General features: G+C 59.9%; 51 protein-coding genes (1 of these 51 running past the window's edge). 34 read left to right on the top strand and 17 right to left on the bottom strand.

Annotated features, from left to right (window positions below):
- The 5 genes from fadA to PseAD21_RS15050 form a co-directional block, all read left to right on the top strand.
- Positions 1-179: the end of an acetyl-CoA C-acyltransferase FadA gene (fadA, locus tag PseAD21_RS15070; protein WP_102356365.1), read on the top strand. 997 nt of this gene lie to the left of the window's left edge; the window shows 179 of its 1,176 coding nt (coding positions 998-1,176); its start codon lies off the left edge, out of view; the stop codon is at positions 177-179.
- A 99-nt stretch (positions 180-278) separates the two neighbouring features.
- Positions 279-515, top strand: coding sequence for a DUF1653 domain-containing protein (locus PseAD21_RS15065; RefSeq protein ID WP_007961814.1), 237 nt, complete (start codon positions 279-281; stop codon positions 513-515).
- A gap of 114 nt (positions 516-629) precedes the next feature.
- On the top strand, positions 630-3,260 hold the full coding sequence (gene topA, locus PseAD21_RS15060) for a type I DNA topoisomerase (protein ID WP_102356364.1): 2,631 nt from the start codon (positions 630-632) through the stop codon (positions 3,258-3,260).
- A gap of 145 nt (positions 3,261-3,405) precedes the next feature.
- Positions 3,406-3,930, top strand: a complete 525-nt coding sequence (locus tag PseAD21_RS15055; protein ID WP_102356363.1) for a DUF6586 family protein — start codon at positions 3,406-3,408, stop codon at positions 3,928-3,930.
- Positions 3,931-4,036: 106 nt separating this feature from the next.
- Positions 4,037-4,270, top strand: coding sequence for a hypothetical protein (locus tag PseAD21_RS15050; protein ID WP_003226592.1), 234 nt, complete (start codon positions 4,037-4,039; stop codon positions 4,268-4,270).
- Positions 4,271-4,365: 95 nt separating this feature from the next.
- On the opposite strand, the gene sulA is transcribed toward PseAD21_RS15050, so the two are convergent.
- The gene (gene sulA / locus PseAD21_RS15045; protein ID WP_102356362.1) at positions 4,366-4,839 is read right to left on the bottom strand and encodes an SOS-induced cell division inhibitor SulA; all 474 of its coding nucleotides are present in this window, start codon (positions 4,837-4,839) and stop codon (positions 4,366-4,368) included.
- 10 nt (positions 4,840-4,849) lie between these two features.
- A complete protein-coding gene (gene lexA, locus PseAD21_RS15040) occupies positions 4,850-5,458 on the bottom strand; it encodes a transcriptional repressor LexA (RefSeq protein WP_003226590.1) in 609 nt (202 codons plus the stop codon).
- A gap of 229 nt (positions 5,459-5,687) precedes the next feature.
- Between lexA and PseAD21_RS15035 the strand changes: the two genes are divergently transcribed.
- The 4 genes from PseAD21_RS15035 (at position 5,688) to PseAD21_RS15020 (ending at position 11,615) form a co-directional block, all read left to right on the top strand.
- Positions 5,688-6,395, top strand: a complete 708-nt coding sequence (locus PseAD21_RS15035; RefSeq protein ID WP_007961819.1) for a TetR/AcrR family transcriptional regulator — start codon at positions 5,688-5,690, stop codon at positions 6,393-6,395.
- Positions 6,396-6,553: 158 nt separating this feature from the next.
- On the top strand, positions 6,554-7,564 hold the full coding sequence (gene nagZ, locus PseAD21_RS15030; protein WP_102356361.1) for a beta-N-acetylhexosaminidase: 1,011 nt from the start codon (positions 6,554-6,556) through the stop codon (positions 7,562-7,564).
- A gap of 13 nt (positions 7,565-7,577) precedes the next feature.
- A complete protein-coding gene (locus PseAD21_RS15025) occupies positions 7,578-8,315 on the top strand; it encodes an S-methyl-5'-thioinosine phosphorylase (protein ID WP_102356360.1) in 738 nt (245 codons plus the stop codon).
- 9 nt (positions 8,316-8,324) lie between these two features.
- Positions 8,325-11,615, top strand: coding sequence for a DEAD/DEAH box helicase (locus PseAD21_RS15020; RefSeq protein ID WP_102356359.1), 3,291 nt, complete (start codon positions 8,325-8,327; stop codon positions 11,613-11,615).
- Positions 11,616-11,785: 170 nt separating this feature from the next.
- On the opposite strand, the gene PseAD21_RS15015 is transcribed toward PseAD21_RS15020, so the two are convergent.
- From PseAD21_RS15015 to mfd, 3 genes are read right to left on the bottom strand one after another with little or no spacing between them, the layout of a single operon-like run.
- Positions 11,786-14,476, bottom strand: a complete 2,691-nt coding sequence (locus tag PseAD21_RS15015; RefSeq protein ID WP_102356358.1) for a DEAD/DEAH box helicase — start codon at positions 14,474-14,476, stop codon at positions 11,786-11,788.
- A gap of 11 nt (positions 14,477-14,487) precedes the next feature.
- Positions 14,488-15,054: a CsiV family protein gene (locus tag PseAD21_RS15010; protein ID WP_102356357.1), complete on the bottom strand. Its 567-nt coding sequence runs from the start codon at positions 15,052-15,054 to the stop codon at positions 14,488-14,490.
- Between the two features lie 10 nt (positions 15,055-15,064).
- Positions 15,065-18,514, bottom strand: a complete 3,450-nt coding sequence (gene mfd, locus PseAD21_RS15005) for a transcription-repair coupling factor (protein ID WP_102356356.1) — start codon at positions 18,512-18,514, stop codon at positions 15,065-15,067.
- Between the two features lie 354 nt (positions 18,515-18,868).
- On the opposite strand from mfd, the gene PseAD21_RS15000 reads away from it, so the two are divergent.
- Positions 18,869-20,332, top strand: coding sequence for a glyceraldehyde-3-phosphate dehydrogenase (locus PseAD21_RS15000; RefSeq protein ID WP_025111064.1), 1,464 nt, complete (start codon positions 18,869-18,871; stop codon positions 20,330-20,332).
- Positions 20,333-20,519: 187 nt separating this feature from the next.
- Here the strand turns inward: PseAD21_RS15000 and PseAD21_RS14995 are convergent, their stop codons facing one another.
- On the bottom strand, positions 20,520-21,821 hold the full coding sequence (locus PseAD21_RS14995) for an MFS transporter (protein WP_102356355.1): 1,302 nt from the start codon (positions 21,819-21,821) through the stop codon (positions 20,520-20,522).
- Between the two features lie 390 nt (positions 21,822-22,211).
- Here PseAD21_RS14995 and PseAD21_RS14990 point away from each other — a divergent pair, with 390 nt between their 5' ends.
- Positions 22,212-23,198, top strand: coding sequence for an FAD:protein FMN transferase (locus tag PseAD21_RS14990; RefSeq protein WP_102356354.1), 987 nt, complete (start codon positions 22,212-22,214; stop codon positions 23,196-23,198).
- A 197-nt stretch (positions 23,199-23,395) separates the two neighbouring features.
- Entirely contained in the window at positions 23,396-24,790 is a 1,395-nt protein-coding gene (gene sthA / locus PseAD21_RS14985) for a Si-specific NAD(P)(+) transhydrogenase (RefSeq protein WP_102356353.1), read from the top strand.
- A gap of 42 nt (positions 24,791-24,832) precedes the next feature.
- Here sthA and PseAD21_RS14980 read toward each other — a convergent pair whose 3' ends face one another.
- A complete protein-coding gene (locus PseAD21_RS14980) occupies positions 24,833-25,555 on the bottom strand; it encodes a glycerophosphodiester phosphodiesterase (RefSeq protein ID WP_102356352.1) in 723 nt (240 codons plus the stop codon).
- A gap of 14 nt (positions 25,556-25,569) precedes the next feature.
- Positions 25,570-26,151 carry a PilZ domain-containing protein gene (locus PseAD21_RS14975; RefSeq protein WP_102356351.1) on the bottom strand — a complete coding sequence of 194 codons (582 nt, stop codon included), beginning with the start codon at positions 26,149-26,151 and terminating at the stop codon, positions 25,570-25,572.
- A 94-nt stretch (positions 26,152-26,245) separates the two neighbouring features.
- Here PseAD21_RS14975 and PseAD21_RS14970 point away from each other — a divergent pair, with 94 nt between their 5' ends.
- The 3 genes from PseAD21_RS14970 to PseAD21_RS14960 all read left to right on the top strand — a co-directional run bounded on the left by PseAD21_RS14970 (position 26,246) and on the right by PseAD21_RS14960 (position 29,495).
- A complete protein-coding gene (locus PseAD21_RS14970) occupies positions 26,246-27,496 on the top strand; it encodes a lipoprotein-releasing ABC transporter permease subunit (RefSeq protein ID WP_102356350.1) in 1,251 nt (416 codons plus the stop codon).
- Between the two features lie 7 nt (positions 27,497-27,503).
- The gene (lolD, locus tag PseAD21_RS14965; RefSeq protein WP_177482384.1) at positions 27,504-28,187 is read left to right on the top strand and encodes a lipoprotein-releasing ABC transporter ATP-binding protein LolD; all 684 of its coding nucleotides are present in this window, start codon (positions 27,504-27,506) and stop codon (positions 28,185-28,187) included.
- A gap of 63 nt (positions 28,188-28,250) precedes the next feature.
- A complete protein-coding gene (locus PseAD21_RS14960; RefSeq protein ID WP_102356348.1) occupies positions 28,251-29,495 on the top strand; it encodes a lipoprotein-releasing ABC transporter permease subunit in 1,245 nt (414 codons plus the stop codon).
- Positions 29,496-29,581: 86 nt separating this feature from the next.
- On the opposite strand, the gene PseAD21_RS14955 is transcribed toward PseAD21_RS14960, so the two are convergent.
- Positions 29,582-30,928: a heavy metal sensor histidine kinase gene (locus PseAD21_RS14955; protein ID WP_102356347.1), complete on the bottom strand. Its 1,347-nt coding sequence runs from the start codon at positions 30,926-30,928 to the stop codon at positions 29,582-29,584.
- On the bottom strand, positions 30,928-31,608 hold the full coding sequence (locus PseAD21_RS14950) for a heavy metal response regulator transcription factor (RefSeq protein ID WP_102356346.1): 681 nt from the start codon (positions 31,606-31,608) through the stop codon (positions 30,928-30,930). Before PseAD21_RS14950 ends, PseAD21_RS14955 begins: the two co-directional genes overlap by 1 nt.
- A gap of 164 nt (positions 31,609-31,772) precedes the next feature.
- Here PseAD21_RS14950 and PseAD21_RS14945 point away from each other — a divergent pair, with 164 nt between their 5' ends.
- Both PseAD21_RS14945 and queF read left to right on the top strand, forming a co-directional pair.
- Positions 31,773-32,306 carry a plastocyanin/azurin family copper-binding protein gene (locus PseAD21_RS14945; RefSeq protein ID WP_102356345.1) on the top strand — a complete coding sequence of 178 codons (534 nt, stop codon included), beginning with the start codon at positions 31,773-31,775 and terminating at the stop codon, positions 32,304-32,306.
- Positions 32,307-32,367: 61 nt separating this feature from the next.
- A complete protein-coding gene (gene queF / locus PseAD21_RS14940; protein ID WP_102356344.1) occupies positions 32,368-33,198 on the top strand; it encodes an NADPH-dependent 7-cyano-7-deazaguanine reductase QueF in 831 nt (276 codons plus the stop codon).
- A 178-nt stretch (positions 33,199-33,376) separates the two neighbouring features.
- Here queF and PseAD21_RS14930 read toward each other — a convergent pair whose 3' ends face one another.
- Both PseAD21_RS14930 and PseAD21_RS14925 read right to left on the bottom strand, forming a co-directional pair.
- Entirely contained in the window at positions 33,377-33,640 is a 264-nt protein-coding gene (locus tag PseAD21_RS14930) for a DUF4404 family protein (protein WP_102356342.1), read from the bottom strand.
- 109 nt (positions 33,641-33,749) lie between these two features.
- Entirely contained in the window at positions 33,750-34,370 is a 621-nt protein-coding gene (locus PseAD21_RS14925; protein WP_102356341.1) for a phosphatase, read from the bottom strand.
- Between the two features lie 198 nt (positions 34,371-34,568).
- On the opposite strand from PseAD21_RS14925, the gene PseAD21_RS14920 reads away from it, so the two are divergent.
- The gene (locus PseAD21_RS14920) at positions 34,569-35,258 is read left to right on the top strand and encodes a VacJ family lipoprotein (RefSeq protein ID WP_102356340.1); all 690 of its coding nucleotides are present in this window, start codon (positions 34,569-34,571) and stop codon (positions 35,256-35,258) included.
- 52 nt (positions 35,259-35,310) lie between these two features.
- On the opposite strand, the gene PseAD21_RS14915 is transcribed toward PseAD21_RS14920, so the two are convergent.
- Complete coding sequence (locus PseAD21_RS14915) at positions 35,311-35,610, bottom strand: PilZ domain-containing protein (RefSeq protein ID WP_102356339.1); 300 nt, start codon at positions 35,608-35,610, stop codon at positions 35,311-35,313.
- A gap of 274 nt (positions 35,611-35,884) precedes the next feature.
- Here PseAD21_RS14915 and rssB point away from each other — a divergent pair, with 274 nt between their 5' ends.
- Both rssB and rssC read left to right on the top strand, forming a co-directional pair.
- A complete protein-coding gene (gene rssB / locus PseAD21_RS14910; protein WP_083368392.1) occupies positions 35,885-37,069 on the top strand; it encodes a two-component system response regulator RssB in 1,185 nt (394 codons plus the stop codon).
- Entirely contained in the window at positions 37,066-37,548 is a 483-nt protein-coding gene (rssC, locus tag PseAD21_RS14905; protein WP_003226553.1) for an anti-sigma factor antagonist RssC, read from the top strand. Before rssB ends, rssC begins: the two co-directional genes overlap by 4 nt.
- Before the next feature lie 188 nt (positions 37,549-37,736).
- On the opposite strand, the gene tal is transcribed toward rssC, so the two are convergent.
- Both tal and PseAD21_RS14895 read right to left on the bottom strand, forming a co-directional pair.
- Complete coding sequence (gene tal, locus PseAD21_RS14900) at positions 37,737-38,663, bottom strand: transaldolase (RefSeq protein WP_102356338.1); 927 nt, start codon at positions 38,661-38,663, stop codon at positions 37,737-37,739.
- Positions 38,664-38,870: 207 nt separating this feature from the next.
- Positions 38,871-39,821: a glycosyl hydrolase family 5 gene (locus PseAD21_RS14895; protein ID WP_102356337.1), complete on the bottom strand. Its 951-nt coding sequence runs from the start codon at positions 39,819-39,821 to the stop codon at positions 38,871-38,873.
- Between the two features lie 289 nt (positions 39,822-40,110).
- Between PseAD21_RS14895 and PseAD21_RS14890 the strand changes: the two genes are divergently transcribed.
- The 8 genes from PseAD21_RS14890 to PseAD21_RS14855 all read left to right on the top strand — a co-directional run bounded on the left by PseAD21_RS14890 (position 40,111) and on the right by PseAD21_RS14855 (position 49,663).
- Entirely contained in the window at positions 40,111-40,551 is a 441-nt protein-coding gene (locus PseAD21_RS14890; RefSeq protein ID WP_102356336.1) for a low molecular weight protein-tyrosine-phosphatase, read from the top strand.
- Positions 40,552-40,590: 39 nt separating this feature from the next.
- On the top strand, positions 40,591-42,819 hold the full coding sequence (locus PseAD21_RS14885) for a polysaccharide biosynthesis tyrosine autokinase (protein ID WP_102356335.1): 2,229 nt from the start codon (positions 40,591-40,593) through the stop codon (positions 42,817-42,819).
- 41 nt (positions 42,820-42,860) lie between these two features.
- Positions 42,861-43,943: a glycosyltransferase gene (locus tag PseAD21_RS14880; RefSeq protein WP_102356334.1), complete on the top strand. Its 1,083-nt coding sequence runs from the start codon at positions 42,861-42,863 to the stop codon at positions 43,941-43,943.
- 14 nt (positions 43,944-43,957) lie between these two features.
- Complete coding sequence (locus PseAD21_RS14875; protein ID WP_102356333.1) at positions 43,958-45,070, top strand: polysaccharide pyruvyl transferase family protein; 1,113 nt, start codon at positions 43,958-43,960, stop codon at positions 45,068-45,070.
- Positions 45,067-46,296: a polysaccharide biosynthesis C-terminal domain-containing protein gene (locus PseAD21_RS14870; protein WP_102356332.1), complete on the top strand. Its 1,230-nt coding sequence runs from the start codon at positions 45,067-45,069 to the stop codon at positions 46,294-46,296. The genes PseAD21_RS14875 and PseAD21_RS14870 overlap by 4 nt, the downstream gene beginning before the upstream one ends.
- Positions 46,287-47,390, top strand: coding sequence for a hypothetical protein (locus tag PseAD21_RS14865; RefSeq protein ID WP_102356331.1), 1,104 nt, complete (start codon positions 46,287-46,289; stop codon positions 47,388-47,390). The genes PseAD21_RS14870 and PseAD21_RS14865 overlap by 10 nt, the downstream gene beginning before the upstream one ends.
- A gap of 12 nt (positions 47,391-47,402) precedes the next feature.
- Positions 47,403-48,446: an acyltransferase family protein gene (locus PseAD21_RS14860; RefSeq protein ID WP_102356330.1), complete on the top strand. Its 1,044-nt coding sequence runs from the start codon at positions 47,403-47,405 to the stop codon at positions 48,444-48,446.
- 86 nt (positions 48,447-48,532) lie between these two features.
- Positions 48,533-49,663, top strand: a complete 1,131-nt coding sequence (locus tag PseAD21_RS14855) for a GDSL-type esterase/lipase family protein (RefSeq protein ID WP_102356329.1) — start codon at positions 48,533-48,535, stop codon at positions 49,661-49,663.
- A gap of 28 nt (positions 49,664-49,691) precedes the next feature.
- On the opposite strand, the gene PseAD21_RS14850 is transcribed toward PseAD21_RS14855, so the two are convergent.
- On the bottom strand, positions 49,692-50,105 hold the full coding sequence (locus PseAD21_RS14850) for a mannose-1-phosphate guanylyltransferase (RefSeq protein ID WP_102356328.1): 414 nt from the start codon (positions 50,103-50,105) through the stop codon (positions 49,692-49,694).
- Between the two features lie 37 nt (positions 50,106-50,142).
- Positions 50,143-50,976: a UTP--glucose-1-phosphate uridylyltransferase GalU gene (gene galU / locus PseAD21_RS14845; RefSeq protein ID WP_102356327.1), complete on the bottom strand. Its 834-nt coding sequence runs from the start codon at positions 50,974-50,976 to the stop codon at positions 50,143-50,145.
- A 389-nt stretch (positions 50,977-51,365) separates the two neighbouring features.
- On the opposite strand from galU, the gene galE reads away from it, so the two are divergent.
- The 6 genes from galE (at position 51,366) to PseAD21_RS14815 (ending at position 57,566) form a co-directional block, all read left to right on the top strand.
- Positions 51,366-52,382, top strand: coding sequence for a UDP-glucose 4-epimerase GalE (gene galE / locus PseAD21_RS14840; RefSeq protein WP_102356326.1), 1,017 nt, complete (start codon positions 51,366-51,368; stop codon positions 52,380-52,382).
- 231 nt (positions 52,383-52,613) lie between these two features.
- Complete coding sequence (locus tag PseAD21_RS14835; protein WP_102356325.1) at positions 52,614-52,850, top strand: hypothetical protein; 237 nt, start codon at positions 52,614-52,616, stop codon at positions 52,848-52,850.
- A gap of 143 nt (positions 52,851-52,993) precedes the next feature.
- The gene (locus PseAD21_RS14830) at positions 52,994-54,058 is read left to right on the top strand and encodes a polysaccharide biosynthesis/export family protein (RefSeq protein ID WP_102356324.1); all 1,065 of its coding nucleotides are present in this window, start codon (positions 52,994-52,996) and stop codon (positions 54,056-54,058) included.
- Positions 54,059-54,067: 9 nt separating this feature from the next.
- A complete protein-coding gene (locus PseAD21_RS14825) occupies positions 54,068-54,733 on the top strand; it encodes a YjbF family lipoprotein (RefSeq protein ID WP_102356323.1) in 666 nt (221 codons plus the stop codon).
- 11 nt (positions 54,734-54,744) lie between these two features.
- Positions 54,745-55,491, top strand: a complete 747-nt coding sequence (locus tag PseAD21_RS14820) for a capsule biosynthesis GfcC family protein (protein WP_102356384.1) — start codon at positions 54,745-54,747, stop codon at positions 55,489-55,491.
- Positions 55,488-57,566 carry a YjbH domain-containing protein gene (locus PseAD21_RS14815; RefSeq protein WP_102356322.1) on the top strand — a complete coding sequence of 693 codons (2,079 nt, stop codon included), beginning with the start codon at positions 55,488-55,490 and terminating at the stop codon, positions 57,564-57,566. Before PseAD21_RS14820 ends, PseAD21_RS14815 begins: the two co-directional genes overlap by 4 nt.
- The last annotated feature ends 105 nt before the right edge of the window (positions 57,567-57,671 follow it).

The raw sequence follows: 57,671 nt of genomic DNA, 5'->3' as shown, positions 1-57,671 counted from the left end.
ACGAGAAGGTTAACCTGCACGGCGGCGCGATCGCTCTGGGTCACCCGTTCGGTTGCTCCGGTGCCCGTATCTCCGGCACCTTGCTGAACGTGATGAAGCAGAATAGCGGCACCTTCGGGGTGGCCACTATGTGCATTGGTCTCGGCCAAGGCATCTCCACCGTCTTCGAACGCGTTTAAGCGTCTCGTCGATGGAAGCCGGGGCCAAGTGCCCCGGTTTTTGTTTTTGTGGATTTATTTTTGTATTTATTTTGAAAAAATTTGAGTGAGGGCCAAAACATGCCGATACAACCTGGGCTCTACCAACATTACAAAGGTCCGCAGTACCGCGTATTCAGTGTCGCGCGGCATTCCGAGACCGAAGAAGAAGTGGTCTTTTACCAAGCCCTGTATGGCGATTACGGCTTTTGGGTGCGCCCTTTGAGCATGTTCGTCGAGTCAGTCGAGGTTGACGGCGAGCAGGTGCCACGCTTTGCTTTGGTGCAAGCCGAACCGAGCCTTTTTTCCAAGGCATAAGGCGAGTGCGCACAGAACCCTGTGCTTGACCTCACCTTGTAGCCACTATATATAGCGGTGCCGCGTCAGGCGCCAACCGCCTTTCACTTCTAGAATTCAGGAATTTTCTGATCCATGGGCAAATCGCTGGTCATTGTGGAATCCCCGGCTAAGGCCAAGACCATCAACAAGTATCTGGGCAACCAATACGTGGTGAAGTCGAGTATCGGCCATATCCGAGACCTGCCCACCAGCGGTTCGGCTAGCGCCAGCAAAGAGCCTGCCGCCAAGCGCGGCAAGGCTGCCGCGGGCGAAGGGCCGGTGCTCACGCCGAAAGAGAAAGCGCGCAAGCAGTTGGTCTCGCGCATGGGTGTCGATCCCGATCATGGCTGGAAAGCCAAGTACGAGATCCTCCCAGGCAAAGAGAAGGTCATCGAAGAGCTGCGCCGGCTCGCCAAGGATGCTGACACCATCTATCTCGCAACCGACTTGGATCGCGAGGGGGAAGCCATTGCCTGGCACCTGCGCGAAGCCATCGGTGGTGATGACAGCCGCTACAAGCGCGTGGTGTTCAACGAAATCACCAAGAAGGCGATTCAGGAAGCCTTTTCGGAGCCTGGCGAACTGGACATCGATCGTGTAAACGCTCAGCAGGCGCGGCGCTTCCTTGACCGCGTCGTGGGCTACATGGTCTCGCCACTGCTGTGGTCGAAAATCGCCCGTGGCCTGTCCGCCGGTCGCGTGCAATCGGTTGCCGTGAAGCTGGTAGTCGAGCGTGAGCGTGAAATCCGTGCGTTCAACCCGGAAGAGTACTGGGAAGTGCATGCCGATCTCGGCACCACCAAAGGCTCGACCGTGCGTTTCGAAGTAGCTCGCGAGAAAGGCGAAGCCTTCAAGCCGCTCAACGAAGCTCAGGCCATGGCCGCGCTGGAGAAACTCAAGTCTTCCAGCTACAGCATCGTCAAGCGCGAAGACAAGCCGACCAGCAGCAAGCCTTCGGCGCCGTTCATCACGTCTACTCTGCAGCAGGCCGCGAGCAACCGCCTGGGCTTCGGCGTGAAGAAAACCATGATGATGGCCCAGCGTCTGTACGAAGCCGGCTACATCACTTATATGCGTACCGACTCGACCAACCTCTCGGCCGATGCCGTGACGATGGCGCGTACCTACATCGAAGACGAGTTCGGCAAGAAGTACCTGCCGGAAACGCCAAACGTCTATAGCAGCAAAGAAGGCGCACAAGAGGCTCACGAAGCGATTCGTCCTTCTGACGCCAACACCACGCCGAGCAAGCTGGCGGGTATGGAGCGTGATGCTGAGCGCCTCTATGAGCTGATCTGGCGCCAGTTCCTCGCTTGCCAGATGCTGCCGGCGCAATACCTGTCGACCACCGTCAGCGTAGGTGCTGGCGACTTCGAGCTGCGCGCCAAGGGCCGTATCCTCAAGTTCGACGGTTACACCCGCGTTATGCCGCAGATCGCCAAGCCTGGCGATGACGACGTTCTGCCGGACATGGCACAGGGCGACGTGATGAAGCTGATCAAGCTTGATCCGTCCCAGCACTTCACCAAGCCGCCGGCGCGTTACTCCGAAGCCAGTCTGGTCAAGGAAATGGAAAAGCGCGGTATCGGTCGTCCTTCGACCTACGCAGCGATCATTTCGACCATTCAGGATCGCGGCTACGTGACCCTGCACAACCGTCGTTTCTATTCGGAAAAGATGGGTGACATCGTCACCGAGCGTCTGTCGGAAAGCTTCTCGAATCTCATGGACTACGGTTTCACCGCCGGCATGGAAGAGAACCTCGATGACGTGGCTCAAGGCGAGCGCGACTGGAAAAACGTGCTGGATGAGTTCTACGGTGACTTCAAGAAGAAGCTTGAAGTGGCGGAGAATCCGGACAGCGGCATGCGTGCCAACCAGCCGGTCATGACCGACATTCCGTGCACGACTTGTGGTCGTCCGATGCAGATCCGTACTGCTTCGACCGGTGTGTTCCTCGGTTGCTCGGGCTACAGCCTGCCGCCGAAAGAACGCTGCAAGGCCACCGTCAACCTGGTGCCGGGCGACGAGATTGCTGCGGATGATGAAGGCGAGTCGGAATCGCTGGTACTGCGCGGCAAGCATCGCTGCCCGATCTGCAGCACGGCGATGGACGCCTATCTGCTCGACGAGAAGCGCAAGTTGCACATCTGCGGCAACAACCCGGATTGCGCTGGCTACGAAATCGAAGAGGGCAACTACCGCATCAAGGGCTATGAAGGTCCTAGCCTGGAATGCGACAAGTGCGGCAGCGAGATGCAGCTCAAGACCGGCCGTTTCGGCAAGTTCTTTGGTTGCACCAACCCGACCTGCAAGAACACCCGCAAACTGCTGAAGAGCGGTGATGCGGCGCCGCCGAAGATGGATCCGGTGAAGATGCCTGAGCTCAAATGCGAAAAGGTCAACGACACCTACATCCTGCGCGACGGTGCTTCCGGTCTGTTCCTGGCGGCCAGTCAGTTCCCGAAAAACCGCGAGACTCGTGCTCCGCTGGTGATCGAGATTTTGCCGCACAAGGACGAGATCGATCCGAAGTACCACTTCCTGTGCGAAGCGCCGAAGAAGGATCCTGATGGTCTGCCTGCGGTTATCCGTTACAGCCGCAAGACCAAGGAGCAATACGTGCAGACCGAGGTCGACGGCAAGCCTACCGGCTGGAAAGCATACTACGACGGTGGCAAGTGGACAGTTGAAGACAAGCGCACGAAAGCCAAGGCTGAGTAAGCGTTAGTCCGATACACAAAAGGCCGCATTGATGACCCTAGGGTTTTCATGCGGCCTTTTTGTTTTGTGCTTGCGGTGGGATCGGCTGATCTATGACACTGTCCGGCCTGTGTGACGCAATTATTTCGCTGTGGAGACTGCCGGCATGGCGCACGAACTCTATACCCGCACCAATCAGAAGATCTATTTCGCTGGCCTGTCGCTGGAAGCTCTGGCTCGCGCCGAAGAAGGGCGGGCGATGAACTCGTTGGCGTTGATTCAGGCTGGACGTGAATCGGCGTTGTTTCACCTCTACGGCGCGCTTCTGGGGCTGTGCCATGAGATCGCCGGTTTCTACCGTCTGCCTCAGGCCAATGCGCCGCGGGCAGAGACGCTGCTGACTCCCGAGGTGCTGGAGTCGATTGCGATCCCGGAGCTGGCCGAGATGGTTGAGCTGGCGGGCAATCCTGGAACCTGGTTGGCGAAACTGCTGGTGGCGCATTCGGCGATGTTCCAGCCACCACGAGTGCCACACAAGCCAAAGGGTGATGTGACCCAGCCACTGATTCAGGCCGTTAATCTGGATGAAACAGAGGAGCCGCAGGAGTTGAGTCGCGAAGAACTGGAGAGCTGGCGGCAGAACCTCAAGGGTCTGGCCATCCGCTTTCGCGAAGGCTTGAATGAGTGCTGAGGACAATTGACGCGGTGGCAATCTGAAACATGCTGCTGGTCAAGATCCCGAGCGAAGCCTGAATGATGTCTATATAATCCCTGCCTTTCGTGGAGAACAGACCTATATGCCAACGTCCTTTCTAGAAATTGTCGAGTTACCAGACGGCCGAATCGAACTGCGCAGGGCTGAGGACGAGGGTTCTCTGGTGACGCTGGATTTCTCCGAGGATGCCAAGGCGTTCCTGCAAGGCCAGCACGTGGAAATCGCCAAGGCGATGTTGAGCGTCGGCGTGCAGATGGCCGGTCGTATGGTTGAAGGCGAGTTTGATAAGGAAGAGGGGCCGCGGGTTCTTCACTGATCCCCTGCCTTTCGGCGTTTGCCGATACCGCATCAAGTCGGCTTCTCTGTCCTTGGAGAAGCCATGCGCTTCACACAGCGCGCGTTACAAGTGAATCAACCCAATCGAATGTTCAGGCTCTGAGCGTCGCCCGTGCGTGCAGCGCTGATCAGTTGTTGCCGTGCACCGGTGTTCATTGGGTTGAGCCAGGTCACGACCGTATGGCTTCGACCCAGACGCAGTGCTTCGCAGGCCAGTTGCTGAGCACTTTGCGCGCCCCGGGGTTGCAGCAGCAGAATGCGCTCGCGGTTAAGGCCGGCCTCGCGCAGCCAGGTCTGGGTCAGGCTGGCGGGAGGGGCGATCAGCGTCAGCCAGCGTGCGTCCTGATCTTCGCTCAGTTCGCGAAGGATCGGGGCGAGCAGGTTCAGGCAGTTCCCCGCCGCACCGCGCAGTGACAGCTCACTGAATACTTCCGGTTCGGCATTCCAGGGGCGCTCGACCACGTCTTTCAGGGTCGGCGCCATCGGTTGTGCCAGAAACGCTTCGAATAAAGGCAGTTGTGTTTGCTGAGGTGTGTGTGGGAACTGCATAAAGCCTCCTTTAGCGGCGGATTACGCCGACACTCAAGCCTTCGATCACCAGTTCCTGATCTTTCAGGTCGACTTCGATAGGGGCGAACTCGGGGTTTTCAGCAATCAGCCAGACTTTGCTGCCTTCGCGCTTGAAGCGCTTGACGGTCACTTCATCACCGATACGTGCCACGACGACCTGACCATTGCGTGCCTCGCGAGTGGTATGCACCGCCAGCAGGTCACCGTCGAAGATGCCGATGTCCTTCATGCTCATGCCGTGCACGCGCAGCAGGTAGTCGGCGCGGGGATGGAAGAAAGCCGGGTTGATGTTGCAGGATTCTTCGATGTGCTGCTGCGCGAGGATCGGTGCGCCTGCGGCGACCCGGCCAATGATCGGCAGGGTGGAGTCGTCAGCCTTGGCTTCGAAGCCCGGGATGCGAATGCCGCGCGAGGCGCCCGGGGTCATCTCGATGGCGCCTTTGCGTGCGAGGGCCTTGAGATGTTCTTCGGCCGCGTTCGGCGATTTGAAGCCCAGCTCCTGAGCGATTTCCGCGCGGGTTGGCGGGTAGCCGTTGTCTTCGAGGCAGCGTTTGATAAAGGCCAGAATCTCGGCTTGGCGTGGCGTCAGCTTTAGCATATTGATCGCTCTGTCTTTTTATACAGTGACTGGGATTATATACAGTGAAGCGGTCTTGGCAATGCCCGTTTTTTTGCAGGCCGCCGGACGGTCGGTGGTCGTGCTTATTAATGGGGCGGGCGAGTGTGGTTAAATAGCTGACCGACCATTCCCCAAACGAACTGGCAGGCTTGACAAGGCACAGGCTGAAACGTATGTTTCAAACAAGTGTTTGTCAGGCGGAGTAGCCATGGCCCAGTCGGAAACCGTTGAACGCATTCTTGATGCTGCCGAGCAGTTGTTCGCGGAGAAAGGTTTCGCCGAAACCTCATTGCGTTTGATCACCAGCAAGGCCGGCGTCAACCTGGCCGCGGTGAACTATCATTTCGGCTCCAAGAAAGCGCTGATCCAGGCGGTTTTCTCGCGCTTCCTCGGGCCGTTCTGCATCAGCCTCGACAAAGAGCTGGAGCGGCGTCAGGCCAAGCCTGAAAACAAGCCGACGCTTGAAGAACTGCTGGAAATCCTCGTTGAACAGGCGCTGGTGGTTCAGCCACGCAGTGGTAACGATCTGTCGATCTTCATGCGCTTGCTCGGCCTGGCGTTCAGCCAGAGCCAGGGCCACCTGCGTCGTTACCTGGAAGATATGTACGGCAAGGTATTCCGCCGCTACATGCTGCTGGTCAATGAAGCGGCACCACGCATTCCACCGATCGAGCTGTTCTGGCGCGTGCACTTCATGCTCGGCGCTGCTGCGTTCAGCATGTCGGGTATCAAGGCCTTGCGCGCGATTGCCGAGACCGATTTCGGCGTCAACACCTCGATCGAGCAGGTGATGCGCCTGATGGTGCCGTTCCTCGCGGCCGGCATGCGTGCCGAAACCGGTGTCACCGACCCGGCCATGGCGACAGCCCAACTGCGCCCGCGCAGCAAATCGACCCCGGTGGCCGCCAAGGTTTAACCGCACACGGGTGGGCGCAGCAGTTTACATCCGCTAAGCTAGCCGCCCATGTCGACTCTCGTTTTGAACCCGTTTCCCCTGACCATCGCCAACCTGCCGGGCATTGTCCTCGGTGGCGATGTCGTGCGAGACGGGTTTTTCGTTTTCAAGGAATCTCTATGACTGCTGGCCTGCAAGGCTCGTTGATGGTGGACGTCGCCGGTACTTGGCTGACGGCCGAGGATCGCCAATTTTTGCGCCAGCCCGAAGTGGGCGGCCTGATCATTTTTGCCCGCAACATCGAGCATCCGCGCCAGGTGCGTGAGCTGAGCGCCGCCATTCGCGCGATTCGCCCGGATCTGTTGCTGGCGGTGGACCAGGAAGGTGGTCGCGTGCAGCGCCTGCGCCAAGGCTTCGTGCGCCTGCCGGCGATGCGTGCCATTGCCGACAATCCGAATCCCGAATACCTCGCTGAGCAATGTGGCTGGATCATGGCCACCGAAGTGCTGGCGGTCGGCCTCGACCTGAGTTTCGCCCCGGTGCTGGATCTGGATTACCAGCGCAGCGCCGTGGTCGGCACCCGTTCGTTCGAGGGTGATCCCGAGCGCGCCGCTTTGCTCGCCGGGGCTTTCATCCGTGGCATGAACAGTGCCGGCATGGCCGCCACCGGCAAGCATTTCCCCGGTCACGGTTGGGCCGAAGCCGACTCCCACGTCGCGATCCCGAACGATGAACGCAGCCTCGACGAGATCCGCGCCAATGACCTCGTGCCGTTCGCACGGCTCAGCAAGCAGTTGGCGGCGGTCATGCCGGCGCACGTCATCTATCCGCAAGTCGATTCGCAACCTGCCGGGTTCTCCCGTCGCTGGTTGCAGGACATCCTGCGCGGCGAGCTGCAGTTCGACGGCGTGATCTTCAGTGACGACCTGTCGATGGCCGGTGCCCACGTGGTCGGCGATGCCGCCAGCCGTATCGAAGCTGCGCTCAGCGCCGGTTGCGACATGGGCCTGGTGTGCAACGACCGTGCTGCGGCCGAACTGGCCCTGAGTGCTGCACAACGAATGAAGGTCAAGCCGTCCGCGCGCATTGCGCGGATGCGCGGGCAGGCGTTCGCCAGCACCGACTACCGTCAGGACCCGCGCTGGCTTACCGCCATCGGCGCGCTCAAAGATGCTCAATTGATCGATTAAGGACTCATTCGTTATGACGGTTTACGCAATCATCGGTGGCACCGGCCTGACCCAGCTCGAAGGCTTGACCATTCGCCAGTCGCTGGCAGTCGACACGCCCTACGGCGCGCCATCGGCCGACGTGCAAATTGGCGAATACGCCGGCAAGGAAGTGCTGTTCCTCGCCCGTCACGGCCATCCGCACTGTTTCCCGCCGCACAAGGTCAACTACCGCGCCAACCTGTGGGCACTGAAGCAGGCTGGCGCCGAGGCGATCATCGCGGTCAACGCGGTGGGCGGGATTCACCCGGTCATGGGCACCGGACATTTCTGCGTGCCGCATCAGATCGTCGACTACACCAGCGGTCGCGAACACACGTTTTTCGCCGATGATCTGGAACATGTCACCCACATCGACTTCAGCTTTCCCTACAGCGAGCCGCTGCGTCAGCAATTGATCGCCGCGCTGGCTGCCGAAGGCTGCGAATACAGTGATCAAGGCGTTTACGCCTGCACCCAGGGCCCGCGTCTGGAAACCGTGGCCGAGATCGTGCGACTGGAGCGCGACGGCTGCGACATCGTCGGCATGACCGGTATGCCGGAAGCGGCACTGGCCCGCGAGCTGGATCTGGACTACGCCTGTCTGGCGCTGGTGGTGAATCCGGCAGCGGGCAAGACCACCGAAGTGATCACCATGGCCGAGATCGAGCAGGCGCTGCATGACGGCATGGGCAAGGTGAAGTCGACGTTGGCGCGGGTGTTGGCCAGCTAAGGGCTGCCCATGAGCATTTTCATCGAACAGCTCAAGTCGTTGGCCTGGACTCAGGAATTCACTAGCAAGGCGCTGGCCAAGGCTCGGGCTTATGCCGCCGAAGACCGGGTAGAGATCATCGAGATCGATGACAGAAAGATCGAGGCGTTCTGCGTCGGTTCGCAAGATCAGGCGTATGAACAAACCATTTACCTGTCCGAAGATCGGCTGGGCGTCAACTTGCGTTGCCTGTGCACCTGTCCTGTCGCTATCGACTGCAAGCATTGCGCTGCGGTGCTTTATCACCTGCAGGGCAGTGATCATAGTGCGTCTGAACGTGACGCACAGATCCTGCTGGGTCGGGCGCTGGAACATTGGCTTTCGACAATTCCGGTACCGGCCAAGCCCGCCGTAGAAGGCGCGCAAACCGCAGGCACGCGCCTGTTTTACAAGCTCAAGCCAACGTCAGTGAGCGGCAAGTGGCTGCTCGATATTTTCAAGGTCTCCCAGCTCAAGAGCGGCGAGTTACGCGAAGTCAAACCAATGTATTCGCTGGCGGAAATGCTCATGCGTCAGCCCGGCTACCTGTCCGAGCTGGATCTGCGCGTCGCCAGGCTGCTGGTTGCCATGCACTCCCATCACGCCTATTACAGCGGCTATCCGCTGGAAGGCAGCAGCGGCGCCGAACTGCTGGAAACGCTCCTGCGCACCTCGCGGCTGTTCCTCGATTTCGAAGATTTGCGACCGTTGGTGTCGGGCGCGAAACGCATCGGCCAGTTCGCCTGGGCCGAGCAGGCCGACGGCGGCTTCCGCGCGCAGTGGAGCAGTGCCGAGGCTGCGCAAGAAACTGTGCTGGCGCTGGAGCCGCTTTTTTACCTGGATCGTGAACAGCGGCAGATTGGCCCTCTGTTCAATGAACTGGAAGAAAAACTGGCCAGTCATTTGACGCTGGCGCCGGACATTCCGGCGCGTCAGGCCATGCAGTTCAGCCATCGCATGAGTGCGGCAACGAGAATCCCGGCGCCACACCGATTGACCGAACGAGTCATCGACGACGTACTTCCGCAGCCGCAACTGACCCTCGTCAGCGGTCGTGAGCGGTCTCGCTGGGAATACGTTCTGGAGCACCGCGCCGCCCTGGTGTTTACCTACAACGGCCAGCCGACGGTGGATCGCAACCCGGAAGTGATGATCCTCAACGGCACCGAAACCCAGCGCATTCAACGCCAGCCAGCGGTGGAAAAGAAACTGCGCCAGATCCTGCAAAAGCTCGGCCTCAAGAAAGCCACGCGCAAGAGCTCGCTGGATCGTCCCGGTGAGACGTTCACCTTGCCGGATGATTCCGCCTGGCTCGGGTTTATGCACGAAGGGCTTGCCACGTTGCGCGCCTCGAACTGGGAAGTGGAGATGAGTCCCGGCTTTCATTTCAATGTGCAACCGGTCGAGCATTGGTACGCCGAGGTCGAAGAAGAGGCTGGGCATCAGTGGTTTGATTTGCAGTTGGGTATCGTCGTCAATGGCCAGCGCTACAGTTTGCTACCGATCCTTCTGCACTTGTTGCGCACCCAGCCGCGCTTGCTTGACCCGGTCAATCTGGCACAACGCAGCGATGACGAAAAACTCCTGATCGAACTGAAGCCCAGCGGTTTTGGCGACCCTTCGGGGGCCAAGGTCGCGCTACCGCTGAGTCGGGTCAAACCGCTGATGGCCACGCTGGGCGAGTTGTACCTGGGCGGTCATCAGGGCGATGCACTGCGCTTGAGTGTCCCGGATGCCGCGCGCTTGAGCATGCTTGATGGTGTGCCGCTGGATTGGCAGGGTGGCGAGCGGCTGCGCGCCTTCGCCAAGCGATTGCAGAATTCCAGTCACACCCACGTCGCTGCGCCGGCCGGTCTTAACGCGCAACTGCGCCCGTATCAGCTCGAAGGCCTGAACTGGATGCAGACCCTGCGTGAGCTTGAGGTCGGCGGCATTCTGGGCGATGACATGGGGCTGGGTAAAACGCTGCAAACCTTGGCGCATCTGCTCACGGAAAAACACGTCGGTCGCCTCGATTGCCCGGCTCTTGCGGTGATGCCGACCAGCCTGATTCCCAACTGGCTCGACGAGGCAGAGCGTTTCACTCCGCAGTTGAAAGTTTTGGCGCTGCACGGCACGGGGCGGCAAAAGGATTTCGCTAATCTGGCTGAATACGATCTGGTGCTGACCACTTACGCTTTGCTGCCGAGGGATCTCGAGGTTCTACAGCCGCAGTTGTGGAGCGTGCTGATTCTCGACGAAGCGCAGAACATCAAAAACCCGATCAGCAAAGCGGCGCAAGCGGCCCGTGATCTGCAGGCCCGCCAGCGCTTGTGCCTGAGCGGCACGCCACTGGAAAACCACTTGGGCGAGCTGTGGTCGCAGTTCCACTTTTTGATGCCCGGTTGGCTTGGCGACAGCAAGTCCTTCAACCGCGATTACCGTACGCCAATCGAGAAGCACGGCAATGTTCAACGCATGCAGCACCTGACAGCGCGGATCAAGCCGTTTCTGTTGCGCCGTAAAAAGGATCAGGTGGCCACCGAGTTGCCGCCGAAAACCGAAATTGTCCATTGGGTCGATCTCAGCGACGGCCAGCGCGATGTCTATGAAACGGTTCGCGTGGCGATGGACAAAAAAGTGCGCGACGAAATCGCCCGCAGTGGTGTGGCGCGCAGTCAGATCATCATTCTCGATGCCTTGCTCAAGCTGCGGCAGGTCTGTTGCGACTTGCGCCTGATCAAGATGCCAATGACGGCCAAAGCGCTGCGTTCCGGCAGCGGCAAGCTGGTCAGTTTGATGGAGATGCTTGAAGAGCTGCTCGGCGAAGGTCGCAGAGTCCTGCTGTTCTCCCAGTTCACTTCGATGCTCGCTTTGATCGAGGAAGAATTGCAGCAACGGGACATTGCCTATTCGCTGCTGACCGGTGACACCACGGATCGGCGCACACCGGTCAAGGATTTTCAGGGTGGCAAGGTGCCGTTGTTTCTGATCAGTCTGAAGGCGGGCGGTACCGGTTTGAACCTGACCGCTGCGGACACGGTGATCCACTTCGACCCTTGGTGGAACCCGGCTGTGGAGAATCAGGCAACCGATCGTGCGTATCGAATCGGGCAAAACAACCCGGTGTTTGTTTACAAGCTGATTGCCCGTGGCACGGTGGAGGAGAAGATACAGGCGTTGCAGCAGGAGAAGGCTGCGTTGGCCGGGGCGGTACTTGAAGGCGGGTCGACGGGTGGCTGGAAACTGGAGCAGAGTGACATCGAGGCATTGTTCGCGCCGTTGCCTGTTTCCAAGGGTTGAGCCTGGGTTTTAACCGTTAGACCGAGGTGCCCCTATTCGCGAGCAAGCCCGCTCCCACATTGGATCTGTGGCGTTCACCAATCCAGTTTTTACAGGGATCTTGTGAATGCCAAAATTCTAATGTGGGAGCGGGCTTGCTCGCGAAAGCCATCTAATAGGCGACGAGGATATCAACGCTTATCGAGCTTATCCGGCAACGGCGCAAACAGCGCTTCAATATCATCACTCTGCAACTTCCAGTCCCCAGCCTTGCGCCCATCCAGCACGCCCGCCGCCAAGTCGGATTTTTCCTTCTGCAGGTGCTGAATCTTCTCTTCCACCGTGCCCCGGGCAATCATCTTGTAGACGAACACCGGTTTCTCCTGGCCGATCCGATAAGCCCGGTCGGTTGCCTGATTCTCGGTCGCCGGGTTCCACCACGGGTCGTAATGAATCACCGTGTCCGCTTCGGTCAGGTTCAAGCCAACGCCGCCGGCCTTCAGGCTGATCAGAAAGATCTGACGCTTGCCGCTCTGAAATTCCTTCACCGGCGTGCGCCGATCGCGAGTCTGTCCGGTCAGCAGGGCGTAGGCGACATTGCGTTTTTTCAGTTCGTCCTCAATCAGCGACAGCATCGAGGTGAACTGCGAGAACAACAGAATCCGCCGACCTTCCTCGAACAACTCCTCAAGCATTTCCATCAGGCTGTCGAGCTTGCCGGAACTGCTGCCGCGAGCGGGCAGAGTGGTGTCGTTGACCAGGCGCAGATCGCAGCAGACCTGACGCAGTTTGAGCAAGGCTTCCAGAATGATGATCTGACTGCGCGCCACGCCCTTGCGGGTGATCTCGTCGCGGACTTTCTTGTCCATCGCCAGGCGCATGGTCTCATAGACATCTCGCTGGGCTTCGTTGAGTTCGACCCAGTGGATGATCTCGGTCTTGGGCGGCAGCTCGGTGGCCACCTGTTCCTTTGTGCGGCGCAACAGAAACGGTTTTATCCGACCATTGAGGTGCTGAAGTCTGACTTCACTGGCACGCTTTTCGATGGGTACGCGGTAATCGGCGTTGAAGCTTTTGACGTCGCCGAGCCAGCCGGGCAGCAGAAAGTGGAACAGCGACCACAACTCACCGAGGTGGTTTTCCAGCGGCGTACCGCTCAGGCACAGGCGTTGACGCGCGTTGAGTTCGCGGGCAGCCTGCGCCGCTTTGCTGTTGGGGTTCTTGATGTACTGCGCTTCGTCCAGCACCAGCACGTGCAGCGGCTGTTGCGCCAGGCGCTCGACGTCCTTGGGCAGCAGCGCGTAGGTGGTCAGGATCAGGTCGAAGTCGGCCAGATGGTCGAAATGTTTTTTACGGCTGGCACCGTACAGCGCGACCACTTTCAGTTGCGGCGTGAAGTGCGCGGCTTCGTCGAGCCAGTTCGGAATCAGGCTGGTGGGCATGACCACCATGCACGGTCGATCCAGGCGTCCGGCGTTTTTCTCGCTGAGAATATGCGCCAGGGTCTGTAGGGTTTTACCCAGGCCCATGTCGTCCGCGAGAATCCCGCCGACCTCAAGTTGACGCAGTGACTGCATCCAGCTCAACCCTTCGAGCTGATAAGGGCGCAGCGTCGCGTTCAAACCTTTCGGTGTCTCGGCGGTGTAATCACGAATGTCGCGCAGACGTTGGGCGAAGCTGCGGATCTGTTCGCCACCTTCCCACAGCAGTGGAATGCCTTCCAGCGAGTTGAGCCGCGTGGCGTCGGCCTTGCTCAGACGCAGGGTGGTTTCGCCCGGCTCCTGCAAGTAAAACTCGCCCAGCGTCGCCAATACCGGTTTCAATCGGCCAAGGGGCAGGGCCACCTGCAGCGGCCCGTGCTCACTGTTGCGTTGCGGAATATTGACCAGAATCAGCTCGTCATCGCGCCGGCGCGCCAGGCGTTCCGGGTTGAGGATTTCCGTGTGCGAACGCATCAGGTTGAGCAGGATCGGCAACAGGCTCAGGCGTTCGCCATTGACGATGATCCCCAGTTCCAGATCGAACCAGTCGCGCTCCGGGGCCTGCTCGACGGTGGCGTACCAGTCGTCGACGGCGGTCAGATCGAAGCCGAATTCCTCGTCGATCTGCAATTCCCAGCCTTGGGTGCGCAACTTCGGCAGTTCGTTGAGGGTGAACGTCAGCCAGGCGCTGTCGTTGACCATCTCGTACAGCTCGCCGGCGCTTTCCGGCAGGGCTTTGCTCTGGCGGGTGGCGATACGAAAGCCGAGGATGCGTAACTGTTCGCGGTAGGACTGTTCCACTTCGGGGTGGCGTTTTATCCGCAGGGTCTGTGCTTCCTGGCGGATCAGGATGTCGCTGTTTTTCTGTCCGCTGACGTATTCATCCAGATAGCTGAACGACAGCGCCGCCCGATGCTGGATGTAGCGCTGCATCTTGCCGTTGCGCGGTTCGAACGCACTGAACTCGACGCTGGCCAGCCACAGGCGCGGCACCGGTTGCACGTTGTCCACCAGCACTTGCGGCGGTGCCTTGGGGCTGCGGTTTTCGAGGACGGCCTGGAGCTTTTCCAGCAGTTCGGCGTCTTTTGCGGCGGCAGGGTATTCGAGGGTTTCCTGCACTTGCAGTAGCACCGCTGCGCAGTGTTTGCAGTTGGTTCGTACCGGGCAGGTACAAGCGGCGTCAACCAGCAGCAGGGTGCCTTTGGCTGACTCGCGCAGGTGAATGGTCTGTCGGTAGACGTTACCGCCAGAGCCTTCGCAACTGGCGGTGATGGTGGCGTCGCCGACCTGGGCGATGCGTACTCGATTCTCCAGGGCGTAGCGGCGGCCACGCTCCAGGCTCTGTTCCTTGAATCGGCTGACCCAGGAGGGTGCCAACGGTTTACTCAGAGGCGGGGACATAAGGACTTCGATCAGTCCGGAATCGCTTCAGGGGCTTGCCGTGGGGCGGGCGCCGTCAGGGAGGTAATCTTGATCAGCAGGGCCAGGTGGCCGTTGTCGAGATAATTGAGTTGGCCGTTCTTGGTGTGGCTGTCCTGTTTCAGGCGTTCGCTGGCGGTGACCATGCCGTTGGCGTCGATCTGATTGACCCAGAAGTCGGCGTTCACGTCGGTGAAACGTCCCAGTTTCAGCTCCAGGGTACCCTCGATCGGGAACTGACCGAACTGTTCCTTGCCGTCGCTGACGGCCACCTTGGTCGGCGCTTCGCCGAGGGTCTGCTGCCAGGCCTTGTGCAGCAGCACGCTGTAATCGCCGCTGGCGGTGAGTTTGCTGGCCACGTCACCCAGTGCAGGTGTGCGCTGGCTGGCAGCGTCCAGTCGCTGGGCGCCGGCGGCCCAGTCTTCCGGGGCGGCACGGCTGATGATCGCCGGCACGGCGTTTTGCCGCACCAGGATCATTTCGACCTGATACAGGTCATCGGCAAACGCCATCGGTGCTACGAAGGTCAGTAGCAAAGTCAGTGAGCGAAACAGGCGCATGCGGCGTCCTTCAAACAGTTTTCGGGAGGAGGCGCTCGAACAGCGCCTCTACAGTATTAAAGCGCTCTTCCGGGCGCTCCATCGGCACCTGGAACTTGAACATCGTGGCGCCTTCGAATTTGTAGCGTTTTGGCTGAGTCTGGATCAGTTTGATCAAGGTCATCGGGTCGACTGGCGTCTGCGTGGCGAACTCGATGCGTCCACCTTGCGGGCCGCCATCGACCTTCTTGATGCCCAGCTGTTCAGCCTGCAACTTCAGCGCGGTGATGCGCACCAGGTTCTTGGTCGGCTCCGGCAACAGGCCGAAACGGTCGATCATCTCGACTTGCAGATCCTTCAGGCCTTCCTCGTCGGTGGCCGACGCGATGCGCTTGTAAAGAATCAGGCGTGCATGCACATCCGGCAGATAGTCTTCCGGAATCAGCGCCGGCACGCGCAGGTTGACCTCCGGGCCACCGCCGAGCGGTTGGTCGAGGTTCGGTTGCTCGCCCTTGCGGATAGATTTCACTGCGCGCTCGAGCATTTCCATGTACAGCGTGAAACCCACGGCCTGAATCTGCCCGCTCTGACCGTCGCCGAGCAGTTCGCCCGCGCCACGGATTTCCAGGTCGTTGGTCGCCAGCACGAAACCGGCACCGAGGTCCTGAGTATTGGCGATCGCTTCCAGACGTTTTTCGGCGTCCGAGGTGATTTGCTGGCGCGGCGGGGTCAGCAGGTAGGCGTAAGCCTGGTGGTGGCTGCGGCCGACGCGACCACGCAACTGGTGCAGTTGTGCCAGCCCGAACTTGTCGGCGCGCTCGATGATGATGGTGTTGGCGCTCGGCACGTCGATGCCGGTCTCGATGATGGTCGAGGCAATCAGCACGTTGAAGCGCTTGTGATAGAAGTCGCTCATCACCTGTTCGAGTTCGCGTTCGCGCATCTGCCCGTGGCCGATGCCGATCCGTGCTTCCGGCACCAGTTCGGCGAGATCCGCCGCGCACTTCTCGATGGTCTTCACGTCGTTGTGCAGGTAGTAGACCTGGCCACCGCGCAGCAGCTCACGCAGCAGGGCCTCTTTGACCGTGCTCTTGTTCTGCTCCATGACGAAAGTGCGCACCGACAAGCGTCGCGCCGGCGGCGTGGCGATGATCGACAGGTCACGCATGCCCGACACCGCCATGTTCAGCGTGCGCGGAATCGGCGTGGCGGTCAGCGTAAGAATGTCGACTTCGCTGCGCAGGGCCTTGAGCTGTTCTTTCTGACGGACACCGAAGCGGTGTTCTTCGTCGATGATCACAAGGCCAAGGTTTTTGATCTTCACATCGTCGGACAGCAGCTTGTGCGTACCTATGACGATGTCGATCTTGCCCTCGGCCAGATCGGCAATCGCCGCATTCACTTCCTTGGTCGATTTGAAGCGGCTCATCACTTCCACGGTCACCGGCCAGTCGGCGAAGCGGTCGCGGAAGCTGTTGTAGTGTTGCTGGGCGAGCAGGGTGGTCGGCACCAGAATTGCCACCTGACGACCGCCGTGCACGGCGATGAAGGCGGCGCGCATCGCCACTTCGGTCTTGCCGAAACCGACGTCGCCGCAGACCAGACGGTCCATCGGTTTTGGCGCGAGCATGTCTTCACGCACCGCTTCGATGGTCGACTGCTGGTCTGGGGTTTCTTCAAACGGGAAGCCGGCGCTGAACGTGGCGTAATCGGCTTTCGGGTCGGCAAACGCGTAGCCTTCGCGGGCGGCGCGACGGGCGTAGATGTCGAGCAGTTCGGCGGCGACGTCGCGTACCTGTTCGGCCGCTTTGCGCTTGGCTTTCTGCCAGGTCTCGGAGCCGAGGCGGTGCAGTGGCGCCAGTGCGTCATCGCTGCCGGTGTAGCGGGCGATCAGGTGCAGGTTGGCCACTGGTACGTAAAGCTTGGCGTTCTCGGCGTATTCCAGGGTGAGGAATTCGGCAGCCTGATTGTCGATTTCCAGAATCGTCAGTCCCAGATAACGCCCGACACCGTGATCGATGTGCACCACCGGTGCGCCTTCGCGCAGCTCGGTGAGGTTCTTGATCACTGCGTCGTTGTTGCCGTCTGCACGCTTCTCGCGACGACGACGCTGCATCACGCGTTGCCCGAACAACGGACTTTCCGCGACCAGTGCCAGCGCTGGATCATCCAGCATCAAGCCTTCGTCGAGCGGCGCGATGGTGATCGCCAGACGATCCTTGCTCGCAACGAAATCCGGCCAGCTGTCGACGGTTTTTGGTCGCAGCTTGAGGCGTTCGAGCAACTCCAGCAGGACTTCACGACGGCCCGCAGATTCGGCGGTGAACAGCACGCGCCCGGGGAATTCGTCGAGGAATGCCGAAAGCGCCGCCAGCGGTTGCGTGGCCTTGGCTTCGATCGCCAGATTCGGCAGCGCCTGTGCCGGAAAGCGTTCGCGGCCGGCACCGGTTTCCACGTCCTGCTGACTGGCGACCACGCGTGGCCAGCTCTTCAGGCGGGCAAAGCAGTCTTCCACCGGCAGGAACAATTCGGCGGGCGGCAATAAAGGACGCGAAGGGTCGACGCGGCGCTCTTCGTAGCGATTGCGCACGTCGTTCCAGAAGTTTTCCGCTGCTTGCTCGATGCCCGGCAGCGAGAACACCTGGGTGTCCTGCGGCAGGTAGTCGAACAGGGTCGAGGTTTCGTCGAAGAACAGCGGCAGGTAGTACTCGATACCGGCCGGAGTGATCCCGCTGCTCAGGTCCTGGAAGATCGGGCAGCGACGGAAATCGACGTCGAAACGCTCGCGAAAGCGCGCCTTGAAGCGGGTCACCGCATCTTTCTGCAGCGGAAACTCGCGGGCCGGCAGCAGCTTGACCGAATCGACCTTGTCGATGGAGCGCTGGTTTTCCGGATCGAAGGTACGCAGGGTTTCGATTTCGTCGTCGAACAGGTCGATGCGGTACGGCAGCTTGCTGCCCATCGGGAACAGGTCGATCAGTGCACCGCGAACGGTGAACTCGCCGTGCTCGTAGACCGTGTCGACGTAGCGATAGCCACTGGCTTCAAGCCGCGAGCGCATCTGTTCGACGTCGAGCTTCTGCCCGACATCCAGCACCAGGCTGCTGCCGAGCAGGAACTTGGTCGGCGCCAGGCGGTGCAGGGCGGTGGTGATCGGCACCACCAGCACACCGTGGGCCAGCTCCGGCAACCTATATAGGCTGGCGATGCGCTGGGAAATGATGTCCTGGTGCGGCGAGAACAGGTCGTAGGGCAGGGTTTCCCAGTCGGGAAAATGCAGGACGGGCAATTCCGGGGCGAAGAAACTCAGCTCCTGTTCCAGCCGTTCGGCACTCTGGCTGTCGGCGGTCAGTAGCAGGGTGAAGCGCTTGGCAGCGCTGGCAGCCTCGGCAATCGCGAGGCTGAGGGCAGCACCGGGCAGATTGCCCCAATGCTGTTTACCTGCCGCAGCAGGGAGAAGCGGTAGACGCAGAACGGGCACGGAAGGTTGAGCTCCAGGCTTTGCGACAAAGTCGGTAATTGTAGCGGCGTCCGGTGCCGCCTGTCAGTTGCAGACTGCGTCTATCTTCGCTGTTTGCACGAAATGTAGTGGTAACCATAAAAACGAGCACTTTTTTTGCGGTTATGTAGTGCCGAAATCGGCTGGTGTTACGGAGGGTTACAGACATCGTCTAACAGTCGTCGAAAAATTGACTGCGCTGAAAGCCCCGGTTTTACTGGGCTTGCGCGGGGCGTAATTTTTTTGAACGGAATTTTGTTACCGATTGCGCGACAAGCGCGCATTGCTACGCGAGGTTCTGGGCGGCATAATGTAGCCCCTTTTTTCTGCCCCTACATGTGGAAGGTTACCGTGACTCAGAAGCCCGACCAGTGTCTTGGTGAATGGATCGACCGTGAAGCACTCGCAGAAGCGATGATTCCGCTTATCGGTCAGCTCTACCGCAATAACAACGTGGTGAGCTCGATCTATGGCCGCAGCCTGATCAACCAGTCTGTCATCGCGATTCTCAAAGCTCACCGCTTTGCTCGCCACCGTTCTTCCGACGACAGCGAACTCTCCGTCCACGAAACATTCCCACTGCTCAAGGCGATGAGCGAGCTCAAGCTCGGCGCGGCTTCGGTAGACCTGGGCAAGTTGGCGTTCAAATTCCGCAGCGAAGGCAATGGCCGCAGTGCCGAGCAGTTCGTTCGCGAAGAGCTGGCTGACGTGGTTGGCCAGCAAAACGCTTCGGCCCGCAAAGGCACTGACGTGGTTCTGTACGGCTTCGGTCGTATCGGCCGTCTGCTGGCGCGCATCCTGATCGAGAAAACCGGTGGTGGCGACGGTCTGCGTCTGCGTGCCATCGTCGTGCGCAAAGGCGCCGACAACGACCTGACCAAGCGCGCCAGCCTGCTGCGTCGCGATTCGGTACACGGTCCGTTCAACGGCACCATCGTCATCGACGAAGAAAACAACACCATCACCGCCAACGGTAACCTGATCCAGGTGATCTACGCGAAGAACCCGACCGAGGTGGATTACACCCAGTACGGGATCAAAGACGCGCTGCTGGTGGACAACACCGGTGTATGGCGTGACGCCGATGGTCTGGGTCAGCACCTGCAATGCCCGGGTGTGTCCCGCGTTGTTCTGACCGCGCCTGGCAAAGGCAAGCTGAAGAACATCGTTCACGGTATCAACCACAACGAAATCACCGCTGACGACAAGATCGTGTCCGCCGCTTCCTGCACCACCAACGCCATTGTGCCGGTGCTGAAGGCTGTGAATGACAAGTTCGGCATCATTAACGGTCACGTCGAAACCGTTCACTCGTACACCAACGACCAGAACCTGATCGACAACTTCCACAAGGGTGATCGTCGTGGCCGTAGCGCCGCGCTGAACATGGTAATCACCGAGACCGGTGCTGCCACCGCTGCTGCCAAGGCCCTGCCTGAGCTGGCCGGCAAGCTGACCGGTAACGCAATCCGTGTTCCGACGCCAAACGTGTCGATGGCCATTCTCAACCTGAACCTTGAGAAAGCCGCCACCCGTGAAGAGATGAACGAGTACCTGCGCTACATGGCGCTGCACTCCGATCTGCACAAGCAAATCGACTTCGTCAACTCGCAGGAAGTGGTGTCCACCGACTTCGTGGGTTCGCGTCACGCCGGTGTGGTCGACGCTGAAGCGACCATCGTGCAGGACAACCGCGTTGTTCTGTACGTCTGGTACGACAACGAGTTCGGCTACAGCTGCCAGGTCGTTCGTGTGATGGAAGACATGGCCGGTGTAAACCCGCCAGCGTTCCCGCGCTAAGCACTCGCTGCAAATGAAAACGCCCCGACTTAGGTCGGGGCGTTTTTGTTTGTGTGTCCGGTGAATCTCTGTTGCCTGTGCTGGCCTCTTCGGGAGCAGGCCCCCTCCCACAGGTTCCCATGATGTTCACAGGTTTCTTGTACGACACAAAACCCTGTGGGAGGGGGGGCTTGCTCCCGAAGGCGTCCTAACGGGCGCCGCCGACTATCGAGGCTTGCGCAGTGCGCAATTCATGTTTATTACCCCGGAACAGTACCAGTGTCGCAATCAACCCCAGCACCGCCGCACCGCTGAGCCAGATCCCCGGCGCAGCCTTGTTGTCCAGCACGTGAATCAGGTAAGTGCAGGCTGCCGGCGTGAAGCCGCCGAAGGTTGCGGTCGCCAGGCTATAGGCCAGCGAGAACCCGGTGGTCCGCACTTCCACCGGCATGATTTCGGTCAGCGCCACCACCATCGCACCGTTGTACGAGCCGTACAGGAACGACAACCAGAGTTCGACGATCAGCAGATGACTGAAGCTCGGATTCGCCACCAGCCACGACAGCGCAGGGTAAGCGGTCAGGATCGCCAGAATGGTCGCCGCCAGCAGCAAGGGTTTGCGACCGATCTTGTCGGACAGCGATCCCATCACTGGAAGCCAGAAGAAGTTCGACAGACCGATGCACACCGTCACCAGCAGCGCGTCGAAATCCGACAGATGCAGTTCAGCCTTGCCGAAAGTCGGGGTGTAGGCGGTGATCAGGTAGAACGACACCGTGGTCATCACCACCAGCGCCATGCCGGCGATGACGATGCCGAAGTTCTGGCCGATCGAACGGACGATTTCCCGCAGGGTAGGGCGGTGTTTGCGCGCCTGGAATTCCGGGGTTTCCTCCAGCGAGCGACGAATGATGAAGATCGCCGGAACGATCATGCAGCCGATCAGGAACGGCACGCGCCAGCCCCATTCACCCATTTGCTCCGGACTCAGCCAATGGTTGAGGCCGACTCCGAGCAGGCCGGCAAACACCACCGCCGCTTGCTGGCTGGCAGACTGCCAACTGACGAAAAAGCCCTTGCGGCCCGGCGTGGCGATTTCCGCCAGATACACCGAGACACCGCCCAGTTCGACGCCGGCCGAGAAGCCTTGCAGCAAGCGGCCGAACAGCACGATCAGTGGGGCGGCGACGCCGAGGGTGGCATAGCCCGGCACGCAGGCGATCAGGATCGTACCGGCGGCCATCAGCGCGAGGGTAATGATCAGGCCCTTGCGACGACCATGGCGGTCAATGTAGGCACCGAGGAAGATCGCCCCCAGCGGACGCATCAGGAAGCCGGCACCGAACGTCGCCAGGGAGAGCATCAGGGAAGCGAAGGCGCTGTCGGTCGGGAAGAAGGTTTTGGCGATGGCCGTGGCGTAGAAGCCGTAGACCATGAAGTCGAACATCTCGAGAAAATTGCCGCTGACAACGCGAAAAATCGCTTTGCCTTTGCCCGTGGTGGAGGACATTGGTTCGTACTCTCTGTTGGCTGTCTTATTGGAAATCCCTGATCTAGACACGTCCTCGCCGTCACGCGGCAAACTCAGGCAGTACCCGTGAACAGTTTTGTAACCATATGTGTATAAAGATCGTTAGGCAACAACTGGTTAGGGCACTGCTTAAACGATATAGCCATTACGAAGGCCAGCATGACGCTATCAAGCGAATGAAAAACCTGTAGGAGTGAGCCTGCTCGCGATGGCGTCGTATCAGCCAATAGATCTTTTGCTGGGCCACCGCTATCGCGAACAGGCTCACTCCTGCAGGTTCTGGCGCATAATCTTCAGTTTTGTACTGTGTCAGAGGATTCGTTGTGGGGAGCAGGGGATTTGTCTAAAGGTTGGCTGATTGGCCTTTTGATGCTGGTGGGCACCTTGTCTGGCTGCGGCAGCGGCGATTCGATGGAAAGCTTCGGTGGCCCGACCATGGGCAGCACCTATTCGATCAAGTACGTGCGCCATGCCGGTCTTCCCGAGCCCGCGCGGGTTCAGCTTGAAGTGGAAAAAATCCTCGCCGAGGTCGACAGCCAGATGTCGACCTATCGCAATGACTCCGACATCGAGCGCTTCAATGCCTTGCCGGCGAACAGCTGTCAGACGATGCCGGCCTCCGTGCTCGAATTGGTCCGGGTTGGCGAACAACTGTCAGCCCAAAGCGAAGGCTCCTACGACCTGACCGTCGAGCCGCTGATGAACCTGTGGGGGTTCGGCCCGCAAGGTCGTGAAGAAAAAGTCCCCAGCGCAGCCGCAGTGGCCGAAACCCTGCAACGGGTCGGCTACCGGCATTTGCATATCGACGCTGACCGTTTGTGCAAGGATGCGCCGGTCGAAGTCGACTTCAACAGCATCGCCGCCGGTTATGCCGTCGACACCATTGCCGCCAGGCTCGAAGCCATGGGCATCCGCGACTATCTCGCCGAAGCCACGGGCGAACTGAAGGCCAAGGGCAAAAAGCTCGATGGCTCGGCATGGCGTATCGCGCTGGAGGAGCCGCGAGATGATCAGCAGGTGGCTGAGCGCGTCATCAATGTCGATGGTTACGGCGTTTCCACTTCCGGTGATTACCGCAATTATTTCCTGCAGGACGGTCGGCGCTATTCCCACACCTTCGATGCGCATAGCGGGGCGCCGGTCCTACACAACCTGGCGTCGGTCACGGTAATTCATCCTTCAGCGTTGATGGCCGATGGACTATCGACGCTGTTGCTGATTCTCGGGCCTGAACGGGCCTGGGACTATGCCGAAAAACATGACATTGGTGCATTCTTCGTGATTCGTGCCGATACAGGTTTCGTCATCCGCACCAGTGCGGCTTTCGAGCGCCTCAGTGGCGCAAAAGTTGACTGAGAACAGTACGAAAGCTGGCGTTGTAGTGCAGGCAAAAGTAGCCTACGACGCGACCAAGGGTTAATGTGCGCGGCGTTGACGCTTCTATAGACTGTGTCCGGGTTCTTTACTGGCCCCCAATTGTTCCTTCGCGCCGCGATTCGGCGTGATTTAGCCGCCGGTGCTGCTGGCACCGCGGCCTGTTCTGAGGAGTACGCATGGCTGTCTACAACTACGACGTGGTGGTGTTGGGTTCCGGCCCGGCGGGAGAAGGCGCGGCAATGAACGCCGCCAAAGCAGGGCGCAAGGTGGCGATGGTCGACAGCCGTCGCCAGGTCGGCGGTAACTGCACCCACCTGGGTACCATCCCGTCCAAGGCCCTGCGTCACTCGGTCCGGCAGATCATGCAGTTCAACACCAACCCGATGTTCCGGGCGATCGGCGAGCCACGCTGGTTCTCCTTCCCGGACGTGTTGAAAAGCGCCGAGAAAGTCATTTCCAAACAAGTCGCTTCGCGTACCGGCTACTACGCCCGTAACCGCGTCGACGTGTTCTTCGGCACCGGCAGCTTCGCCGACGAGCAGACCATCGAAGTAGTCTGCGCCAACGGCGTGGTCGAAAAGCTGGTGGCCAAGCACATCATCATCGCCACCGGTTCGCGCCCGTATCGCCCGGCGGACATCGATTTCCACCACCCGCGTATTTACGATAGCGACACCATCCTCAGCCTCGGCCACACCCCGCGCAAACTCATCGTTTACGGCGCCGGCGTGATTGGCTGCGAATACGCCTCGATCTTCAGCGGTCTGGGTGTACTGGTTGAACTGGTGGACAACCGCGGTCAGTTGCTGAGCTTCCTCGACTCGGAAATCTCCCAGGCGTTGAGCTACCACTTCAGCAACAACAACATCACCGTGCGCCACAACGAAGACTACGACCGTGTCGAAGGCGTGGACAACGGCGTGATCCTGCACCTCAAGTCCGGCAAGAAGATCAAGGCAGACGCCTTGCTCTGGTGCAACGGCCGTACCGGCAACACCGACGCGCTGGGTCTGGAAAATATCGGCGTGAAGGTCAACAGCCGTGGCCAGATCGAAGTCGACGAAGCCTATCGCACCTGCGTGCCGAACATTTATGGCGCCGGTGACGTGATCGGCTGGCCGAGCCTGGCCAGTGCCGCGCACGACCAGGGCCGTTCGGCAGCCGGCAGCATCGTCGATAACGGTAGCTGGCGCTTTGTGAATGACGTGCCGACCGGCATCTACACCATTCCGGAGATCAGCTCGATCGGCAAGAACGAGCAGGAACTGACCCAGGCCAAAGTGCCGTACGAAGTCGGCAAGGCGTTCTTCAAGAGCATGGCGCGTGCACAGATCGCCGGCGAGCCGCAAGGCATGCTGAAGATCCTGTTCCACCGTGAAACCCTGGAAGTGCTGGGCGTTCACTGCTTCGGTTATCAGGCTTCGGAGATCGTGCACATCGGTCAGGCGATCATGAACCAGCCGGGCGAACTGAACACGTTGAAGTACTTCGTCAACACCACGTTCAACTACCCGACCATGGCCGAAGCCTATCGGGTAGCGGCGTACGACGGCCTCAACCGGCTTTTTTGACGGGCTCCGGCCGGTGGCCTGAGCCGGCCGGGGAGACCGATTTCAGCAATTCTCGAGGGTGGCAGTGGCCAAACCGGGAAAGTCTGTAATCAGGCTGTCAACGCCGAAGTCGGCGAGTCTGCGCATCAGCGCAGGCTCGTTGACGGTCCACACCGACACATGCAGCCCCTGACGCTGCGCCTTCTGCAGGCGTTCCGGCGTACACAGCGTCCAGTTCAACGCCAGAATCTCACAGCCATAGCTGGCCGCGACCTTCAACGGGTCGAGCCAGGCGTACTCGGCCACCAGTCCCCGTGACACGTCCGGCACCAGATCCAGCGCCGCTTTCAATACTTCCCGCGAACTCGAGGTGATCGTCACCTTGTCGAGCAGGCCGTGACGCTGGGCCATTTCGCGAATCGCCAGCACCGTGGTTGCGGCGCGGGTGCGCGAGGCACTTTTGACTTCCAGTTGCCAGTGCTCGAAATCACACTTCTCGAACAACTCTTCCAGCGTCGGAATCGGGCACGGCTTGATCCAGCCCGGGCCGCCCTTGCGCGCGTCGTAGGTCACCAACTCGGCGGCGGAGTGCTCGACCACCTTGCCGCGACGGTCAGTGGTGCGCTTGAGGGTCGGGTCGTGGATGACCATCAACTCGCCGTCCTTGGACAGGTGCAGATCCAGTTCGCAACGGCGTACGCCGTGCTTGAGACATTCCTGAAAACTGCTCAGGGTATTTTCCGGTGCTTCGCCCTTGGCGCCGCGGTGGCCGTAGATGAGGGTCACGGTGCTTCCTTAATTTAAATGCCGGATTCGTTCTGTTCGCGAGCCAGGCGTCGTTCCTGGGCCTGCTTCTGCAAGATATAACGGGCGAGCAACTGGCGCTGGGCGTCGGTCAAGTGTTCGAACTCGGTGCCGACGTCGTAGCCGTCGCCCTTGCGGTCGCAATGGGTGACACGGGCACGCAGCAGCAGGCCGAGCGCCTGGGGCATCAGCACCAGTTTGACCGACAGGTGCGCGCCGCTGGCGAGCGCTGTCGGGTGCTGAAAGTCGATCCCGCCTTCGGAAATGATCACCGGTTGCGGCTCGCCGATGTGGCCGAGCACGGGCAGGGCGACCACCTGGCTGAGCAGGTCGATGCGTTTGTTCTGGGATTTGAGGAACGCGGCAATGGCCCGATCGCGTTCGCTGATCTGGCGCAACAGGTGCTGCGACTCGAATTCGCTCAGGTGCAGTTCGCTGAGCAGGTTGAACAGCGGGGAAGCATCCTGCAACACTTCCTGGCCTGCGGCTTCGGGAGCGGACAGGGGCCGAATTTCCAGTGCGATCGTGTCCTCGATACGGTAGTATTCGCGGCGATCTTCTTCATCTAATGTCGACATGGCGAACCCATGGTAGCGGCGGTGGTCTGAGTGTAAAGCTGGTTATCGACCCCCGCCACAAGGACGTTCCTTTTCCCTCCGAACAAGCCCCGACATGTTCAGACCTCTCTTCGTATTTATCGGCACGCGTTATACCCGTGCAAAGCGTCGCAATCATTTTGTGTCTTTCATTTCCCTGACTTCGATGATCGGGCTCGCCCTTGGCGTGGTCGTGATGATCGTGGTGCTATCGGTGATGAACGGCTTCGATCATGAGATGCGCACCCGCGTGCTGGGCATGGTGCCCCACGCGACCCTTGAATCTGGCGAGCCAATCAACGATTGGCAAAGCCTGGCCGCCAAGGTCAAACGCAACCCGGAGGTGACGGCCGTTGCGCCGTTCACCCAGATGCAGGGCTTGCTGACCAACAACGGTCAGGTGTCCAAAGTGTTGCTCAACGCCATCGACCCTGCGCTGGAGCGCAACGTGTCGATCATCGACAACTTCATGAAGCAGGGCAAACTCGACGATTTGACGCCGGGCAGCTTCGGCATCGTCATCGGCGACAAGGCCGCGACCAAGCTGGGCGTGGGCCTCGGTGACAAGGTCACCTTCGTCGCGCCGGAAGTCAGCGTGACCCCAGCCGGGATGTTCCCGCGCATGAAGCGCTTCACCGTGGTCGGCATCTTCCATGTCGGCGCCGGTGAGCTGGATGGCTATCTGGGCGTCACCAACCTGCAGGATCTGGCGAAGATGCACCGCTGGAAGCCTGATCAGGTGCAGGGCATCCGGTTGAAGTTCGATGATCTGTTCCAGGCGCCGCGCGTGGCCTGGACCATCGCCCAGCAGTTGGGCGAAGACCATTACTACGCCCGCGACTGGACCCGTACCCACGGCAATCTGTATCAGGCGATTCGCATGGAAAAAGCCATGATCGGCCTGCTGTTGCTGCTGATCGTCGCGGTGGCCGCGTTCAATATCATTTCCACGCTGGTGATGGTGGTGAACGACAAGAAGAGCGACATCGCCATTCTGCGTACCCTTGGCGCCACGCCGGGGACGATCATGCGCACGTTCATGGTGCAAGGCACGGTGATTGGCGTGGTCGGTACGGCCATTGGCGCGGTGGTCGGGATCTTCGCCGCGCTCAATGTCAGCGCCGCAATTTCCGCCCTCGAAGGGCTGATCGGCCACAAATTCCTCAACGCCGACGTGTACTTCATCGATTACCTGCCGTCGCAGGTGCAGAGCCAGGACGTGGTCATGGTTTGCGCCGCTGCGTTGGTCCTGAGTTTCCTCGCCACCCTGTATCCCGCCTGGCGTGCTGCGCGCACCCAGCCGGCGGAGGCGCTACGTTATGAGTGAGTCGGGCATGAGTGATAAAGCAATCTTGAGCTGCCGCAACCTGGGCAAATCCTACGAGGAAGGTCCTGAGTCGGTGCAAGTGTTGGCCGGTTTGCAACTGGAGTTGCACCCGGGCGAGCGTGTGGCGATCGTCGGCAAGTCCGGTTCGGGCAAAAGTACCTTGCTCAACCTGCTGGGCGGCCTCGACACGCCCACCCAGGGCAGCGTCTGGCTCGATGGTGAAGAGCTCTCGGCACTGAGCGAGAAGAAGCGTGGCCTGCTGCGTAACCGCGCCCTCGGGTTCGTGTACCAGTTTCACCACTTGCTGCCGGAATTCACCGCGCTGGAAAACGTCTGCATGCCGCTGCTGATCGGCAAGACCGCGATCCCCGAGGCGCGTCAGCGCGCCACGGCATTGCTGGAGCGCGTAGGGCTGGGTCATCGTCTGGAGCACAAACCGGCGGAACTGTCCGGTGGCGAACGCCAGCGTGTGGCCATCGCCCGGGCGCTGGTGAACAATCCAGGCCTGGTGATGCTTGATGAACCGACCGGCAACCTCGACTCGCACACTGCCGAAGGCATTCAGGATCTGATGCTGGAACTCAGCACCTCGATGCGCACGGCGTTCCTGGTGGTGACTCACGACATGAACCTGGCCCGCCAGATGGATCGCGTCCTGCAGTTGCAGGAAGGTTGCCTGACCGCCATCTGACCGACCGACACCCGCTGCCTGTAAAGGCATCGGGTTTTTTATTTTTATACGGTGCCCCAGCGAATGTTCAGACCGTTATCGATCTTTATCGGCACGCGCTATACCCGCGCCAAGCGCCGCAATCGCTTTGTTTCGTTCATTTCGATGACCTCGATGATCGGGCTCGCCCTCGGCGTGCTGGCGATGATCGTGGTGCTGTCGGTGATGAACGGCTTCCAGCGCGAGATGAGCTCGCGGATCCTCGGCATGGTGCCGCACGCGACCATCGTCGGCGTAAAGCCGATTGATGACTGGCAACCGGTGGCCGCCGCCGCGCTGAAAAATCCTGAAGTGACCGCCGCCGTGCCGTTCACCGAGATGGAAGGCATGCTCTCCTACAAGGGCTTGATGCAGCCGATCCAGATCAGCGGCGTCGACCCGGCCCAGGAAGGCAAGGTATCGATTGTCGCCCAGCACATTGTGCAGGGCCGTCTCGATGACCTGAAACCGGGCGAATTCGGCGTGGTGATCGGTGAAATCACCGCGCGCCGCTTCCGCCTCAACGTCGGTGACAAGATCACCCTGATCGTGCCGGAAGTCAGCACCGCACCGGGCGGCATCACCCCACGCATGCAGCGTCTGAACGTGGTCGGTGTGTTCAAGGTCGGTGCCGAGCTGGACGGTTCCATGGGCCTGATCCACGTCGCCGATGCCGCAACCATGCAGCACTGGCAGCCGAATCAGGTGCAAAGCGTGCGTCTGGCGGTAAAGGACCTGTACGCCGCGCCGAAAGTCTCTTCGGACATCGCCGCAGGCCTGGGCGCCGAGTTCAAGGCTGACGACTGGACCCACACCCAGGGCAGTCTGTTCAGCGCGATGAAAATGGAAAAAACCATGATCGGCCTGCTGTTGCTGATGATCGTCGCGGTGGCGGCGTTCAACATCATCGCCACGCTGATCATGGTGGTGAACGACAAGGGCGCGGACATCGCGATCCTGCGCACCATCGGTGCCACGCCGCGGCAGATCATGGCGATCTTCATGGTGCAGGGCACGGTGATCGGCATTGTCGGGACCATTATCGGCGGCGTGCTCGGCGTGATTGCCGCGCTGAACGTCAGTGAGATGGTCGGCTGGGTCGAGCGGGTCACCGGGCAGCACATCTTCAGTTCCGACGTGTATTTCGTCAGTAACCTGCCTTCGGAATTGCAGGGTGGGGACGTGCTGTTGATTTGCTCGGCAGGCTTTATTCTGAGCTTCCTGGCGACGGTGTATCCGGCGTTGCGGGCGGCGAAGATCGAGCCGGCTCACGCATTGAGATATTCGTAAGCGACTCCATGCTCGTTCCCACGCTCTGCGTGGGAATGCCTCAACGGACGTCCCGGGCTGCATTCCCACGCAGAGCGTGGGAACGATCAGGTTCGAGGCAGCTCAATCACAAACCGCGTCCATCCTGCTTCAGATTCGCAATGAATCTGCCCACCATGGGCCCGAACGATCGATTGCGTAATCGCCAGCCCCAGCCCCGCATGTTCACTGCTGCCTTCCTGCCGCGCCGGATCGGCCCGATAAAACCGGTCAAACAGCCGTGGCAACAACTCCGCTGAAATCCCTTCGCCACTGTTCTCGACTGAAATGCGTACCGCGTTCGGTTGATCAACGATCCGCAAGCTCACAAAGCCCGCCGCCGGGGTAAAGCGCAACGCGTTATCCAGCAAGTTCGACAAGGCCCGACGCAGCATGCTGCGATCACCCTCAATGCGCGCCAGGCCTTCGCGACTCAGCGTCACCCCGGCGTCCTCAGCCAAGGGCGCAAAAAACTCCAGCAGCACATCGGTCTCATCCGCCAACTCCAGCGGCTCGCGCTTGGGCATCAGCAAACCATGGTCCGCCTTGGCCAGGTACAGCATGTCGTTGACCAGTTGCGCCATCCATTGCAGCTCTTCGAGGTTGCTGTGCAGGGCTTCGCGATAATCTTCGATCGGGCGTGGGCGGGTGAGGGTGACCTGAGTGTGGGTCAGCAGGTTCGACAGCGGTGTACGCAGTTCATGGGCGATGTCGGCAGAGAACGCCGACAACCGTTGAAACGAGTCGTCGAGGCGTCCGAGCATGGCGTTGAAGCTGTGGGCCATTTCCGCAAGCTCTGGCGGCATGTGCGCTTCCGGCAGTCGGGCGTTGAGCGATTGTGCTGAAATCCCACGGGCGACAGCACTCATGCGCCGCAGTGGACGCAGACCGCTACGCGCTGCCCAGGCACCGAGCAACGCGGTGGCCAATGCCGACAACCCGACGGTCAGCCAGATCAGATGCTGCATGCGCTGCAGGAAATGCTGGTGGTGGGTGATGTCCAGCAACAGCGTCAGTTGTGGCGAGTCGGTTTTGTCCGGGTAGAGCGGGGCGTTGAGCACCCGATAGTCAGTGCCTTCCTGACTCACGGTCGCCAGGCCGGATTGTTTTGGCAACTCTGCAGGGATCTGCGTCGAACTGTCGTACCAGCGTTGGCCGTCACTGCCAGTAATGCGCAGCGCCAGATCGGCCTGGCGGCTCAGCTCATCCGCCAGCCGCGCCTCACGTTGGCCGGGTTGCACATCCTGCAAGGCCCGGCGCAGGCCGATCAGCTTGCCGTCCAGCAGTTGCTGGTCGAGTTCGATGAAGTGCGTTTCGCTGGCGCGGCTGAACAGTACGCCGGCAAACAGCGAGACCACGGCGGTGCAGGCGGCGAACAGCAAAGCCAGACGAGAACTCAGGGACAGACGACGCATCAGGCGGGACGCTCTTCAAGCACGTAACCCATGCCGCGTACGGTGTGGATCAGTTTGTCGGGGAAATCATCGTCGATCTTCAGGCGCAGGCGGCGGATCGCCACTTCGATCACGTTGGTGTCGCTGTCGAAGTTCATGTCCCAGACCTGCGAGGCAATCAGCGATTTGGGCAGCACTTCACCCTGACGGCGCAGGAGCATTTCCAGCAGGGCGAACTCCTTGGCGGTCAGGTCGATACGTTGGCCGCTACGTTCGACGCGGCGGCGAATCAGGTCCAGGCGCAGATCGGCCAGTTGCAGGCTGGTTTCCTGTGGCGTGGCGCTGCCTCGACGCAGCAGGCTGCGCACCCGGGCCAGCAATTCGGAGAAGGCAAACGGTTTGACCAGATAGTCGTCGGCGCCGAGTTCGAGGCCATGAACCCGGTCCTCCACGGCATCCTTGGCGGTCAGAAACAGCACCGGCGTGTCGAGGCCGGCGCTGCGCACCGCTTGCAGGATCTGCCAGCCACTGCGTCCGGGCAGCATCACGTCGAGGATCAGCAGCGCATAATCACCGCTCAAGGCCAGTTGCTGGCCGCTGTTGCCGTCGGCCACCAGTTCCGTGTTGAACCCGGCCTCGGTCAGCCCCTGGCGCAGGTAGTGGCCGGTTTTCGGTTGGTCTTCGACGATCAGCAGTTTCATGGGCGGCTCGGGTTGATTCAGGTTCTGGAAACGAAAGCTTTATACCGTGAGCGCAGGCGACAGGCGCCAAGCTGACAAAGTTGTAATCTGCCTGTCAGGTAGCTGCCAGCGCAGGCGGGCTAGAGTTTCCCACAGGCTGAACCTTTTCTTGTTGGAGTATGACTATGTTTTTGCGCAACCCTCTGGCCGTCGCCGCCTGTTTGCTGGCGCTGAGTTCACCTGTCTGGGCCGCGCCCGCGCACACGTATGACTTCGGTCAGCCGGCACCGGCGGCCAAGGCCACCCGCAGCATCGAAGTGGTGCTGAACGACATGTCGTTCGACCCCAAGTCCATTCAGGTCAAGGCCGGTGAGACGGTTCGCTTTGTGCTGCTGAATAAAGGCCAGTTGCTGCATGAATTCAACCTCGGTGACGCGGCGATGCATGCCAGACACCAGCAGGAAATGCTGCAAATGCAGCAAAGTGGCATGCTCACGCCTACCGGGATGAAAGAAATGTCCCACGACATGGCAGGCATGGATCACGCGGCCATGGGCCACGGCATGAAGCACGACGACCCGAACAGCGTGCTGGTCGAGCCAGGCAAAACCGCCGAACTGACCTGGACTTTCAACAAGGCCACCAGCCTGGAGTTCGCCTGCAATATTCCCGGACATTACCAGGCCGGCATGGTCGGCAAACTGACTGTCAGTCAGTAAGCACTCAAAGGCGGGAGCAAAGGCTGGTAGAATCCGCTGATTATTCAGTCAGGTTTCCGCCATGCATCCCGCAGCCGAACATTCGCCGCTGGGCAAATCCAGCGAATACATCGCCACGTACACGCCGTCCCTGCTGTTCCCGATTCCGCGCACCGCGAAGTGGGCCGAACTGGGCCTGACCGCCGACACCCTGCCGTACCAAGGTGTGGATTTCTGGAACTGCTTCGAGCTGTCGTGGCTGCTGCCGTCGGGCAAACCGGTGGTGGCGATTGGTGAGTTCAGTATTCCGGCCGATTCGCCGAACATCATCGAGTCCAAGTCGTTCAAGCTGTACCTGAACTCGCTGAACCAGACACCATTTGCCGACATCGCGAGCCTGGAAGCGACGCTGGTCAAAGACCTGTCCGCCGCTGCCGGCAAACCGGTCGGCGTGCGGGTGCGCAGCCTGAAGGATGTCGAGGCCGAAGGCGTCGTGGCGTTGCCGGGCGTGTGCATCGACGATCTGGACATCCGCGTCAGCAACTATGAGCATCCGCGTCCGGAGCTGCTGCGTTGCGATGATTCGAAAATTGTCGAGGAGAGCGTGCACAGCCATCTGCTCAAATCCAACTGCCCGGTGACCAGTCAGCCGGACTGGGGCAGCGTTGTGGTGGAATATCGCGGCGCGGCGCTGGATCACGCCAGCCTGCTGGAATACATCGTCAGCTTCCGCCAGCACTCGGACTTCCATGAGCAGTGCGTGGAGCGGATCTTCCTTGATCTGCAGCGTCTGCTGAAGCCGGAGAAACTCACGGTGTTTGCGCGCTATGTACGTCGCGGCGGGCTGGACATCAACCCGTATCGCAGTACTGAAGCGGTACAACTGCCGAACCATCGCTTGGTGCGCCAGTAAACAACCCCTGTAGGCGTTCGCCTGCTCGCGATAGCGCACTGACATTCAACATTGATGTCGACTGACACACCGCTATCGCGAGCAGGCTCACTCCTACAAAGGACTGCGTTTCGAATCGCGCCCATGAAAAAGCCCTGCCATCACTGGCAGGGCTTTTTGCATTTCAGCGGGAGGGCGATCAGATACCCATGCTGCCCAGCGCATTGACGATATTGCGCAGGGTGCCGGCGATGGTGGGATGGTCAACCTCAAAGCGTTCAACGGCCAGATTCACGCCGTCGGCAATGTTGGAATCTTTGGTCTTGGTTTCGAGTTCAAGTTCCAGTTCGATCTGCGCCATCAGCGCATGCAGATCCTCACGTTCAGCTTCCGACAGCGGCGGATTCTGCTCCAGTTGCTCGCGCAGGGTGTCGAGTTGTTTTTGCAGTTCTTGGGCGGGCATGGTGTGATTCCTTTTATCAAGAGGCACTGGCATTGACCGCAGCCGCGCGCCAAAGGTCTATGGCTGACCTTTAGATTAATCCACTCTGCTTCAACCTGCATGATCCCGATCAGGGCTTTTCGCCTTTGAGGCGGCGCAGGCTGATGTCGGCCAGACAGGTGTCGAGTTCGCCCAGATGATCGATCACCGAATGCACGCCTAGCCCGAACAGCTGCAGGGTTGCCTTGCCGCGCCGCTGTTCGCGTTCCTTCTGGCTCAGGGCTTGCCACTCGCTCGGCGACAGGCCGCACAACGAACCGCAGGACGCCAGGCCAATGGTCCACAGCCCGGCGTTGAGGCCTGATTGCAGCAATCGAGGCTCACCGCTGACCAGTACGCAGCCGTCCAGACGACTGACGTTCAACCCCATCAGCGCTTGCCAGCAGGCATTCGGCGCCGGCCATGGGTTGATTGTTGCTGAATGTTGCGTCGGTTCGATCCACGCCGGCAGCGCGGCCGACAGCGGTCGCGCGAGGGCAGGGGGCAACTCATCGATCCAGGCGCAGGGGATCTGCTGGCGCTGCAAACTGAGCAAGCTGTCGAGGGCACCGGGTGTGGCGTCGGCGTGCTCGGGCAGCGCGCTAGCGTGTTGCTGGGCGCGGGCACCGAAATCCACCAGGCAACCGCTGAGTCCGAACAGCACGGCGGTCAGACCGGGTGCGGCGACAGGCAAGGCTTCAGCGTGTGTCATGAAAACGTCCCTGAAATAGTCATGAGGTTAGGGGACGCCGGTGACAGTTGGATGACAAGCGTGTGAAGGAGGCTTCAGGAAACGTCCTACACTACTGTTCACGGGTGGACTGCCCAAAATGGCTTTTGCGCTTATACTAGCGGTCTTAACGCTTGGGCCGACGGTGCCCGCGCCAGTAAAAATCCAAGGAGCTTTTCTATGCGCTGGAGCAACCCTCTCGCTCAGCTATGTGTATGTGCCAGCGTCTTGCTGGTTCCGTTCGCCGCCAACGCCGCAACGGAAGAAGATCCTTGGGAAAGCGTCAACCGCCCGATCTTCCAGTTCAACGACTTCGTCGACACCTACGCGCTCAAGCCGATTGCGCAGGGTTATGAATACGTGACGCCGCAGTTCCTCGAAGACGGCATCCACAACATGTTCCGCAACGTCGGTGACGTCACCAACCTGGCGAACAACATTCTGCAGGCCAAACCTGCAGCGGCCGGTGTCGATACCGCGCGTATCATCTTCAACACCACCTTCGGCCTGCTGGGCTTCTTCGACGTCGGCACCAAAATGGGCCTGCATCGCAGCGACGAAGACTTCGGCCAGACCCTCGGCTATTGGGGTGTCAGCAGCGGTCCGTACGTGATGCTGCCGTTGCTCGGCCCAAGCACCCTGCGTGATGCACCGTCGAAATACGTCGACAGCTACACCGGTCCGTACCGCTACATCAACGACATTCCGGTGCGTAACTCGACGTTCGGCCTGAACATCGTCGACACCCGCGCCAGCCTGCTGTCGAGCGAGAAGCTGATCAGCGGCGACAAGTACACCTTCATCCGCAATGCGTACCTGCAGAACCGCGAGTTCAAGGTCAAGGATGGTCAGGTCGAAGACGATTTTTAAGCTCGACCGATAAAAACAAGGCGGCCGATGAGGCCGCCTTTTTTGTGTGCGCTTATTTCATCTTCAAGATGGTCAGGCCGAGCTTCTGGCTGTCGCCTTCCTGGGCCTTGACCCAGACCACCTCGGTGTCCGCTTCCAGCCCGCTCAGCGCCGCATGATCGGAGTCGATACGCACGTTCAAACGGTCGCCGACCGCGAACTGGCGCGGCGCTTCGACCTGCATGCCACTGCTGGAGAGGTCGATGCACACGCCTGACACCTCATCCCCTTCATGAATCAGCACGACATCGGCATCGACCCGCATGCGGATGAAATCGCGCTTTTCGCTGTAGTCCCGACCGGTTTGACTCATGGCTTTGTCCTTCCATTGGGTTACGGTTCGAGCTGTTCTTATAACTCTCGGTGATTTGACAAGTAAAGTCGTCAAGCGACCATCGGCGCATGCTTGAAACGCCCCGCGGATGGGAGTACCGTCTGCGCCTTAGAAGGGCACCTCTGGTGCAATCGTGTTCCGGGCCAATGCTCGAAAGCGGTGCAGCAGAGAGGCTAGAAAGCGAATCCAGTAGTCTGAGCCGGGCCGATGCCCCGCCTGCTACGCCAACCTAATTCTGGCGCCGTTTGCCCACATGCCAAAAACCAGTGCCACGCTGCTGATAATCGATGATGACGAAGTAGTGCGCGCGAGCCTCGCGGCCTATTTGGAAGACAGTGGTTTCAGCGTCCTGCAGGCCAGCAACGGTCAACAGGGTCTTCAGGTATTCGAGCAAGACAAGCCCGACTTGGTCATCTGCGATCTGCGCATGCCGCAGATGGGCGGTCTCGAACTCATCCGTCAGGTCACCGAGCGGTCACCGCAAACGCCGATGATCGTCGTTTCGGGTGCCGGCGTGATGAACGACGCGGTCGAGGCGCTGCGCCTGGGTGCGGCGGACTACCTGATCAAGCCTCTCGAAGATCTGGCCGTGCTCGAGCATTCCGTGCGTCGGGCGCTGGATCGTGCGCGCCTGCTGCTGGAGAACCAGCGCTACCGCGAGAAGCTGGAAAAGGCCAACCGCGAACTCGAAGCCAGCCTGAACCTGCTCCAGGAAGACCAGAACGCCGGTCGCCAGGTGCAGATGAACATGCTGCCGGAAAGCCCGTGGCGCGTGGACGAGTTCCAGTTTGCCCACCAGATCATCCCGTCGTTGTACCTGTCGGGTGATTTTGTCGATTATTTCCGGGTCGATGAGCGCCGGGTGGCGTTCTACCTGGCCGACGTATCGGGCCATGGCGCCTCTTCGGCGTTCGTCACCGTGCTGTTGAAGTTCATGACCACGCGCTTGCTGTTCGAGTCCAAGCGCAACGGCACCTTGCCGGAATTCAAGCCTTCGGAAGTCCTTGGTCATATCAACCGGGGGCTGATCAGTTGTAAGCTGGGCAAACACGTCACAATGGTCGGTGGAGTCATCGACGAGGAGACCGGTTTGTTGACCTATAGCATCGGCGGCCATCTGCCGTTGCCTGTGTTGTACACGCCTGACAGTGTTCGTTACCTCGAAGGCCGCGGTTTACCGGTGGGCCTGTTCAACGAGGCCACCTACGAAGATCACGTGCTTGAGCTGCCACCGACCTTCAGCCTGACGCTGATGTCCGACGGCATTCTGGATCTATTGCCAGAACCTACGCTCAAAGAAAAAGAAGCTGCTTTGCCTCAACGGGTGAAGTCGGCGGGCGGCAGCCTGGATGGTCTGCGGCAAGTGTTTGGATTGGCCACGCTAGGGGAGATGCCGGATGATATCGCCCTGTTGGTGTTGAGCAGGAACCTTCAATGAGTACCGGTAGAATCCAGTTCGCCGAGCAGGACGGCACCTTCGTCCTGAAGTTCGTCGGTGAAGTTCGCCTGACCCTGTGTTCGGCGTTGGATGCGACTATTGAGAAAATCTTCACCGCGTTGAATTTCAACGCGATCGTGATCGATTTGACCGAAACCCGTAGCATCGACAGCACCACTTTGGGCTTGCTGGCCAAGCTGTCGATCCTGTCGCGGCAAAAGGTCGGCCTGCTGCCGACTGTCGTCACCACCCACGAAGACATCACGCGTCTGCTGCAGTCCATGGGCTTCGAGCAGGTGTTCAACATCGTCAACCACCCGGTGCCGTGCCCCGAGTGCCTGGACGACCTGCCGGATCAGGATCAATCCGAAGAAGTGGTGCGGATCAAGGTGCTGGAAGCGCACAAGATCCTCATGGGGCTGAACGATTCCAACCGTGAAGCCTTCCATGACCTGGTGAATGCCCTAGAGCGGCATTGATCCCCTGAGGTGATGTTGTCTGGGCTGGCCCCTTCGCGAGCAAGCCCGCTCCCACATTTGAAATGCATTCCCTCTGTGGGAGCGAGCTTGCTCGCGAAGGCTTCAGTTCAGTCAATGCGCCTCTCAATGCAGAATGAAAAAGGGCGAACCCGTGAAGGTTCGCCCTTTTTGCATTTCAACCGCTCAGATCACAGCTTGGCCTGCAACAGCGCCTCAAGCTTCTCCTGGTCACGGGCAAACTGACGAATGCCCTCAGCCAGTTTCTCGGTGGCCATCGCGTCTTCGTTGGATAACCAGCGGAACTGCGCTTCGTTCAGGCTCAGGCGCGCTTCGCCGGTGTGGCCCGGAGCGAGTTTGCGCTCCAGTTTGCCGGTGTCTGCTGCCAGCTTGTCGATCAGGTCCGGGCTGATGGTCAGGCGGTCGCAACCGGCCAGTTGCTCGATCTGGTTCAGATTGCGGAAGCTGGCGCCCATGACCACGGTCTTGTAGTCATTGGCCTTGTAATAGTTGTAGATGCGCGTGACTGACTGTACGCCTGGATCATCGGCGCCGGTGTAGTCGTTGCCGTTGGCCTTCTTGTACCAGTCGTAGATGCGGCCCACGAACGGCGAGATCAGGAACACCCCGGCGTCGGCGCAAGCAGCAGCCTGCGCGAAGGAGAACAGCAGGGTCAGGTTGGTCTGGATACCTTCTTTCTCGAGGATTTCGGCAGCGCGGATGCCTTCCCAGGTCGAAGCGATCTTGATCAGCACACGGTCACGGCCGATGCCGGCCTTGTCGTAGAGCTCAATCAGGCGATGCGCACGCTTGAGCACGGCGTCCTGGTCGAACGACAGGCGCGCATCCACTTCGGTGGAAATACGGCCCGGGATCACTTTGAGGATTTCCTGGCCCACGGCGACGCCAAAACGGTCGCTGGCCAGGCCCACGTCGCCCTTGCAGTCGCTGACGCACGCGTTCAGCAGCTCGGCGTAGGCCGGAATGGCTGCGGCTTTGAGCAGCAGGGAAGGGTTGGTAGTGGCGTCGACCGGCTTGACCCGGGCGATCGCTTCGAAGTCGCCGGTGTCGGCAACCACGGTGGTCATCTGTTTGAGTTGTTCCAGCTTGGAAGTCATGGGTGTGCTCTGTCCTGTGGGTTTGACGACATTACCCGAGCGCTGACAGCCACTCAAGGGCATCAAGGCGTAACGGGTACCCCGGTGGCAACAACCTGAGTACGGCTGTTTGAAAGGTGGGGCGCGGTATCGATGAATACGATGCCAAAATCGGCCGCAGGTTCAAAGCAACTGACGGCCAGCGCCCCCTGAGCGCATCGATGAGAGTTATTGCTGGCTCAATTGGGTTTTGACTGCGGTTTCCGCCGGTTTCGGCTGGCCGTCGGAAGTCAGCAGGCCGAAATTCTTCTCGCGGTCGTTGCTGCCCGTGTCGCTGTTTTTCCATTCGTAGATCGAGGTCAGCGCAATGTTGCGGGTTTTGATATCGGCGACGAACGCACTGATTTTACTGGCCTGACCCTCTGTCCCGCCGTTGGAACTGAGCGCCGAGATGCCCCATTCGCTGATGACCCCAGGCAGATGGAAGTTCTGCTGGATAAACGCCTGGGCATTGCTGATCTGCGTGCCCGTCATGCCGTACGGATGATAGGAGATCGCGCTGAGGCATTTGGGGTATTGGCTGACGATTCGGTTGAGCGCCACCGTGGATGCCGAGCCGGCCGTCGGCGGCCGGGCGAAGCCAAAGCCGATCACTGGGGGCGTCTGAGGTTTGCCCTGCAGCGTCTTGCACGCTGCGCTCATGAACGGCACGAACGTCGTGTCGAAATTGCCGGTCGGCCAGTAGGTGTCCAGGTCCGGCTCATTCCACAGCTCGATCGCGACCAGTTGCGTGCTGTAGGTCGTTGCCAGGCTGGTCAGCGCGTTGGCGTACGCGACGCCAGCGTTTGCCAGATCATTGGTCGGTAATGGCTTGGTCGCACGCAGGGTCATCAATACTGGCAGGCCTGCGGTGCGGGCCACGGCGAACGCATCGCTGATCTGCTTCTGGTAGGCCGGGCTATTCAGGCTGTCGGTCCAGACACCAAAGCGCACGAAACTGAAGCCGGTGCTTTTGACCTGCTGGGCGTCGGCGGCGGAGAAGGTCTGGACCTTGACCTGAACACCGATGGTTTTATTGGCGGGCAGTGCCGGGAACAGTTCATTGGCGTGACTCTGGCCGGTTGCCGCCAGCAGCAACAGCGTCAGGGTGCCCAGTCGTTTGAAAGGTGCTGATTTCATGTCGGTTCTCCGGTGAGAAGTGACAACGGCGAAAAGTATCTCGTGATAACCGATTCGAAACTAACAATGCCACTAAGTGCGCAAATGTTATTTTTTGTCAGGAAACCAAGGCCTGAAAATCACAGTTATTTTTAGTCCGGTAATTCCGTTTGGGCGACTTTTGGTGCTGTGGTACTTAATACGCTGGTACTAACAGGGCGAATCTATTTCTGAGTGCAGGATGATCTAGTGGGTTCACTAAGAATCGCACTAGATGTTGGCAGAATGATATTACACAGGAAAGTAAACCTTGTTCAGAAATATCCTTGTCGTGTGCGTTGGCAATATTTGCCGAAGTCCGACAGCAGAACTTCTGCTGCGTAACGCGCTGACCTCCTCAACTATCTCGGTAACCTCCGCAGGCCTCGCGGCGCGGGTTGGCGAAGGCATGGAAGCGTCGGCGCGCCAGGTCCTCGAAGACCGCGGTCACAGCGCCGAGGGTTTCACCGCCCGGCAATTGACCGCCGATATCGTCAATCAATCGGACCTGATTCTGGTCATGGAAAAACAACACATGAATCAGGTGCTCAAGATTGCCTCGCACGCCAGAGGCAAAGTGTTCCTCCTTGGCAAGTGGCAGAGCGAACGCGAAATACAGGATCCGTATCGTCAAGGTAAGGCCGCTTTTATTCATGCCCATGCATTGATTGAAGATGCTGTTAGCTCGTGGGCGCAGCGCCTCGGACATTGATGAATATTCTTCAGATCAGTGAATGGTAAGAACAGACTTATGCAGTTACCGTCAGTAATCGCCAACCGTGATAACGATCAGGACAGTATTGATCTTCTCGGCATATTTGGCAGTTTGATCGACCAGAAATGGCTGATTGGTGCATTCACCGGTGCCTTCATGGCCGCCGGCGTTGCCTATGCGGTATTGGCGACGCCGGTGTACCTGGCGAACGCGCTGGTGCAGGTCGAACCGAAAAAGAACGACATGCTCGGGTTTTCCGACCTCAGCAGCATGCTCGGCGGGCAATCGCCGTCGGTGACCGAAATCGGCATCATCAAGTCCCGCGCAGTGATCGGCAAAACCGTCGACGACCTGCGCCTGGACATCGACGTTACCCCCAACACGTTCCCGGTGATCGGCGGTTTTCTTGCGCGGCGTTATCGCGGCGAAACCGAGTTCAGCGTGGCGCCGCCGCGTTTCGGCTTCAACAGCTACGCCTGGGGCGGTGAGCGTCTGGAATTCGCCCGGCTCAATCTGCCCAAGGAACTGTTGGGCAAGAAGCTCACTCTGGTGACGGGCGAACAGCAGCACTTTCAGTTGCTCGATGACAACGGCAACCTGTTGGTCGAGGGCGTTGCGGGCGAAGCCTTCGCACAGGACGGCGTTGAGGGTTTGATCGAGCGCCTGCAAGCCAATCCTGGCACTCGCTTCGAAGTGGTGCGCAATCCACGGATCGTGACCATTCAGGGTTACCAGGATGCGCTGGATATTTCCGAGCAGGGTAAAGAGTCGGGGATTATCCGTCTGGCGCTGGCCAGCGCCGATGCCGCCGAGGCGGTGAAGATCCTCAACAAGATTGCTGCGCTGTATGTCGACCAGAACGTGCGCCGCACCTCGGCGGAAGCGGCGCAGAGCCTGGCGTTCCTGCAAAGCCAGTTGCCGCAGGTCAAGCGCGATCTGGCCAAGGCCAGCGATGCGCTCAACGCCTACCAGACTCACGGCAAGACCGTGAATATTTCTCTGGAAACCCAGTCGGTGCTCGGCCAGTCGGTCGCGCTCGAAACGCGGATTTCCGAGCTGAAAATGCAGCAGGCCGAGATGGATCGCAAGTTCACCAAGCAGCATCCGGCGTACCGCGCCTTGATGTCGCAGATCGGCGAACTGACCCAGCAGCAGAAGTCGCTGGAAGGCAAGGTTGGCGATCTGCCGGCCACGCAGCAGGAACTGCTGAACCTGACCCGTGATGTGGAAGTGGCTTCGCAGATCTACACGCAGTTGCTGAACAAGTCCCAGGAACTGGACATCGTCCGTGCCGGTGCGGTGGGTAACGTGCGTTTGATCGACGCGGCGGATGTCGACCTGACCAGCCCGGTCAAACCGAAAAAAGCCCTGATCGTGCTGATTGCAACGTTCCTCGGCGCGTTTGTCGGCGTGGCGCTGGTGCTGCTGCGCAAGTCCCTGAGCAAAGGCCTGGAAGGCCCGGAAGCCATCGAACAGCTCGGCCTGCCGGTGTACGCCTCGATTCCCTACAGCGCATTGCAACGCGAAGAGGACACTAAAAAGGGCCGGGTCAAAAGCACCGCAGAGACGCCGGCCTATCTGCTGGCCCTGCGCAATCCGACCGACCTGTCCATCGAGTCGATCCGCAGCCTGCGCACCAGTCTGCATTTCGCGGCACTGGACTCGACCAACAACCGGATCATGATCTCCGGCCCGAGCCCGCAGGTCGGCAAGACGTTCGTTTCGTCCAACCTCGCGGCGGTCATGGCGCAAAGCGGTCAGCGCGTGTTGCTGATCGACGCCGACATGCGCAAGGGCCACCTGCACAAGTCGCTCAACGTACCGATCGCCAATGGCTTGTCGGACCTGCTGGCCAAGCGTTGCAGCATCGAGCAGGCGGTCAACACGGTGGAAATCGACAACCTGCACTTCATCAGCCGTGGGCAGGTTCCACCGAATCCTTCCGAGCTGTTGATGCACGCCAACTTCCGCGACTTGCTGGCTGAACTCAGCGAGCGCTACGACGTGGTGATCATCGACACGCCGCCACTGCTGGCGGTGACCGACGCGGCGATTGTCGGGCGTGAGGCGGGCATCAGCCTGATCGTCACCCGGTTTGCGGTGAACCCGGCCAAAGAGATTGAAATAACCATCCGCCGCTTCGCCCAGAACGGCATCGAGCTCAAGGGCGCGGTGTTCAACGGCGTCGAGAAGCGCGCAGCCAGTTACTACGGCAACGGCAACTACGGTTATTACAACTACGAATACGCGTCCGACAAATCCTGAGTGTCAGTGATTGTCCTTACAGGCAAGGAAGTGGGTGGGTTGTGAAAAAAATACTGCACGTGGCTGAAACGATAAAAGGTGGGGTCGCCACCGTTATCCGCACCATCTCGGCTTCCCCCGAGGGCCAGGACTTGAACTATGAGCTGGTCTATCTGGTGCCGCTCGATCAGAAAAAAGAGCTGCACGGCATCGATGAGCAGCAGATTCGCACGTTCGAACGCAGCGGCCGCGATGTGCGCTCACTGCTGCGTTTTGCCTGGCAACTGACCCGGGTGATGCTCAAGGAAAAACCCGATGTGGTGCATTTGCACAGCACCTTTTCCGGGGTGATCGGCCGTGTTGTCTGCGTGCTCCTGCGGCCGTGGCGCAAACCGAAAATCGTCTATTGTCCGCATGCGTTTTCGTTCCTGATGGAAAGCTCGCCGACCAAGCAAAGGATCTATGCGTGGATCGAGCGGGTCCTGCAGCGGGTCACCGACGTGATCATCTGCGTCAGCCGTTACGAGATGGACAAGGCCGCGCGGTTTGGCATTCAGCGCTCGCGCATGAAGCTGATCTACAACGGCATCCATCAGCGTGACGAGGCGCCGAAGGTCGATAGTCCCGAGCCGATTCATCTGCTGTTCGTCGGCCGTCTCGACTATCAGAAAGGCTTCGACGTGTTGCTCAAGGCCTTCGCCAAGGTGCAGCGCAGCGATCTGAAACTGACGGTGGTCGGCAGTGCGGTCAACGAGGACACGGTCGAGTGCCCGGAAATGGACGCCGTCGAGTACCTGCCGTGGGTCACTCCGGCCGAGGTGCAGGCGCTGTATCAACAGGCCGATGCGCTCATCGTCCCGAGTCGCTGGGAAGGTTTTGCCATGGTGCCGCTCGAAGGCATGGCCATGGGTTTGCCGGTGATCGCCAGCAATTGCACGTCGCTGCCCGAACTGGTCACCCATGAGGTGTCCGGCTATGTCTTCCCCACCGGTGACCACCAGGCGCTGGCCGATGTGCTGGCGCGAATCCAGAAGCCACGGTTGCTCGACCTCGGCAGCGAAGGCCGGAACATCGTGCGCGAACGCTTCAGCGCCGCGCTGATGATCCGCCAGACCTACGACGTGTATTGCGCTCCCACTTATTAAGTAGAACTCAGCTTATGAACGTAACGATTTTGCATGGCTACAGTGCCTCCAACTCCGGTGACGGCCTGCTCGTCGATCTGGCCATCGCGTTGGTGCAGCGCAACTTTGGCGAAGACACCGCGATCAATGTCGTGGCGTCCGATCCGCAGTCTTTCGCCTACTTGCCGCACCCGCGTTTCAACGCACCGGTGATGGCGGCCAAGGGCCTGGGACGGGTCAAACAGGCAGTGTTCCTCAATCAGTCGTATGCCGGTCTGGCGGATCTGTTGCGCAAAACCGATCTGATCGTTGGCGTGGGTGGCGGCTACATGCGCTCCAAAAGCGCCTTCGAACATATCAAGCTGAAACTCGGCCACGCCAAGCAACTGGAAACGGCGATCCTCAGCAAGGTGCCGTCGGTGTACCTGCCGCAAAGCATCGGCCCGTTCCATGGCGAGAGCCGCAAGATCGTCGAGCACTACGCCAGCGCCGACGCGGTGTTCGTGCGCGATAACCGTTCCTCGGCAATGTTCGATGCCTGCGAAAACGTCTACCGCGCGCCGGACCTGGCGGTGCAGTCACTGGCCAGCAAGATCCTCCAGCAACCCAAGTTCACCCGCTGCGCCGCCTCGCCGGCCACTGTCTGCGTGGTACTGCGCAAGCCGCCAGAGTGGAGCAAGGAAAAAAAGGTCGCTTACGTTGCCAACCTTAAGTTGCTGCTGCAGCGCCTGAAGAACAAAAGCAAAGTGGTCTGCGCGGTACAGAGCGCTGTTCGCGGCAACGATGACGGTGCGTTCTATCGCGAGCTGGGCATTACCGAAGACCTGCTGCCTTTGAAGGCCACGATTGCCAAATATCAGCCCGACCTGGTGATCTCGGTGCGTCTGCACGGCGCCATCGAATCGCTGCTGTCCGGTGTTCCGGCGTACCACATCAGTTATGAGCGCAAAGGCTTTGGCGCCTATCAGGACATGGGCGTGGAAGACTGGGTGATCAACGGCGGCGACATCAATGTCGACACCATCATCGACACCGTTTACGCGCCGAACGCACTGGCGAATTTCGGCAAGCGGCTGACCGATACCTGCCGCGAGATCGAGGCAAAGACCGTGGCCATGGACGAGATCATCAAAGGGATCGTTCGATGATATTTCGCCTGCTGCTTCGCGGTGGAGCCTTGGGCGCGAAGTTTTTGCTGGTGTTGGCCATCACCCATTACCTGGGCTACGAAGCGCTGGGGTTTTACGGGGTGGTGGTTGCGGCTTCGCTGATCGCTTCGAAGTTCTACAGCGTCGGTTTCAGTTCCGAGATCAATCGGCTGATCAGTGTCGGCGGCAGCTCGCGGCGGGGGGTCGACAAAGTCCTGCTGCTGTACCTGGCGGTGGGGCTGCTGCTGTCGCTGCTGACGGTGGGGGTTTACTCGTTGTTCCAGCAGGTTGAGGCGAGCACTGCGCTGATCCTCTGCGTGACGCTGGTGCTGCTCACCGAACACCTGTCGTTCGAGATCAACTCGTTCGTGTTTTCCGCGCAGAAAGCCACGGCGGGCGCGTTGCTGTTTTTCATCAAGACCGGCCTCTGGGCACTGCTGGCGGTGGGCGGGATGATGCTCGACTGGGTGTCGGGCATCGCCAGTGTGCTGTGGCTGTGGGTGGCCGCGAACGTATTGGTGATCATCGCCGGTTACCTGATCGTGGTGAATGTGCACAAGGGCCGGGTCAGCGAGACACTGACGACGGCGACCGTGTGGAAGGCCGGGCTACCGTTCTATTTCGGCACCGGGTTGATCGCGTTGAGTCAGTACGCCGAGCGCTTTCTGATCGCCGACCTCGAGCCCTACGCCAGCCTCGGTAAATACGTGTACGCGTGGTCGGCGGCGAACACCTTGCAGGCGTTGTCTTACGCGGTGGTGGCGGTGGTCGGCATTCCAGTGCTGGCCAAGCGTTTTCAGGCTGATCAACAGGCTTTCACGGTCAAGCAGTTGTTCGTCAACAAATGGGTGATGCGTTCGCTAGTGGTGTCGGCGGCGGTGGCGGTGTTGATTTATCTGTTCTTCAACGTGGTGCTCGATTACGTCGCCACCAGCGTGCCGCGTCCGGACAACGCGATCCTCGGCGTGCTGATCTTTTCCTTTGCCCTGCGGGCCATCGGCGACATTGTCTGGGGCGGTCTGATCGCTTCGAAAAACAGTCGAGTGTCATTCGCCAGCGCGGCGATCTGCCTGCTGGTGTCGGTGCCGGTCAGCTATCTGCTGATCAAGCACTATTCGATTTATGGCGCGGCGTGGGGCAATGTCTTCGCGATCGTCGTGCAGCTCGGCGTGATCGCTCTGTTGACCCGGGCGACCCGCGCAAAAGGGGCGCTGGCATGGGGTTGAAGTTGCCGTGCATCGAGTTTCGCGGACGCAGACTCGATTCCTCGCTGTCGTTCCTGATTCTGTTCACCGGGTTGTTTCTGTCAGTGGCGATGCCGCTGTTGATCCCGCGTGATCCGGGCCCGGATGCGATGACGTTGTGGTCGTCCTACGCGCGCGCCGACAACTGTAATTTCTGGAACCCGTTCTCGCCGGACCGCTCTTCCTACGAGTGTTCGGCGTTCCTGCTGCGGCCCACCGGGATCAACCTGACCAACGCCTGGGCCTACGGGATGTTCTGCAATTTCTTCCTCACGGCGATTCCGGTGGTGGTGTTCCGGCGCATGCCGCTGGCGATCTTCGGCACCCTGTGCCTGTGGGGCGTGGTGCGTTCGTTCTTTCTGGAAAACCTGACCAAGGAAATCATTGTGTCGGTGGCGGTGTTGAGCATTTTGTTCAGCTCGCTGTCGCGTAAATATCGCGGCGGTTTTTTCCTCTCGGCGGTGATCTACGGCGTGCTGATCCGGCCTTACTGGATTCTGTTTTCGCTGTCCTGGGTCGGCGTTTGCATGATGAAAAAGTACGTGTCGCGCTTCACCTTCTTCCTGATGCTGTTCCTGTTTTACCTGGCGGTGGCCATGGCGATTCAGTTGGCGCTGGGGTTTCCGGTGTCGTCGATCCGCGCCAGCAACAACGAGTTGCGCACGGCGGGCGAGGAGGGCTCGAAATCGCTGATTGTCTCGTGGCTCACCGGCAGTGATTTCGTCTCGCAGGCACTGGACTCGATGATCATCTTCTTCCGGTTGTCGTTTCCGGTGGAGCTGATTCTGTTGTCGGGGCCCGGTCAGGTGATCTTTGTTGCGCTGATGATCATGACCGCGCTGCTGCTGTTCAAAGTCATCACCTCCACCGATTACAAAGGCGCGCCGATCGAGACCAAACCCAAGGAACTGATCGCGATTCCGCTGGCGTTTCTGCTGGTTCAAGGTTTGTTCGAGCCGGACTTCGGCTCCTTCGCCCGGCACTTTTCCATGGTGGTGCCGGTGCTGTTTGTCGGGCTGGGCCTGATGTTGCGCGCGAACAAACCGGTGCGGGTTGAATCAAGAGTTCTGAATTGAGGCAGGTGCTGTATGTCGAGCAAGAAAAAGTCCCTGGAGATCGAAACCCTGCGCGGCCTGGCGTGCCTGCTGCTGGTGCTCTATCACGTCATCGGCCCGTTGGGCGGAGGGCTGAAAATCGATATCGGCTCGCCGTTCCGGGTCATCGCCGACTCCATGGTGTACGTGCGCATGCCGCTGTTCACCTTCATTTCCGGCTACATCTATTCGATCTACAAAATTCGCGGCAATGACTTTTCCGCGTTTTTCAGTGGCAAGGTGCGGCGGCTGATCGTGCCGCTGTTTTGCGTCGGCGTGCCGTTCTCGGTGTTGCAGGCGGTGGGGCCGGGCGTGAACAAGGATGTCGGGGTGATCGATGCGCTGTTGTCGTTCTGGGTGCCGGTCAACCACTTCTGGTTCTTGCAGGCGGTGTTCATCATTTTCATGTTCGTCGGTCTGCTGGAATGGCGCGGGATGCTGCGCTCGATGACGCGCTTGTATGTGCTGTTCGCGTTCGCGGCGGCGGTGTTTCTGCTGCCGCCGTTCAAGCTCGATGCGTTCGGCATCAATGGCGCGATTTACCTGCTGCCGTTTTTCGTGGCCGGGATGATCGGGCAGGAAAATGTCGAGGCGTTGAAGCAGTGGTTCAAGGTGATCGGGCCGCTGGTATTTGTGTTGATTTCGTTGACGCTGCTGTACGTGGCGGCGATTGATCGCGAGTTGATTGTCGATCGCCGCAGCCTGATCGGGTTGACCGTGGGGTGTGTGTCCTGCATCGCTTTGCTGTCGAGTGACATGCGCTCGAAGTGGTTGACCTGGCTGGGCGGGTACTCTTACGCGATCTTTCTGTTCCATGTGCTGTTCGCGGCGACTTCGCGATTTGTCATGGGGCGGTTGGGTGTGAAAGACGAAAGCATTCTGGTGCTCGGCGGACTGCTGTCTGGCCTGTTGGGGCCGGTGGTGCTGTCGATGATTTTCAGTCGCTTCAATGTTACTTCGGTGCTGTTTCTGGGAGAGCGTGCGGCGAAGAAAAAACCGGCGACGAGCATTGCTCCGGTGGTGCAGACCCATAGCTGAAAGCTTCGCGAGCAAGCCTGCTCCCACAAGGATCGGGTGATTGCCACAAATCCAGTCCTCTGATTCCAGATTGAAGGAAATAAAACATGTTGGCAGTGGATGACGCTCAACCCGTTGCGGCGTCGGTGGTTGAGGTGGGCGATGCCCGCGAACGTTTTGCACAGTGGCGCGAAGGCAAGGCCGGGAGGGTTCTGTCGGTCTCGGTGATCGGCGACAGCTACAGCGCCGGGCAGGATTTCTACCTGAACAAACTGGTGCAGCGCGTGGCTGGGGAGGTCGGTTTTGCCGGTCCCGGTCATGTCGGCTTCAACCATGGCGCGGCGCTGGGCGGCACGCATTTCAAATACACCCGCAGCAGTGAGAAGTACTTCGGCGGTGGCTGGCAGGTGTCCGGCCTCGGTCAGGCCAGCCCCGACAGCCGCACGGTCACCGGCAAACCCGGTGCCTGGCTTCAGATCGACGCCCGTCCGACACCGACGATCAACACCGTCGTCACCCAAGCGAAATTGCTCTACCTGGGCAACGGCGAGTCCGCAGAGCTGCGCTACCGCTGGACGCCCTCGGAAGACTGGAAACCGCTGAAACTTGAAGGCTCGGGCGTTCAGCAAGTGCCGCTTGCAGGTCTCTCGTCAGCGGCAGACTGGTCGTTCAAACTGGAAGTCGTGAAGGGCGCGCCGACGTTGTTTGGCCTGTGGATGAGCAACGATCAAAACGGCGTGCGCGTATCAAAACTGGCGGCATCGGGCGCGGCATCGGCGGACTTCTATCACCAGGATCCGCAATGGCAGGCGCAGTGGAAAGCCGCCGTGTCGACGATCCCCGCCGACATTTACCTGATCATGCTCGGCGGCAACGACCAGGGCTTCGGCGTCAAACCCGAACAGTATCTGCAGAACGTTCAGGGTCTGGTGGCGATGATCCGCGAGATTCAACCGGCGGCGAGCATCAACCTGATCATGCGTCAGGACACCACGCGCTCCAGCGCCTATCCGATGTCAGCGTACGCACAGGTCTTGCAGCCGTGGGCGCATGAGCAGCATCTGGGTTTCGCCAATCTGCAATGCGCCTTTGGGCCTGACGTCAAACGGTATGCTGCCGCGATGATCGGCCCGGACAAGATTCATCCGCAGCCGGCCACGGGCGGGAAGGTGATTGCCGATTATTTCTATGGCTGGATCACCGGCACCAAGGATCGTTGCGACGTGTCGCCACGATGATCGTTCCCCACGCTCTGCGTGAGGTCGATCAGGTGTCCTGCTGAAAAGCGTCGACTTGACTCAGCAACTCCGCGAGCTTCTGCGGCATCAGTTGCGTGGCACAACGAGTCTCGACATTGATGATGATCGCCGGTTCGTTGCAGCACAGGCGCACGCGGAAGCGCCAGTCGCTGAAGATCACTTTCAGGCCGTCACGGTCGTCCATTTCCAGCGCCTGCTCGGCATAGCTTTTTTTCAGGTGAGCGAGCAGGGGATAGGGATCCGCCAGCGTCCGCCGAATGTCGCCGGACGCGGGGAACATGCCGATACGCTCCACCAGCAGAATGCTCCCCAGCCAGGACTCGTTGGCGCTGGGCAACGGCTGATGGCGTGACAGCCAGTTCACCACCCCGAGGTTGCCCACCTCCCGCTCAATGTCCGCTGAATGTTGTGCCATGTTCATGCTGGTCTCCTGAAAGAGAAGTGGGCGGGGAACCGTCTCAGCGGCCCTTGAGGTACACGTTGTCGTAGCAGAAATTGGTCGCCTGCAAGTAACCCTCGGCGTCGCCGCAGTCGAAGCGCAGGCCCTTGAACTTGTAGGCCAGCACGCAACCGTTTTGCGCCTGTTTCATCAGTGCGTCGGTGATCTGGATCTCCCCACCCTTGCCAGGTTCAGTGTCGGCGATCAGGTCGAAGATGTCCGGGGTCAGGATGTAGCGCCCGATGATTGCCAGGTTCGATGGGGCGTCTTGCGGCGCCGGTTTTTCCACCATGTGGTTGACCCGGTAGATGCCGTCGGAAATCAGCTCGCCGGCGATGACTCCGTACTTGTGGGTCTGGTCGGCCGGGACTTCCTGGATGGCGACGATCGAGCAGCGGAATTTCTTGTACAGCTGGATCATCTGCGTGAGCACGCCGTCACCTTCCAGGTTCAGGCACAGGTCATCGGCCAGCACCACGGCGAAGGGTTCGTCGCCGATCAGCGGACGGCCGCTGAGAATCGCGTGGCCCAGCCCCTTCATTTCCACCTGACGGGTGTAGGAGAAGGTGCAGGTGTCGATCAGCTCGCGGGTGCCGGCGAGAAATTTCTCTTTCTCGGTACCACGGATCTGGTGTTCGAGTTCGTAGCTGATGTCGAAGTGGTCTTCCAGCGCACGCTTGCCCCGACCGGTGACGATGGCCATGTGTTGCAGGCCGGCGTCCCGTGCTTCTTCGACGGCGTATTCGATCAACGGCTTGTTGACGATCGGCAGCATTTCTTTGGGCATGGCTTTGGTGGCCGGCAAGAAACGCGTGCCGTAACCGGCGGCGGGGAACAAACATTTACGAATCATAAAAGTATCCTGAACAGTCATGGAGCACAGCCAACGGGTGCGCGCACTAACGAAGGTGTGCAAGTTTCAATGAATATTGAAAGACTGCTTTAATACCTGAATCGGGTAGTTAATGGCAATTAGCAGGCGCGGTAAAACATGACAATGTTATGAGATGTCGGTGATAGTCTTGTTAGTTATTTTTAGTCGGTATCTGTTGATAGTGACGAGTGTACTTGGGGTGCTAATAAGTACCGGGCAATACAGTTTGACCTGCAAAAATATTTATTGCCAGTGGTTGAACTGATTTTGTTTGAGGTTGTTGTCGTCCCTGATTGTGCGGTGCGCCACAGAATCAATAAAAGGGACTTGACACGCTACTTGTCACTTATCCAATGACGGACCGCGCTATGAAGATTCTGGTAACGGGTGGTGCCGGCTATATCGGCTCGCACACCACACTTGCGCTGCTTGAAGCAGGTTATGAAGTTGTTGTACTGGATAATCTTTGCAACAGCAGCGATGCGGCACTGCACGCGGTGGAAGGTATTTGCGGCAAAAGTGCGTTGATGATTCGTGGCGATGTCTGCGACCGGGCGTTGCTGGACCGGATTTTTCGCGAACACCCCATCGACGCCGTCCTGCATTTCGCCGGGCTCAAGGCCGTCGGCGAGAGCGTGCGCAAGCCGCTGGAGTACTACGAGAACAACGTCGGTGGCAGCGTTACGCTGTGCCAGGCGATGGCCGCGGCAGGGGTGTTCCGCCTGGTGTTCAGCTCGTCGGCCACGGTGTATGGCGAGCCCGAGCAGATGCCGATCCGCGAGGATTTCCCCACCGGCACCCCAACCAACCCTTACGGCCAATCCAAGCTGATCGTCGAGAACGTGCTGCGCGACCTGAGTCAGGCCGAGCCGCGCTGGAGTATCGCCTTGCTGCGCTACTTCAACCCGATCGGCGCCCACCACAGCGGGCACATGGGCGAAGACCCCAGCGGCATTCCCAACAACCTGCTGCCTTATATCAGCCAGGTGGCGGTCGGCAGCCTGCAGGAGTTGTCGATCTTCGGCGACGATTACCCGACGATCGACGGCACCGGCGTGCGCGATTACATCCATGTCGTCGACCTCGCCGACGGCCACCTGAAGGCGTTGCAGTCGATTGCCGGACGCCCGGGCATTCACACCTGGAACCTCGGGACCGGCGACGGTTACAGCGTGATGCAAGTGCTGCATGCCTTCGAACAGGCCAGCGGGAGACCGGTGCCATACCGGGTCATGCCGCGTCGCAGCGGGGATATTGCCGAGAGCTGGGCCGACGCCTCGAAAGCGGCCAAAGAGCTCGGCTGGAAAGCCACGCGCAATTTGCAGGACATGGTCACCGATACCTGGCGCTGGCAATCGAACCATCCGCGCGGTTATCTCGAATGATGTCGTTCTAATACTGAACGTTAGTTTCGGTCAGCTGTTAGATATCGTCGGGAAAATACGCTGGAAATGCCTTTTGCAAGTCCGTAGATATAAACCTGCCGTTCGACTTTTATCAGTTGCGTAAGACTGTGAAAGAACGACGGATCTTGTTCGCGCTTTTCGCGGACTTGAACGCTACCACCTCTAACACAGGCCGGTTTTTAACAGGCCGACTGTTAGAAAGGAGTTGATATGAAAAAAGTGATGGCGATTGCCCTGTTGACGATGTTGACCAACTGGGCGTCCGCCGCTGAAGCGCCGCTTACTGCGGTAACCAATGTATCTGGCAGTGTCGCGGCTTCTACAGCGCCTGCTGCCAGTACGGCAATGGTTGCCAGTGCAGTCGCAGCGTCCAACAGCGGCGGAAGTGCCAACGGCGGTACCACTGGCACCACCGGTACTACCGGCACCACCGGCACGCACAACTAACAGGAACATTTGTTAGTGCAGTACAGGGTCGCCCGACGCCAGTCGGGTGACTTTATTTTTAGATTTGCCTTGAATAGCGTAGTGCCATTATGACTCGTAGTTTTTCTCTCTTGATGTTGGCAAGTTTCGCTTTGCAAGGTTGCATGTTTTCCCCCGGTCAGTACCTGAGCACCAGTGACATCACGCGCCAGGGCGCCAGCGAAAGCAGTCGGGTCGAGCTGATCCCGATCACGCCCAAGCTGATCTCGATGACGCGCGCCACGCAAAAGCGTGAGTCGGTGCCGGCGGAACTGCTGGCAACGCCTGCCGAATACCACATCGGCAGCAACGACGTGCTGTACATCACGGTGTGGGATCACCCGGAGCTGACCGCGCCATCGGGGGCACAACAGCAGATCGACGCCAATGGTCGTCTGGTGCGCTCCGATGGAACGCTGTACTACCCGTTCATCAAGGAAGTGCAGGCGGCCGGCAAAACCATCCAGCAACTGCGCGCGGACATCGAAACACGACTGTCGGCGTTCATCGCCGAGCCGCAAGTGGATGTTGCGGTGCTGCGTTTCGCCAGTCAGAAAGTGGTGGTCTCGGGCGCTGTGGCCAAGGCCGGTCCGCAGCCGATTTCGACCAACCCGTTGAGCGTGGTCGAGGCCCTCGGCTCTGCCGGCATCGACACCAACAATGCCGATTTGTCCGGCCTGCTGCTGACCCGCAATGGTCGGGTGTATCCGCTCAATCTCGACGCGCTCAATCAGCATGATTCCGAGTTGCAGAACGTCTACCTCAAGGGCGGTGATCAGTTGTATCTGCCGTACAACGACAACAAACGCATTTACGTCATGGGCGAAGTCAATCAGCCCCGTGCGCTGAGCTTCAAGACTGCGACGATGAACCTGTCCGATGTACTCGGTTCGGTCGGCGGCCTGAGTCAGACCACCTCCAACGGCAATGCGGTGTACGTCATTCGCGGGGTGGAAAACCTCGATGTCGAGCCGGCGAAGATCTATCAGCTGGAAGCCGAATCGCCAACGGCCATGGCGCTCGCTTCGCACTTCCAGGTACGTCCCCAGGACGTGGTGTATGTCGGGCCTGCCAACGTGACACGCTGGAACCGCCTGATCAGCCAGTTGGTGCCATCGGCATCGATTGTCGGCACCGGCGCTTCCGCTGCGAAGAACTGGAGCGAATTCAGCAACAACAACGCCAAATAAGGCCTGACTGTGAAAACCTTGAAAGTTGGCGTCTGCCTGACGGCGGTCTTGTTGCTGTGTGGCTGTAACCCGTTGATGACCGCTTCGGTGCGCAACCTCAAGTCAGCGTTGCTCGGCCCGGATGATCTGGACGTGACCGCGGCCCAGGTGGCCGAGGTCAAGTACCCGCAAATCAAACTGACCACGCCCTCCGGCTCCGGGGTGCTGGCGCTGGTGCGCGAGCGTGAAGACCTGCAGTTCTGGGTCGCCTCCGGCAAGCAGGTGTTGTTGCTGCGTGACGGCCTCGCCGTGCGCACCATCGGCCTGGGTGTGGAGGGCGATCTGGACGGTACGCGGCTGGCCGACGACGCACCATTCAAGCAAGGCCTGCACCGCGTCGCCGATGGCTTCACCAGCCGGCGCTGGATCGACCTCTACAAGGGCCAGGAAGTGGGCTTGATCGTCAACAGCCGCTTCGTGCGCCGGTCCACGCAAACCCTGGACATTCTCGACAAGGAATACACCGTGCTGCGTGTCGATGAGCAGATCGACGTCCCGGCCATCGGCCTGCGGGCGACCAACCATTATTGGGTCGATCCGGTGGACGGTTTCATTGTGCAGAGCGAGCAACAACTGACCTCGCAACTGCGCGTGCGCATCGTGCAGCTGACCCCTGATCGCAGGCATCTGCCGTGAAGCGCTGGCGGATGTTATCGGCGTGCCTGCTGTTGACCAGCGGCGTCAGTCAGGCAGCGGTCACTGTCAGCGGCGATGTCACGAATCCGGGGCCGGTCGAGTTGCCGCCGGGCGGGCGCTTGCTCGACGTGATCAGCGTGGCGCAACCGAATGCCGAAGGTTACTGGCTGGCGGGGGCGTTGCTGCGCCAGTCGTTGCTGGAAGAACAAGCCCGGCTCAAGGCCGGAGTGCTGTTTGATCTGGATGTGCTGCAGCGCATGGCCTCGCTGTTCGATCGACCGAGCCGCGCAGCGCTGGCGTTGCGTCTGGCCGAGCAGGTGCAACAGATGCCGGTCACCGGACGCCAGGTCGCGGATCTCGACCCGGTCGCCGTGGAAGTCGGTTTTGCACGCAACATTCGTCTCGACGATGGCGATCGCCTGATCTACCCGAAACGCGTCGACGAAGTGCAAGTGCTGGGCGCGGTCGCCGACACCTGTCACGTGCCTTATCAGCCGCTGCTGGAAGCGCGCGAGTACCTGGAAAGCTGCACACCGCTGGGCGATGCCGAGGCCGATTATCTGTGGCTGATCCAGCCCAATGGTGCGGTGCGGCGTGTGGGCATTGCGCACTGGAATCGCGAGAGCGGGCACTTCCCCGTAGCCGGCAGCAAGATTCTGGTGCCGGTGAAAAATGATGATCTTGATCCGCCTGTTCCTGAACTGAATCAGCAGTTGGCCGAATTGATTGCCACGCAGCTGGCTGAGGTGGTTCGTTGAAGTTACGTGTTGCAGCTGTGTTGTTATTGCCGTGCGGCCTGGTGCATGCCGAGCCGCGCATTACTCAAAATGATTTCGGTGGCACGGGTCTGTTGCAGACGCCGACCGCGCGCATGGCCCCGGCCGGTGAACTGAGCGTCAATGCCAACCGCACCGAGCCTTACAGCCGCTACAGCGTGTCGCTACAGCCGCTGGACTGGCTCGAAGGTTCGTTCCGCTACACCGCCATCACTAACCGCCCGTACGGGCCGGAGTCGATGAGCGGTAGCCAGAGCTATAAGGACAAGGCGGTCGACGCCAAAGTCCGGCTCTGGCAGGAAACCCACTGGGCGCCCGATGTCGCTTTGGGCTTCCGGGACATCGGCGGTACCGGCTTGTTCGCCAGCGAATATTTCGTCGCCAACAAGCGCTTTGATAATTTCGATTTCAGCGCCGGCATTGCCTGGGGTTATCTCGGTAATCGCGGTGACATCGACAACCCGCTGGGCTACCTCGATGATCGCTTCAAGACCCGACCGGCGATGGAAGGCACCGGTGATGTCAATGCCGGTTCGTACTTTCGCGGCAAGCCTTCGTTCTTCGGGGGCGTGAGCTATCAGACGCCGTGGGATCGGCTCAGCCTGAAACTCGAATACGAAGGCAACGACTACAAGCACGAACCGAAGGACAACGTGATCGTGCAGGACTCGCCGATCAACCTCGGCGCAGTGTTCAAAGTCACTGATTCGGTCGACGTCAGCGCGGCGTGGGAGCGGGGCAACACGGCGATGTTCGGCGTGACTTTTCACACCAATTTCGTTAGCCGCAAGGCCCCGGCCAAGACTTACGACCCAACGCCCGAACCGTTGCCGGCGAAGGCGCCGACCACGCCGCTCGATCAGGTCAACTGGGCCGATGTGTCGCAACGCCTGCAGCAAAATGCCGGGTACAAGGTCGAGCGCATCAGCCAGCGCGATTCCGAATTGATCGTGTACGGCGAGCAGCAGCGCTACTTCCATTCGTCCAAGGCGGTTGGCCGTGCGAGCCGGATTCTCGACAACAGTGTGAACGACGACATCAACTGGTTCACCGTGGTCAACAAGCGCTACGACCTGCCGCTGGAGGAGACCAGCGTGCCACGCCAAACCTTCCGCGAAGTGATCAACAACGAGGAACCGCTGGAGTCGTTGCACCGCACCACCGAGATCAATCCGGCGATGCCGCACAACGAGCAAACTCTCTACACCGAAGCGCCGCAGCATTTCAGTTATGGCGTCGGCCTGGGCTTCAAGCAAAACGTTGGCGGCCCTGATGGCTTGCTCTATCAGTTGAGTGCCGACGCGGACGCCGAGTACCGCTTCAACCGCAACACCTGGTGGAGCGGGCTGCTCAGTGCCAACCTGGCGAACAACTTCGACAAGTTCACCTACGATGCGCCAAGCGGCCTGCCGCGGGTGCGCACCGATTTGCGTCAGTACCTGACCACCTCGGAAGTGACCATGCCGTTGTTCCAGGTCAGCCATGCCGAGCAGTTGGACAAGGACCTGTATGGCATGGTCTACGGCGGGTATCTGGAATCGATGTTTGCCGGTGTCGGCGGCGAGGTGCTGTTCCGTCCGACCGGTGAGCGCTGGTCGGTGGGGGCGGACCTGAACTATGTGCGCCAGCGCGAATTCGACCAGGGTTTCGGCCTGCGCGACTACTCGGTCTGGACCGGCCACATCACCGGTTACACCGACCTGCCGTACGACACGTTGGCCGCGGTCAGCGTCGGGCGATATCTGGCAGGCGACTGGGGCGGCACGCTCGACATCTCTCGCGAGTTTTTCAACGGCGTACGCTTCGGCGCCTGGGCCACGATCACCACCGCCGGCAGTGCGGAGTACGGGGAGGGTAGTTTCGACAAGGGTATCTACCTGTCGATCCCGTTCGACGAAATGATGAGCATGTCGACCATGCGCCGCGCCAACCTCGTCTGGGCCCCACTGACCCGTGACGGCGGCGCAAGGCTCAATCGCAGCTTCCAGCTGCACTCGATGACTGATAGCCGCGAGGGCGACATGTTCTACCGCAACTTCTCGAAGATTACCGAGTAAACCCTCGGGGCCTGCAGGCTCGCTCCCACACAGGGGCCTGCGGCAAACCACCCATGCCGATCCAAACTCCAATCCCCTGTGGGAGCGGGCTTGCTCGCGAAGGCG

It is taken from the genome of Pseudomonas sp. AD21 (assembly GCF_002878485.1).
Taxonomy (GTDB): Bacteria; Pseudomonadota; Gammaproteobacteria; order Pseudomonadales; family Pseudomonadaceae; genus Aquipseudomonas.
Note: the sequence above shows the minus strand (reverse complement) of the source record. Positions and strands in the feature narration are given on the sequence as shown.

Coding starts and splice junctions, on each gene's coding strand:
- PseAD21_RS15065 (WP_007961814.1), top strand. CDS start 279: ATGCCGATACAACCTGGGCTCTACCAACATTACAAAGGTCCGCAGTAC.
- topA (WP_102356364.1), top strand. CDS start 630: ATGGGCAAATCGCTGGTCATTGTGGAATCCCCGGCTAAGGCCAAGACC.
- PseAD21_RS15055 (WP_102356363.1), top strand. CDS start 3,406: ATGGCGCACGAACTCTATACCCGCACCAATCAGAAGATCTATTTCGCT.
- PseAD21_RS15050 (WP_003226592.1), top strand. CDS start 4,037: ATGCCAACGTCCTTTCTAGAAATTGTCGAGTTACCAGACGGCCGAATC.
- sulA (WP_102356362.1), bottom strand. CDS start 4,839: ATGCAGTTCCCACACACACCTCAGCAAACACAACTGCCTTTATTCGAA.
- lexA (WP_003226590.1), bottom strand. CDS start 5,458: ATGCTAAAGCTGACGCCACGCCAAGCCGAGATTCTGGCCTTTATCAAA.
- PseAD21_RS15035 (WP_007961819.1), top strand. CDS start 5,688: ATGGCCCAGTCGGAAACCGTTGAACGCATTCTTGATGCTGCCGAGCAG.
- nagZ (WP_102356361.1), top strand. CDS start 6,554: ATGACTGCTGGCCTGCAAGGCTCGTTGATGGTGGACGTCGCCGGTACT.
- PseAD21_RS15025 (WP_102356360.1), top strand. CDS start 7,578: ATGACGGTTTACGCAATCATCGGTGGCACCGGCCTGACCCAGCTCGAA.
- PseAD21_RS15020 (WP_102356359.1), top strand. CDS start 8,325: ATGAGCATTTTCATCGAACAGCTCAAGTCGTTGGCCTGGACTCAGGAA.
- PseAD21_RS15015 (WP_102356358.1), bottom strand. CDS start 14,476: ATGTCCCCGCCTCTGAGTAAACCGTTGGCACCCTCCTGGGTCAGCCGA.
- PseAD21_RS15010 (WP_102356357.1), bottom strand. CDS start 15,054: ATGCGCCTGTTTCGCTCACTGACTTTGCTACTGACCTTCGTAGCACCG.
- PseAD21_RS15000 (WP_025111064.1), top strand. CDS start 18,869: ATGTGGAAGGTTACCGTGACTCAGAAGCCCGACCAGTGTCTTGGTGAA.
- PseAD21_RS14995 (WP_102356355.1), bottom strand. CDS start 21,821: ATGTCCTCCACCACGGGCAAAGGCAAAGCGATTTTTCGCGTTGTCAGC.
- PseAD21_RS14990 (WP_102356354.1), top strand. CDS start 22,212: ATGCTGGTGGGCACCTTGTCTGGCTGCGGCAGCGGCGATTCGATGGAA.
- sthA (WP_102356353.1), top strand. CDS start 23,396: ATGGCTGTCTACAACTACGACGTGGTGGTGTTGGGTTCCGGCCCGGCG.
- PseAD21_RS14975 (WP_102356351.1), bottom strand. CDS start 26,151: ATGTCGACATTAGATGAAGAAGATCGCCGCGAATACTACCGTATCGAG.
- PseAD21_RS14970 (WP_102356350.1), top strand. CDS start 26,246: ATGTTCAGACCTCTCTTCGTATTTATCGGCACGCGTTATACCCGTGCA.
- lolD (WP_177482384.1), top strand. CDS start 27,504: ATGAGTGATAAAGCAATCTTGAGCTGCCGCAACCTGGGCAAATCCTAC.
- PseAD21_RS14960 (WP_102356348.1), top strand. CDS start 28,251: ATGTTCAGACCGTTATCGATCTTTATCGGCACGCGCTATACCCGCGCC.
- PseAD21_RS14955 (WP_102356347.1), bottom strand. CDS start 30,928: ATGCGTCGTCTGTCCCTGAGTTCTCGTCTGGCTTTGCTGTTCGCCGCC.
- PseAD21_RS14950 (WP_102356346.1), bottom strand. CDS start 31,608: ATGAAACTGCTGATCGTCGAAGACCAACCGAAAACCGGCCACTACCTG.
- PseAD21_RS14945 (WP_102356345.1), top strand. CDS start 31,773: ATGTTTTTGCGCAACCCTCTGGCCGTCGCCGCCTGTTTGCTGGCGCTG.
- queF (WP_102356344.1), top strand. CDS start 32,368: ATGCATCCCGCAGCCGAACATTCGCCGCTGGGCAAATCCAGCGAATAC.
- PseAD21_RS14930 (WP_102356342.1), bottom strand. CDS start 33,640: ATGCCCGCCCAAGAACTGCAAAAACAACTCGACACCCTGCGCGAGCAA.
- PseAD21_RS14925 (WP_102356341.1), bottom strand. CDS start 34,370: ATGACACACGCTGAAGCCTTGCCTGTCGCCGCACCCGGTCTGACCGCC.
- PseAD21_RS14920 (WP_102356340.1), top strand. CDS start 34,569: ATGCGCTGGAGCAACCCTCTCGCTCAGCTATGTGTATGTGCCAGCGTC.
- PseAD21_RS14915 (WP_102356339.1), bottom strand. CDS start 35,610: ATGAGTCAAACCGGTCGGGACTACAGCGAAAAGCGCGATTTCATCCGC.
- rssB (WP_083368392.1), top strand. CDS start 35,885: ATGCCAAAAACCAGTGCCACGCTGCTGATAATCGATGATGACGAAGTA.
- rssC (WP_003226553.1), top strand. CDS start 37,066: ATGAGTACCGGTAGAATCCAGTTCGCCGAGCAGGACGGCACCTTCGTC.
- tal (WP_102356338.1), bottom strand. CDS start 38,663: ATGACTTCCAAGCTGGAACAACTCAAACAGATGACCACCGTGGTTGCC.
- PseAD21_RS14895 (WP_102356337.1), bottom strand. CDS start 39,821: ATGAAATCAGCACCTTTCAAACGACTGGGCACCCTGACGCTGTTGCTG.
- PseAD21_RS14885 (WP_102356335.1), top strand. CDS start 40,591: ATGCAGTTACCGTCAGTAATCGCCAACCGTGATAACGATCAGGACAGT.
- PseAD21_RS14875 (WP_102356333.1), top strand. CDS start 43,958: ATGAACGTAACGATTTTGCATGGCTACAGTGCCTCCAACTCCGGTGAC.
- PseAD21_RS14870 (WP_102356332.1), top strand. CDS start 45,067: ATGATATTTCGCCTGCTGCTTCGCGGTGGAGCCTTGGGCGCGAAGTTT.
- PseAD21_RS14865 (WP_102356331.1), top strand. CDS start 46,287: ATGGGGTTGAAGTTGCCGTGCATCGAGTTTCGCGGACGCAGACTCGAT.
- PseAD21_RS14860 (WP_102356330.1), top strand. CDS start 47,403: ATGTCGAGCAAGAAAAAGTCCCTGGAGATCGAAACCCTGCGCGGCCTG.
- PseAD21_RS14855 (WP_102356329.1), top strand. CDS start 48,533: ATGTTGGCAGTGGATGACGCTCAACCCGTTGCGGCGTCGGTGGTTGAG.
- PseAD21_RS14850 (WP_102356328.1), bottom strand. CDS start 50,105: ATGAACATGGCACAACATTCAGCGGACATTGAGCGGGAGGTGGGCAAC.
- galU (WP_102356327.1), bottom strand. CDS start 50,976: ATGATTCGTAAATGTTTGTTCCCCGCCGCCGGTTACGGCACGCGTTTC.
- galE (WP_102356326.1), top strand. CDS start 51,366: ATGAAGATTCTGGTAACGGGTGGTGCCGGCTATATCGGCTCGCACACC.
- PseAD21_RS14835 (WP_102356325.1), top strand. CDS start 52,614: ATGAAAAAAGTGATGGCGATTGCCCTGTTGACGATGTTGACCAACTGG.
- PseAD21_RS14830 (WP_102356324.1), top strand. CDS start 52,994: ATGTTTTCCCCCGGTCAGTACCTGAGCACCAGTGACATCACGCGCCAG.
- PseAD21_RS14820 (WP_102356384.1), top strand. CDS start 54,745: ATGTTATCGGCGTGCCTGCTGTTGACCAGCGGCGTCAGTCAGGCAGCG.